This window comes from Mycolicibacterium lacusdiani, assembly GCF_021916785.1.
In the GTDB taxonomy this organism is placed as follows: Bacteria; Actinomycetota; Actinomycetes; order Mycobacteriales; family Mycobacteriaceae; genus Mycobacterium; species Mycobacterium lacusdiani.
Genome location: NZ_JAKCFC010000012.1, coordinates 114,954 through 171,829, shown reverse-complemented (window position 1 = coordinate 171,829; position 56,876 = coordinate 114,954). Strand labels below are relative to the sequence as shown.

At 69.8% G+C, this 56,876-nt stretch carries 54 protein-coding genes (2 of these 54 cut by a window edge); 39 read left to right on the top strand and 15 right to left on the bottom strand.

Annotated features, from left to right (window positions below; all coding sequences use genetic code 11):
* The 4 genes in view from LOK44_RS26960 to atzF are tightly spaced (each overlapping or abutting the next) and all read left to right on the top strand, a layout consistent with a single transcriptional unit that may run on beyond the window.
* Positions 1-257, top strand: partial view of an urea amidolyase associated protein UAAP1 gene (locus tag LOK44_RS26960; RefSeq protein WP_237573144.1) — the end only. 604 nt of this gene lie to the left of the window's left edge; only the last 257 of its 861 coding nucleotides appear in the window; its start codon lies beyond the left edge, outside the window; its stop codon occupies positions 255-257.
* Positions 254-892: an urea amidolyase associated protein UAAP2 gene (locus tag LOK44_RS26955; RefSeq protein WP_237573143.1), complete on the top strand. Its 639-nt coding sequence runs from the start codon at positions 254-256 to the stop codon at positions 890-892. Before LOK44_RS26960 ends, LOK44_RS26955 begins: the two co-directional genes overlap by 4 nt.
* On the top strand, positions 889-4,521 hold the full coding sequence (gene uca, locus LOK44_RS26950; RefSeq protein WP_237573142.1) for an urea carboxylase: 3,633 nt from the start codon (positions 889-891) through the stop codon (positions 4,519-4,521). The genes LOK44_RS26955 and uca overlap by 4 nt, the downstream gene beginning before the upstream one ends.
* Positions 4,518-6,233, top strand: a complete 1,716-nt coding sequence (gene atzF, locus LOK44_RS26945; protein ID WP_237573141.1) for an allophanate hydrolase — start codon at positions 4,518-4,520, stop codon at positions 6,231-6,233. Before uca ends, atzF begins: the two co-directional genes overlap by 4 nt.
* On the opposite strand, the gene LOK44_RS26940 is transcribed toward atzF, so the two are convergent.
* Complete coding sequence (locus tag LOK44_RS26940; protein WP_163918313.1) at positions 6,203-6,892, bottom strand: TetR/AcrR family transcriptional regulator; 690 nt, start codon at positions 6,890-6,892, stop codon at positions 6,203-6,205. The genes atzF and LOK44_RS26940 overlap by 31 nt on opposite strands.
* 191 nt (positions 6,893-7,083) lie before the next feature.
* Here LOK44_RS26940 and LOK44_RS26935 point away from each other — a divergent pair, with 191 nt between their 5' ends.
* Genes LOK44_RS26935 through LOK44_RS26885 form a run of 11 tightly spaced genes read left to right on the top strand, consistent with a single transcriptional unit; the run spans position 7,084 to position 18,712 of the window.
* Positions 7,084-9,084: a dipeptide ABC transporter ATP-binding protein gene (locus LOK44_RS26935; RefSeq protein WP_237573140.1), complete on the top strand. Its 2,001-nt coding sequence runs from the start codon at positions 7,084-7,086 to the stop codon at positions 9,082-9,084.
* Complete coding sequence (locus tag LOK44_RS26930) at positions 9,085-9,957, top strand: ABC transporter permease (RefSeq protein WP_237573139.1); 873 nt, start codon at positions 9,085-9,087, stop codon at positions 9,955-9,957. It begins immediately after the preceding gene.
* Positions 9,958-10,017: 60 nt separating this feature from the next.
* On the top strand, positions 10,018-11,022 hold the full coding sequence (locus LOK44_RS26925) for an ABC transporter permease (protein ID WP_237573138.1): 1,005 nt from the start codon (positions 10,018-10,020) through the stop codon (positions 11,020-11,022).
* Complete coding sequence (locus tag LOK44_RS26920; RefSeq protein ID WP_237573137.1) at positions 11,023-11,673, top strand: cysteine hydrolase family protein; 651 nt, start codon at positions 11,023-11,025, stop codon at positions 11,671-11,673.
* Positions 11,670-13,250 (top strand): ABC transporter substrate-binding protein, encoded by a 1,581-nt coding sequence (locus LOK44_RS26915; protein WP_237573136.1) that lies wholly within the window; start codon positions 11,670-11,672, stop codon positions 13,248-13,250. Before LOK44_RS26920 ends, LOK44_RS26915 begins: the two co-directional genes overlap by 4 nt.
* Positions 13,250-14,092, top strand: coding sequence for an N-acyl homoserine lactonase family protein (locus LOK44_RS26910; RefSeq protein WP_237573135.1), 843 nt, complete (start codon positions 13,250-13,252; stop codon positions 14,090-14,092). The genes LOK44_RS26915 and LOK44_RS26910 overlap by 1 nt, the downstream gene beginning before the upstream one ends.
* Entirely contained in the window at positions 14,089-15,390 is a 1,302-nt protein-coding gene (gene allB / locus LOK44_RS26905) for an allantoinase AllB (protein WP_237573134.1), read from the top strand. The genes LOK44_RS26910 and allB overlap by 4 nt, the downstream gene beginning before the upstream one ends.
* The gene (locus LOK44_RS26900) at positions 15,387-16,139 is read left to right on the top strand and encodes an aspartate/glutamate racemase family protein (RefSeq protein ID WP_237573133.1); all 753 of its coding nucleotides are present in this window, start codon (positions 15,387-15,389) and stop codon (positions 16,137-16,139) included. Before allB ends, LOK44_RS26900 begins: the two co-directional genes overlap by 4 nt.
* Positions 16,132-17,145 (top strand): allantoicase, encoded by a 1,014-nt coding sequence (gene alc, locus LOK44_RS26895; protein WP_237573132.1) that lies wholly within the window; start codon positions 16,132-16,134, stop codon positions 17,143-17,145. The genes LOK44_RS26900 and alc overlap by 8 nt, the downstream gene beginning before the upstream one ends.
* Positions 17,142-17,669, top strand: a complete 528-nt coding sequence (locus tag LOK44_RS26890) for a hypothetical protein (RefSeq protein ID WP_237573131.1) — start codon at positions 17,142-17,144, stop codon at positions 17,667-17,669. The genes alc and LOK44_RS26890 overlap by 4 nt, the downstream gene beginning before the upstream one ends.
* Positions 17,666-18,712: an isopenicillin N synthase family dioxygenase gene (locus LOK44_RS26885; RefSeq protein WP_237573130.1), complete on the top strand. Its 1,047-nt coding sequence runs from the start codon at positions 17,666-17,668 to the stop codon at positions 18,710-18,712. Before LOK44_RS26890 ends, LOK44_RS26885 begins: the two co-directional genes overlap by 4 nt.
* 6 nt (positions 18,713-18,718) lie before the next feature.
* Here LOK44_RS26885 and LOK44_RS26880 read toward each other — a convergent pair whose 3' ends face one another.
* Positions 18,719-19,819: an iron-siderophore ABC transporter substrate-binding protein gene (locus LOK44_RS26880; RefSeq protein WP_237573129.1), complete on the bottom strand. Its 1,101-nt coding sequence runs from the start codon at positions 19,817-19,819 to the stop codon at positions 18,719-18,721.
* 167 nt (positions 19,820-19,986) lie between these two features.
* Between LOK44_RS26880 and ctaD the strand changes: the two genes are divergently transcribed.
* Positions 19,987-21,732 (top strand): aa3-type cytochrome oxidase subunit I, encoded by a 1,746-nt coding sequence (gene ctaD, locus LOK44_RS26875; protein ID WP_237573196.1) that lies wholly within the window; start codon positions 19,987-19,989, stop codon positions 21,730-21,732.
* Positions 21,733-21,742: 10 nt separating this feature from the next.
* On the top strand, positions 21,743-22,981 hold the full coding sequence (gene serB, locus LOK44_RS26870) for a phosphoserine phosphatase SerB (RefSeq protein WP_237573128.1): 1,239 nt from the start codon (positions 21,743-21,745) through the stop codon (positions 22,979-22,981).
* Here the strand turns inward: serB and yczR are convergent.
* Complete coding sequence (yczR, locus tag LOK44_RS26865) at positions 22,978-24,420, bottom strand: MocR-like transcription factor YczR (protein WP_237573127.1); 1,443 nt, start codon at positions 24,418-24,420, stop codon at positions 22,978-22,980. The two genes, serB and yczR, sit on opposite strands and share 4 nt — an antisense overlap.
* 61 nt (positions 24,421-24,481) lie before the next feature.
* On the opposite strand from yczR, the gene LOK44_RS26860 reads away from it, so the two are divergent.
* From LOK44_RS26860 to LOK44_RS26825, 8 genes are read left to right on the top strand one after another with little or no spacing between them, the layout of a single operon-like run.
* Positions 24,482-24,652, top strand: coding sequence for a hypothetical protein (locus tag LOK44_RS26860; protein ID WP_170314459.1), 171 nt, complete (start codon positions 24,482-24,484; stop codon positions 24,650-24,652).
* Positions 24,649-25,335: a membrane protein YczE gene (gene yczE, locus LOK44_RS26855; RefSeq protein ID WP_237573126.1), complete on the top strand. Its 687-nt coding sequence runs from the start codon at positions 24,649-24,651 to the stop codon at positions 25,333-25,335. Before LOK44_RS26860 ends, yczE begins: the two co-directional genes overlap by 4 nt.
* Positions 25,284-26,135: an ABC transporter ATP-binding protein gene (locus LOK44_RS26850; RefSeq protein ID WP_163918300.1), complete on the top strand. Its 852-nt coding sequence runs from the start codon at positions 25,284-25,286 to the stop codon at positions 26,133-26,135. Before yczE ends, LOK44_RS26850 begins: the two co-directional genes overlap by 52 nt.
* A complete protein-coding gene (locus tag LOK44_RS26845) occupies positions 26,132-26,971 on the top strand; it encodes an NUDIX hydrolase (protein ID WP_237573125.1) in 840 nt (279 codons plus the stop codon). The genes LOK44_RS26850 and LOK44_RS26845 overlap by 4 nt, the downstream gene beginning before the upstream one ends.
* 13 nt (positions 26,972-26,984) lie before the next feature.
* Positions 26,985-27,638 carry an enoyl-CoA hydratase gene (locus LOK44_RS26840; protein WP_237573124.1) on the top strand — a complete coding sequence of 218 codons (654 nt, stop codon included), beginning with the start codon at positions 26,985-26,987 and terminating at the stop codon, positions 27,636-27,638.
* Between the two features lie 18 nt (positions 27,639-27,656).
* On the top strand, positions 27,657-28,625 hold the full coding sequence (locus LOK44_RS26835) for a class I SAM-dependent methyltransferase (RefSeq protein ID WP_237573123.1): 969 nt from the start codon (positions 27,657-27,659) through the stop codon (positions 28,623-28,625).
* 9 nt (positions 28,626-28,634) lie between these two features.
* A complete protein-coding gene (locus tag LOK44_RS26830; protein ID WP_237573122.1) occupies positions 28,635-29,813 on the top strand; it encodes a THUMP-like domain-containing protein in 1,179 nt (392 codons plus the stop codon).
* A gap of 27 nt (positions 29,814-29,840) precedes the next feature.
* Entirely contained in the window at positions 29,841-30,536 is a 696-nt protein-coding gene (locus LOK44_RS26825) for an esterase (RefSeq protein WP_237573195.1), read from the top strand.
* A gap of 40 nt (positions 30,537-30,576) precedes the next feature.
* On the opposite strand, the gene LOK44_RS26820 is transcribed toward LOK44_RS26825, so the two are convergent.
* On the bottom strand, positions 30,577-31,881 hold the full coding sequence (locus LOK44_RS26820; RefSeq protein ID WP_237573121.1) for a BamB-related PQQ repeat family beta-propellar protein: 1,305 nt from the start codon (positions 31,879-31,881) through the stop codon (positions 30,577-30,579).
* Positions 31,882-31,966: 85 nt separating this feature from the next.
* Between LOK44_RS26820 and LOK44_RS26815 the strand changes: the two genes are divergently transcribed.
* On the top strand, positions 31,967-32,704 hold the full coding sequence (locus LOK44_RS26815) for an acyltransferase (RefSeq protein WP_163918294.1): 738 nt from the start codon (positions 31,967-31,969) through the stop codon (positions 32,702-32,704).
* 80 nt (positions 32,705-32,784) lie between these two features.
* Here LOK44_RS26815 and LOK44_RS26810 read toward each other — a convergent pair whose 3' ends face one another.
* The 3 genes from LOK44_RS26810 to LOK44_RS26800 form a co-directional block, all read right to left on the bottom strand.
* Positions 32,785-34,023 (bottom strand): glycosyltransferase family 4 protein, encoded by a 1,239-nt coding sequence (locus tag LOK44_RS26810; RefSeq protein ID WP_237573194.1) that lies wholly within the window; start codon positions 34,021-34,023, stop codon positions 32,785-32,787.
* A gap of 91 nt (positions 34,024-34,114) precedes the next feature.
* Positions 34,115-35,650, bottom strand: a complete 1,536-nt coding sequence (locus tag LOK44_RS26805; protein ID WP_237573193.1) for a 1,4-alpha-glucan branching protein domain-containing protein — start codon at positions 35,648-35,650, stop codon at positions 34,115-34,117.
* A gap of 64 nt (positions 35,651-35,714) precedes the next feature.
* Positions 35,715-36,518 carry a class I SAM-dependent methyltransferase gene (locus LOK44_RS26800; RefSeq protein WP_237573120.1) on the bottom strand — a complete coding sequence of 268 codons (804 nt, stop codon included), beginning with the start codon at positions 36,516-36,518 and terminating at the stop codon, positions 35,715-35,717.
* A gap of 207 nt (positions 36,519-36,725) precedes the next feature.
* Here LOK44_RS26800 and LOK44_RS26795 point away from each other — a divergent pair, with 207 nt between their 5' ends.
* From LOK44_RS26795 to LOK44_RS26785, 3 genes are all read left to right on the top strand, one after another.
* On the top strand, positions 36,726-37,517 hold the full coding sequence (locus LOK44_RS26795) for an electron transfer flavoprotein subunit beta/FixA family protein (protein WP_237573119.1): 792 nt from the start codon (positions 36,726-36,728) through the stop codon (positions 37,515-37,517).
* Between the two features lie 55 nt (positions 37,518-37,572).
* Positions 37,573-38,526 (top strand): electron transfer flavoprotein subunit alpha/FixB family protein, encoded by a 954-nt coding sequence (locus LOK44_RS26790; protein WP_163918291.1) that lies wholly within the window; start codon positions 37,573-37,575, stop codon positions 38,524-38,526.
* A 140-nt stretch (positions 38,527-38,666) separates the two neighbouring features.
* Positions 38,667-39,407 carry an SDR family oxidoreductase gene (locus LOK44_RS26785; protein WP_237573118.1) on the top strand — a complete coding sequence of 247 codons (741 nt, stop codon included), beginning with the start codon at positions 38,667-38,669 and terminating at the stop codon, positions 39,405-39,407.
* On the opposite strand, the gene LOK44_RS26780 is transcribed toward LOK44_RS26785, so the two are convergent.
* On the bottom strand, positions 39,404-40,132 hold the full coding sequence (locus LOK44_RS26780; RefSeq protein ID WP_237573117.1) for an SDR family oxidoreductase: 729 nt from the start codon (positions 40,130-40,132) through the stop codon (positions 39,404-39,406). The genes LOK44_RS26785 and LOK44_RS26780 overlap by 4 nt on opposite strands.
* Before the next feature lie 100 nt (positions 40,133-40,232).
* Here LOK44_RS26780 and LOK44_RS26775 point away from each other — a divergent pair, with 100 nt between their 5' ends.
* Both LOK44_RS26775 and LOK44_RS26770 read left to right on the top strand, forming a co-directional pair.
* Positions 40,233-40,595, top strand: coding sequence for a MerR family transcriptional regulator (locus tag LOK44_RS26775; protein ID WP_237573116.1), 363 nt, complete (start codon positions 40,233-40,235; stop codon positions 40,593-40,595).
* Between the two features lie 34 nt (positions 40,596-40,629).
* Entirely contained in the window at positions 40,630-41,280 is a 651-nt protein-coding gene (locus LOK44_RS26770) for a stage II sporulation protein M (RefSeq protein ID WP_237573115.1), read from the top strand.
* A 9-nt stretch (positions 41,281-41,289) separates the two neighbouring features.
* On the opposite strand, the gene LOK44_RS26765 is transcribed toward LOK44_RS26770, so the two are convergent.
* Complete coding sequence (locus LOK44_RS26765) at positions 41,290-42,234, bottom strand: DUF5996 family protein (RefSeq protein WP_237573114.1); 945 nt, start codon at positions 42,232-42,234, stop codon at positions 41,290-41,292.
* Between the two features lie 121 nt (positions 42,235-42,355).
* Between LOK44_RS26765 and LOK44_RS26760 the strand changes: the two genes are divergently transcribed.
* The 4 genes from LOK44_RS26760 to mnmA are packed head-to-tail and all read left to right on the top strand — an operon-like array spanning position 42,356 to position 46,362.
* A complete protein-coding gene (locus LOK44_RS26760) occupies positions 42,356-43,195 on the top strand; it encodes a GNAT family N-acetyltransferase (protein ID WP_237573113.1) in 840 nt (279 codons plus the stop codon).
* Entirely contained in the window at positions 43,192-44,052 is an 861-nt protein-coding gene (locus LOK44_RS26755) for a lysophospholipid acyltransferase family protein (RefSeq protein ID WP_237573112.1), read from the top strand. Before LOK44_RS26760 ends, LOK44_RS26755 begins: the two co-directional genes overlap by 4 nt.
* 34 nt (positions 44,053-44,086) lie before the next feature.
* Positions 44,087-45,283, top strand: a complete 1,197-nt coding sequence (locus tag LOK44_RS26750) for a cysteine desulfurase family protein (protein WP_237573111.1) — start codon at positions 44,087-44,089, stop codon at positions 45,281-45,283.
* 2 nt (positions 45,284-45,285) lie between these two features.
* Positions 45,286-46,362 carry a tRNA 2-thiouridine(34) synthase MnmA gene (gene mnmA / locus LOK44_RS26745; RefSeq protein ID WP_237573110.1) on the top strand — a complete coding sequence of 359 codons (1,077 nt, stop codon included), beginning with the start codon at positions 45,286-45,288 and terminating at the stop codon, positions 46,360-46,362.
* Here mnmA and LOK44_RS26740 read toward each other — a convergent pair.
* Positions 46,359-47,009 (bottom strand): sensor domain-containing protein, encoded by a 651-nt coding sequence (locus LOK44_RS26740; protein WP_237573109.1) that lies wholly within the window; start codon positions 47,007-47,009, stop codon positions 46,359-46,361. The two genes, mnmA and LOK44_RS26740, sit on opposite strands and share 4 nt — an antisense overlap.
* A 47-nt stretch (positions 47,010-47,056) precedes the next feature.
* Between LOK44_RS26740 and LOK44_RS26735 the strand changes: the two genes are divergently transcribed.
* Genes LOK44_RS26735 through LOK44_RS26725 form a run of 3 tightly spaced genes read left to right on the top strand, consistent with a single transcriptional unit; the run spans position 47,057 to position 50,218 of the window.
* The gene (locus LOK44_RS26735; protein WP_237573108.1) at positions 47,057-48,067 is read left to right on the top strand and encodes a uroporphyrinogen decarboxylase/cobalamine-independent methonine synthase family protein; all 1,011 of its coding nucleotides are present in this window, start codon (positions 47,057-47,059) and stop codon (positions 48,065-48,067) included.
* A gap of 58 nt (positions 48,068-48,125) precedes the next feature.
* The gene (locus LOK44_RS26730) at positions 48,126-49,022 is read left to right on the top strand and encodes a hypothetical protein (protein WP_237573107.1); all 897 of its coding nucleotides are present in this window, start codon (positions 48,126-48,128) and stop codon (positions 49,020-49,022) included.
* 47 nt (positions 49,023-49,069) lie between these two features.
* Positions 49,070-50,218, top strand: coding sequence for an NAD(P)/FAD-dependent oxidoreductase (locus LOK44_RS26725; protein WP_237573106.1), 1,149 nt, complete (start codon positions 49,070-49,072; stop codon positions 50,216-50,218).
* On the opposite strand, the gene LOK44_RS26720 is transcribed toward LOK44_RS26725, so the two are convergent.
* Entirely contained in the window at positions 50,215-51,828 is a 1,614-nt protein-coding gene (locus LOK44_RS26720) for a 4-coumarate--CoA ligase family protein (RefSeq protein WP_237573105.1), read from the bottom strand. The genes LOK44_RS26725 and LOK44_RS26720 overlap by 4 nt on opposite strands.
* Positions 51,829-51,865: 37 nt before the next feature.
* Complete coding sequence (locus LOK44_RS26715; RefSeq protein ID WP_237573104.1) at positions 51,866-52,261, bottom strand: MmcQ/YjbR family DNA-binding protein; 396 nt, start codon at positions 52,259-52,261, stop codon at positions 51,866-51,868.
* Between the two features lie 100 nt (positions 52,262-52,361).
* Between LOK44_RS26715 and ligA the strand changes: the two genes are divergently transcribed.
* Positions 52,362-54,485: an NAD-dependent DNA ligase LigA gene (ligA, locus tag LOK44_RS26710; RefSeq protein ID WP_237573103.1), complete on the top strand. Its 2,124-nt coding sequence runs from the start codon at positions 52,362-52,364 to the stop codon at positions 54,483-54,485.
* Here the strand turns inward: ligA and LOK44_RS26705 are convergent.
* The 3 genes in view from LOK44_RS26705 to LOK44_RS26695 are tightly spaced (at most 32 nt apart) and all read right to left on the bottom strand, a layout consistent with a single transcriptional unit that may run on beyond the window.
* Positions 54,482-56,053, bottom strand: a complete 1,572-nt coding sequence (locus LOK44_RS26705) for a polyamine aminopropyltransferase (protein ID WP_237573192.1) — start codon at positions 56,051-56,053, stop codon at positions 54,482-54,484. The two genes, ligA and LOK44_RS26705, sit on opposite strands and share 4 nt — an antisense overlap.
* 23 nt (positions 56,054-56,076) lie before the next feature.
* A complete protein-coding gene (locus LOK44_RS26700; protein WP_237573102.1) occupies positions 56,077-56,535 on the bottom strand; it encodes a DUF350 domain-containing protein in 459 nt (152 codons plus the stop codon).
* 32 nt (positions 56,536-56,567) lie between these two features.
* Positions 56,568-56,876, bottom strand: the 3' portion of a protein-coding gene (locus tag LOK44_RS26695) for a DUF4247 domain-containing protein (RefSeq protein WP_237573101.1). Its footprint extends 120 nt past the window's final position; the window shows 309 of its 429 coding nt (coding positions 121-429); its start codon lies off the right edge, out of view; its stop codon occupies positions 56,568-56,570.

Here is a 56,876-nt window from a genome sequence, read left to right as displayed (position 1 = left end):
TGCGCTGGACCGGTTCCGCCGGGCCGGGCACGGCCGTCGACCTGCTGCTGCACGTCGACGCGATCGTGCTGCTGGCCAACACGGCTCATCCGCTGGACCCACGGCCGCAATTCACGTGCTCACCGCTACGGGTGCACGCCTGGTCGGCCGACGACGACCTCGGCCGCCTCGCCGAACTGGTGGGCCCGCTCGGCCCGGAACACGTTCAGGCACTGGCCAACACCGACGCAGACCTGACCGCACGGGGTGTCCTGTGACCGCGCCCGCCCTCGTGCCCGGCACCGTGGTGCTCGACCAGACAGTCCCAGCGCGGGCGTCCTGGTCGGCGGTGGTGAACGCCGGCGACGTGCTCACGATCGTCGACCTCGCAGGCAACCAGGCCGTGGACTGTCTGCTGTATGCCGCGGCCGACACGTCGGTGCGCTACTCCGCGCAGGAGACCATCAGCAGGCAGGGCCGTATCGCGCTGACGACCGGGTCGGTACTGCGGGCCGACACCGGTACGGCACTGATGACGGTGGTCGACGACGAGGTCGGCGTGCACGACACCCTCGGCGGAGCGTGCTCGAAGGAGTCCAACACGCTGCGCTACGGCCAGCACACCCGCGCCCAGCACGGCTGCATGGAGAACTTCCTGCTCGAAGGCGCCCGGTACGGCCTCGGGGCGCGCGACCTGGCGAGCAACATCAACTGGTTCATGAACGTCCCGGTCGACCCGGACGGTGCACTGGGCATCGTCGACGGACTGTCGGGTCCCGGCAAGCGCGTCGCGCTGCGAGCCGACGTCGACACCCTCGTGCTCGTGTCGAACTGTCCGCAGATCAACAACCCCTGCAACGCATTCGACCCGACACCGGTGCGGATGATCGTCACCCGGCCGGGGGCAGCGTGAACGGCACTGTGCTCGTCGCCAACCGTGGCGAGATCGCCGTCCGTCTGGTGCGCGCAGCCCAGCTGCTCGGCCTGCGCACCGTGGCGGTGTTCTCCGACGCCGATCGCGGCTCGCCCCACGTCCTGCTCGCCGACCACGCCGTGCGACTGGGCCCCGCCGCGCCGAGCGAGAGCTACCTGCGTGCCGATGCGATCGTCGAAGCTGCGGTGGCATCCGGCGCCGACATGATCCATCCGGGATACGGATTCCTCTCCGAGGACGCCGACTTCGCGGAGGCGGTCGAAGACGCCGGCCTGACGTTCGTCGGACCGACACCACACCAGCTGCGCGTGTTCGGCACCAAGCACACCGCCCGTGCCGCGGCGATGGCGGCAGGCGTGCCGGTCTTCGCCGGCTCGGACCTGCTCGACAGCTCCGCCGACGCGGTCACCGCAGCCGACACCATCGGCTACCCGGTGATGCTCAAGGCGACCGGCGGTGGAGGCGGCATCGGCATGCAGGTGTGCCGCAGTGCCGCCGAGCTGCGCGCCGCCTTCGACCGCGTCACCCGCCTGGCCGAGCGCAGCTTCGGGTCCGCGGGCGTGTTCGTCGAACGCTTCGTGGAGCGTGCCCGCCACGTCGAGGTGCAGATCTTCGGCGACGGGTCGGGGCGGGTGGTGTCCCTCGGCGACCGCGACTGCTCGCTGCAACGCCGCAACCAGAAGGTGATCGAGGAGGCCCCTGCGCCGGGCCTGCCGGATGACGTTCGGGCACGACTGCATTCGTCGTCGCGCGCGCTGGCCGCGTCGGTCGCCTACCGGTCGGCGGGGACCGTGGAGTTCGTCTACGACGCCGAGCGCCGGGAGGCGTCCTTCCTCGAGGTCAACGCGCGGCTGCAGGTGGAGCACCCGGTGACCGAGGCGGTCACGGGAATCGATCTGGCCGGCTGGATGTTCCGCCTCGCGCGCGGTGAGCGCGGCCTGCTCGACGCGCACCCCGACGGCGAGGTGCCCGTGCGTGGCCACGCCGTGGAGGCACGCGTCTACGCCGAGGACCCGGCGCGTGACTACCGGCCGAGCACTGGCACGCTCACCGCCGTCGCGTTCCCCGCTGACGACCGGGCCCGCGTCGACACCTGGGTCGACGACGGCACCGAGATCTCTGCGTTCTACGACCCGCTGCTCGCGAAGGTGATCACGACGGGCGCCGACCGCGACGAGGCGCTCGACGCGCTGGGCGCCGCACTCGACGACACCGTCCTGCACGGCATCGAGGTCAACGTCGGGATGCTGCGCGCCTCGGTCGACCGCGCCGAAGTGCGCGCGGCCACGCACAGCACCGCGACGCTCGCCGAGGTCACCGATCCGAGGCCGCGGATCACCGTCGACCGCCCCGGGCTGATGACGACGGTGCAGGACCTCCCCGGCCGGATCGGCATGTGGGACGTCGGCGTACCGCCCAGCGGTCCGATGGACGACCTGTCGTTCCGGCTCGGCAACCAGGCACTCGGAAACCACGACGGCGCCCCGGGTCTGGAGTGCACTGCCTCGGGACCGCTGCTGCGCGTCACGCACCCGACCACGTTCTGCGTTACGGGCGCCGAGTGCACGGTCAGGGTGAACGACGTGGTCGTTCCGATGTGGGAGCCCGTCGAGGTGCCCGCCGGGGGAGTGCTCGAAGTGGGGGCAGCCGAGACGACGGGCCTGCGAACCTACGTGCTCGTCGACGGCGGATTCGACGTGCCTGCCTACCTCGGCAGCGCGTCGACGTTCACCCTCGGTCGCTTCGGCGGCCACGGGGGCAGGCAACTCGTGGTCGGCGACGTCCTGCGCGCAGCACCGTCCGCCGGAACACGACGGTCCGCGGTCGACACCGCACACCGGCCAGCGATGGCGCCGGAATGGGAACTCGCAGTCACCGAAGGACCGCACGGCGCCCCGGAGTTCTTCACCCGCAGCGACATCGAGACGCTCTACGGCGCCCCCTACCGCGTGCACTTCAACTCGGCGCGCACCGGCGTCCGCCTCGAGGGGCCGCGCCCCGAATGGGCCCGCCCCGACGGCGGCGAGGCCGGGCTGCACCCCTCGAACATCCACGACACCGCGTACTCGGTGGGCGCCCTGGACTTCACCGGCGACACGCCGATCCTGCTCGGGCCCGACGGCCCCAGCCTCGGCGGCTTCACGTGCCCGGTGACGGTGGTCTCCGCCGACCGGTGGAAGCTCGGCCAGTTGCGTCCCGGTGACACGGTGCGATTCGTCCCGATCCGGGTGGCCGACGCCGCCCCGGTCGGGGACGTCGAAAGACGCGGTAGCGCAACGGTACTCCAGGCACGCGGCGGTGACGGCGACGACGGCGTGCTGGCCCGGCGGGCCGGTGACCGCGCGCCTGCGGTCACCTACCGACGCAACGGTGACGACAACGTGCTGATCGAGTACGGCGACATGGTGCTCGACCTCGCGTTGCGGGCCCGGGTGCACGCGCTGCACCAGTGTCTGCGCACGGCGATGTCCGACGGGACGGTCAGCGGCATCCGCGACCTCACGCCCGGGATCCGGTCGCTGCAGGTGCACGTCGACCCCGACCGGCTGCCGATCGAGAAGCTGCTCGGGCTGCTCGTCGAACTCGAGGACGAGCTGCCCGCCACCTCGGAACTCGTCGTGCCGAGCCGGTCGGTCCGGCTGCCGCTGTCGTGGGACGACCCGGCCACCCGGGAGGCCATCGCCCGCTACACCTCCGGCGTGCGCGACGACGCGCCGTGGTGCCCCTCGAACATCGAGTTCATCCGACGGGTCAACGGTTTGGCGTCCCAGGCCGACGTGATGGACGTGGTGTTCGCCGCGGAGTACCTGACCCTTGGCCTCGGCGACGTCTACCTCGGCGCTCCCGTGGCGACCCCGCTCGACCCGCGGCACCGCCTCGTCACCACCAAGTACAACCCGGCCAGGACCTGGACGGCAGAGAACTCCGTCGGCATCGGTGGGGCCTACCTGTGCATCTACGGCATGGAGGGTCCCGGTGGCTACCAGTTCGTCGGACGCACCACGCAGGTGTGGAGCCGCTACCGCCACACCGCGCCGTTCGAACCCGGCACCCCGTGGCTCTTGCGATTCTTCGACCGCATCTCCTGGTACCCCGTGGCGGCCGACGAATTGCTCGACCTGCGCGCCGATCTCGCCGCCGGTCGAGGGTCGGTCGACATCACCGATGGCACGTTCTCACTGGCCGAGCACGAACGGTTCCTCGCCGACAACGCCGACTCGATAGCCCGGTTCCGCGCTCGGCAGGGTGCGGCATTCGGGGCCGAGCGTGCCGCCTGGGCTGCGGCCGGTGAATTCGACCGCGCGGAACGGGCGCAGTCGCGAGCCGTCCCACTGACCTCGGACCTGGTGCTCGCCGACGGCGAGCAACGGGTGGACGCACCGTTCGCGTCGAGCGTGTGGAAGGTCGACGTCGAAGTCGGCGACCACGTCACGACCGGACAGCCGCTACTCGCACTGGAGGCGATGAAGATGGAGACGGTTCTGACCGCACCGGCCGACGGGACGGTGACGCGAGTGCTGGTGGCCGCGGGCAATCAGGTTGACCCCGGTGCGCCCCTGCTCGTGGTCGGCCCGGCCGAACCCGACGTCACGGACATCCCCGCATGACGGCCGCCGACCGGGTCCGCGCGACGTACGCGGCGATCGAGGCCGCCGACCGGCCCGAGATCTGGATCTTCCTGCGTCCGATGGCCGATGCGCTCGCCGACGCCGCCGCGGTCGACGCCGCGGTCGCGGCCGGGGAAGACCTGCCGTTGGCGGGAACGACTGCGGCCGTCAAGAACAACGTCGACGTCGCCGATCTGCCCACCACCGCGGGCTGCCCCACCTACGCGTCGGCGCCCGCCGCCACCGATGCGCCCGTCGTCGCGCGCCTGCGCCGCGCCGGCGCGGTCGTCGTCGGCGCCACCAACCTCGACCAGTTCGCCACCGGCCTGGTGGGGACGCGCAGCCCGCACGGGGCCGTACGCGACTCGCGCAGGCCCGACCGCATTTCCGGCGGATCCAGTTCGGGATCCGCGGTCGCGGTGGCGCTGGGTCTGGTGGACATCGCGATCGGTACCGACACGGCGGGATCGGGCAGGGTGCCCGCGGCGCTGCAGGGCATCGTCGGCATCAAGCCCACCCTGGGTGTGGTGCCGACCAACGGCGTCGTGCCTGCGTGCCGCTCCTATGACTGCGTGACGGTGTTCGCGCGCGACCTCGACACGGCCGACGTGGCAATGGGGGTGATGGCAGGGGGACCCGGCGCTCGACCGTTCCCGCCCGACGCGCCGCTGGCCGCTCCCCGGACACCGGTGGTGGCCGTCCCGCGGGAGCTGCCTGGACTGTCGGACTCCTGGCGGGCGGCATTCGACGAGGCGAGCGAACGGCTCGCGAAAGCCGGTGCGACACTGCGGGAGATCGACCTCGTCCCGTTCCTCGAGGCCGCGAGACTGCTGTACGACGGTGGCCTGGTCGCCGAACGACACGAAGCAGTCGGTGAGTTCGTCGACGCGCACCGTGCCGAGGTGGACCCGATCGTCGGCTCGATCGTCGCTGCCGCCGGCTCGGTGCCGGCCACCACGCTGCTGCGCGACCGCGTCCGCTTGCACGACCTGACGACCCTGGCATTGGACGAGCTCGGCGACTGCGATGCGCTGCTCGTCCCGACGACCACCGAACATCCGACGATCGCCGAGGTCGCCGCAAATCCGATCGCCGTGAACTCCCGGCTCGGCACCTACACCAACTTCTGCAACCTCATGGACATGTGCGCGGTCGCGGTGCCATCGGGCACCGCCGGCGACGATCAGTTCGGGGTCACGGTGGTGGCGCGGGCCGGAGCCGACGCCGTCGCGCTGGACGTCGCGCGGCTGCTCACCGGTTCCGGCGAGCCGACCCGCGCGCCGTGGCCAACGTGCGCAGGGCTTTCCGCTACACCGCTGATGGTGGTGGGCGCTCATCTGCGCGGTCAGCCCCTGGCGTGGCAGCTGACCGACCGCGGGGCCCGCTGGCTCGGGCTCGCGCAGACGGCACCGCTGTACCGCTTCGCGCGGCTGGACACCACACCGCCCAAGCCGGGTCTGATGCGGGTGGGGGCCGAGGACGGCACGTCGATCGGCGGCGAGCTGTGGCTGGTCGGAACGGCCATGCTGGGGGAGTTCCTCGCCGCCCTGCCGGCGCCGATGGCGCTGGGCAGCGTCACACTCGCCGACGGCACCGAGGTGGTCGGGTTCGGCTGCGCGCTCGACGCATGGCGCGACGGTGCCGACATCTCGCACTTCGGCGACTGGCCGAGCTATCTGCGCTACGCCGACGCCGCCCCGTCCCGGGCGTAGCGCTCGACCTCGCGCAGGCTGCGCTGCCGCACCGCGGGCGTCGCCTCGTCCGGGATGCCCAGCACCCGCAGGCAGGCGTCGGCCACGTGGATGGGCAGTGCGGAGCGTTCGGGGCCCTCGGGCACCGTCCACATGTTCACCAGTGACTCGACGAGCCGGAACGGGAGATCCGCGGCGGCCTGGTGCACACCGGTCTGGTCCACGACCGCGCTGCTGAGCGCCAGGTAGTGCAACCGCAACCGCTCACGGTCGGACCAGAACGGCTCCAGCCGGGCGTCGCGCAGTTCCGGAAGCAGGTACAGCGCACCGAGATTCCACTGACCCGACAGCAGCTGGTCACCGTCGAAGGCCGCCAGCGCGTGCAGATGCTCTGCCGCCGACAGCGCGGGTTCGGCGCCGAGCAGGTTCGGGATGAACGACAGCGTGGGAGCCACGGTCTGGCCCAGCAGCGCGCACAGGATGTCGTCCTTGGTCTTGAAGTAGTGATACAGCGAGGCCTGCCGGATCCCGACCGACTCGGCGATCGACCTCGTCGACGTGCCCGTGTAGCCCAGCGTGGTGAACAATTCGCCTGCGGCATCGAGGATTTCGTCACGGGCGGTGGTGCCCGGACGTCTCTGGTCGTGCAGTCGGGGACGTCCGGCCCGGGTGAGCGGCATGCACCCATCGTGGACCATCGAGACCCAGATGCGGTAGTCCTCCCGTTTCTGTCACACGACAGAAACGCGCGATACGCATCGGTTACGCGAGCCGTCATTTGGTTACGCCAGCGACACCCACCGGCGCTGCGGCACCGGAAAACTGTCAACTGACAGGCCAGCAGGCATCCGACCACACACCCGGGAGTTCCATGGGCATCGCCGCTTCCGCAGTGGACGCACCCGAAGAGCGTGCCGAGGTGCCGACGATCCCCGACGCCGTGGCAACAGTCAGCGACCTGCGAGTCACGTTCCGCCGCAACGGTCATGACGTGCACGCGTTGCGCGGGGTGTCACTGACCATCGCGCCGGGCGAGATCCTCGGGCTGGTGGGGGAGTCGGGCTCCGGCAAGAGCGTCCTTGGCTTCACGATGCTCGGTCTGCTGCCCAAGGCGGCCAAGGTCGACGGCGCCGTGCGCGTGACCGGCTCCGACATGGTTCACGGTGATCCGAAGGCGTTGCGCAAGGTCCGCAGGCTCGACCTCGGCGCGGTGTTCCAGGACCCGATGACGTCACTGAACCCGACGATGCGCATCGGTCGGCAGGTCGCGGAGGCGGCAGGCAGCGAGGACGCCGCCCTGCGGCTGCTCACCGCGGTCGGCATCCCCGACCCCAAGCGCCGGATGCGGTCCTATCCCCACGAACTCTCCGGCGGTCTCCGCCAACGGGTGATGATCGCCATCGCCATCGCGGGCGACCCCGAACTCATCATCGCCGACGAGCCGACCACGGCACTCGACGTCACCGTCCAGGCGCAGGTGCTGCGGCTGTTACAGCGCCTGCGCGACGAGATCGGCTGCAGCATCGTGCTGATCACCCACGATCTCGGCGTCGCAGCGCAGATCTCGGACCGCATCGCGGTGCTCTACGCCGGCCGCATCGCCGAGATCGGCCCCGCCGCAGAGGTGCTCGGCAGGCCCGCGCATCCCTACACCCACGGCCTGCTGCGCTCGCGGCTCACGCTCGAGACCGCACGCGACCGCAAGCTCGCCGCCCTCGCGGGATCGGTGCCCAGCCCGGTCACCCCGCTGCCCGGCTGCGCGTTCGTCCCGCGCTGCGCGCTGGCCACCGACGACTGCACCACGGCGCCGCCCGCACCGATCCCCGTCGAACCGGATCGGGTCAGCGCCTGCATCCGGCCGCTCGACACCGTCGCCAAAGGGCTCGGCGCTGCCACCACCAACACCGCGCAGCCGTACCCCGAGGTGGAGCGCGCCGCACACCCGCCGTCGGTGGTGCTGGCCGACGTCACGAAGACCTTCGCGGTGACCCGGCGATGGCTGGACCGCTCGAACGACGGCGGCGGGAAACTGCAAGCGCTGCGCGGGGTGACGCTGCGCGTGGGACACGGTGAATCCGTCGCGCTCGTCGGCGAGAGCGGGTCGGGCAAGTCGACGCTGCTGCGCGTCATCGCCGGGCTGGAGAAGGCGACGTCGGGATCGGTCGACCTCGCCGACGGCGAACGTCCGCAGATGGTGTTCCAGGACGCAGGCGCCTCGCTCACCCCGTGGATGTCGGTCGGGGAGCTGATCGCCGAACGCCTTCGCAGTACCGCGATGTCGCGCAGGCAGCGCCAGGCCGCCGTGGTCGAGGTGCTCGAGCGCGTCGGTCTGCCCGGCGACGTCGCGAAGTCCCGTGCGAGCCAACTTTCCGGCGGTCAGCGTCAGAGGGTGTCGCTGGCGCGCGCCACGGTGGTGCCGCCGTCGGTGCTGCTGTGCGACGAACCCACCAGCGCGCTCGACGTGTCACTGGCGGCTTCGGTGCTCAATCTGATCGGCGACCTGCGCCGCAGTCTCGACATGTCGGTCGTGTTCGTCACCCACGACCTGTCCGTGGCCCGTGTCGTCGCCGACCGCATCGCCGTCATGTACCTCGGCCGCATCGTGGAGATCGGACCTGCCGAGCGGGTCATCGGCGATCCCGCACACCCCTACACCCAGGCGCTGGTCGACTCAATCCCCGACCTGGGCCGTGAATCACGCGTCCTTGCAGGCGAACCCGCCAGCCCGCTGTCCCCGCCATCGGGATGCGCGTTCCATCCGCGGTGCCCGATCTCGATCGACGCGTGCGGCGGCGAGGACCTCGACGTTCGCCTCGAGGGCAGCCCCGGCAACCCGCACCAGGTGGCGTGCATCGAACGGAGGGCCGTCTAGATGGCCATCGCCCTACCCGCCGCCCCGCTGGTGCGCGGTGGCTCACGCTGCGTCCTCTCGCTTCCCGAGTCGACGTCGAGCGTCGTCAACTGGGTCGGCTTCTCCCTGGTGATCGTGGTGACCCTGGTCTGCCTTGCCGTCCCCGTGCTCGCCCCGTACGACCCGCTGACGCCCGCGGGCATGCCGCTGCAGGCGCCGGGCAAGGGCGGCTTCCTGCTCGGCACCGACAGCATCGGCCGCGACATTCTGTCCCGCGTGCTCTACGGCGCCCGCTCGAGCTGGTTCGCCGCGCTCGTGGTCGTCGCGATCGGCCTGCTGATCGGCGGGCTGGTCGGCCTGATCGCCGGCACCGTCGGAGGCTGGGTCGACACCGTGCTGATGCGGATCACCGACGCGTTCCTGTCCCTGCCCGCCCCGGTTCTCGCGATTGCCGTGGTCGCGGCGCTCGGACCCGGCTTCGTGCACACCCTGATCGCGGTGTCGATCGTGTGGTGGCCGTTCTACGCCCGGCTGGTCCGCGGCGAGGTCGTCCGGCTGGCGGCGCGGCCACACGTCGAGGCAGCCAAGCTCGCCGGGGTCGGCCCGATCCGGCTGGCCCGGCGGCATCTGCTGCCGGGCGCCGTACCCAATGCCGTGGTGGCGGCCAGCCTCGACATCGGCACGCTGATCCTGACGCTGGCGGCGCTGTCGTTCCTCGGGCTCGGACAATCCGCTCCCGCACCGGAACTCGGTGCGGACTCTGCACGCAACCTGAGCTACTTCCTGCAGCAGTGGTGGATTCCGGTGATGCCGGGAATCGGCGTCCTGGTGCTGGCGCTGATCGGCAACGTCGCGGGGGATTGCCTGCGCAATCTCATGAAGGGGTCCCGATGAGCGCTTGCGCGAAGAGGAGAGGGTCCCGATGAGCGCTTGCGCGAAGAGGAGAAGGTCCCGATGAAGACGTTCGTGGCGACCCGGCTGGGCGCGATGGTAGCGATCCTCATCGCCCTGACCGGCGTGCTGTTCATCCTGCAGCACGTCTCACCGCTCGACCCCGTCAAGGCGCAGCTGGGTGCGCAGGCCTCCGCGGAAGCCGTCGCGGCGCGGCGCGAGGCGCTCGGCCTCAACGAGCCGATCCTGGTCCAGTTCTGGAACTACCTCACCGGCGCCGTCGGCGGCGACCTCGGCACGTCGTACCGCACGCGGCACGCCGTGCTGTCGGATCTGGGCGACTTCCTGCCCGCCACACTCGAACTCGCCCTCTTCGGGATGGCGATCGCGATCGTGTTCGCGGTGCTGCTGGCGTTCAGCACGACGCTGAAGTGGCGCGGCGCGGGCGTCCTGCGTGCCGTGCTGTTCACCGGGTCGTCGGCGCCGATGTTCCTGCTCGGCATCCTCGGCCTGATCGTCTTCTATCAGAACCTCGGCTGGGTGCCCGCCAACGGACGCGTGTCGATACCCAACCCTCCCGACGGGCCGACGGGGCTGTTGACGGTCGACGGCCTGCTGCGCGGCCGGTTCGACGTCGTCGCCGACGCCATCCACCACCTGATCCTGCCGGCCTGCGTCATCGCGCTCGGTCCCGCGGTCGCCATCGGCCGGGTGCTGCGCAGCAGCCTGCTGTCCGACATCGACAGTGACTACGCACGCACGGCGCGCGCCAAGGGGCTCTCGGAGGGCCGGATCATGGCGCGGCACGTCCTGCGCAACTGCGTCGGCGCCGCGCTGTCGATGACGGGTCTGCAAGTGGGCCTGATGTTCTCCGGCGTCCTGGTCGTGGAGCAGGTGTTCGGCTGGCCGGGCATCGGCCAGTACATCGCCCAGAGCATCCCCGTCGCCGACTTTCCCGCCATCGCCGGGGTGACCCTGATGCTCGGCGCCCTCTACGTGTTCATCAACACGGCGGTCGACCTCTTGCAGGCCGCCGCTGATCCACGCATCGCAGTCATAGGAGGATAGGTGCCGAAACAGCCACTCATCGTTGGCAACCCCGTTCTGGTGGTCGTCGACATGCAGGAAGCCGGCGACATGCCCGCCGAGGAAGTCGGCATCGAGCACATGCCGGGCTACGACGGACGCATCGAGCGGGCCCAGCGCCTGATCGAGACGGCGCGTGCGGCTCTGATCCCCATCGTGTTCTTCCAGGAAGTGCACCGTCCCAGCGGAATCGACTTCGGGCGCGAACTCGACGGCGTCGAGGGCGAGCACTGCGTCGACGGCAGGCCCGGGACGCCACTGCATCCTGCGCTGCTGCCGAAGTTCGACGGTCCCAATCACGAGTTCCACATCGTCAAGCGCCGCTACTCCGGTTTCATCGGAACGGAATTCGAGATCGTGCTGTCCGGTCTGCAGGCCTCGACGCTGATCCTCGTCGGCGGACTTACCGACGTGTGCGTGCACTACACCTTCGCCGACGCACACCAGCGCGACTTCTACGTGCGCGTGGTCACCGACTGCGTGGGCGGCTCGACCCAGTACCGCCACGACGCGGCCCTGGACGCCATGGAGTACCTGCAGACCGGTGCGATGCGCACCACCGACGAGATCTTGGCCGCCTTCGCCGAACTCGCCCCCGCCACCGCGCCCGTCCTCGAAGGAGCCGTCCGATGAACAAACCGCTGCGCGCCGCCCTCGCACTGGGCGCGGCGACCATGCTGGCGCTCACCGCATGTGGCGGTTCGGATTCGGGCGGCGGCACACCGAACGCCGCACCCACCGACAAGGTGCTGCACGTGTCGTTCCTCCAGGACCCGGGTCAGCCGCCGGACCCCGACATCTTCTACGCCGGTCAGGGCCTGCTACTCACCACGAACCTCTACGAGGGTCTGCTGCAGTACAAGGGCGGCACCGAGAAGCCCGAGATCGAACCGCTACTGGCCACCGAGTGGACCGAATCGCCCGACCACAGGGTGTTCACCTTCAAGCTGCGCCAGGGCGTCACGTTCCACGACGGCACGCCGTTCACGTCGGCGGCCATCAAGGCGTCCTTCGACCGCAGGCTCGCGGTCGACCAGGGCCCGGCGTACATGGTCAAGGACGTCGAATCGGTGACCACCCAGGGTGATTACGACGCCACGATCACGCTCAAGGCGCCCAACTCGGCCTTCCTCGACTACATCGCCTCGCCGTACGGCCCGAGGATGGTCAGCCCCGAGGGGTTGGCGAAGAACGCAGGCGGCGACAACGCCCAGGCCTATCTGACGAACCACGACCTCGGCACCGGCCCGTACACCCTGACCGCCGCCGAGGTCGGATCGCGCTACGCGCTGGCGGCCTACCCGCAGTACTGGGGCGAGAAGCCGTACTTCGAACAGGTCGAGATCCCCGTCATCACCGACGTCTCCGCTCAGCAGTTGCAGTTCAACAACGGGCAGATCGCGGCGATCATGCACGACCTGCCGTCCTCGGCCGTCGAGCAGTACCTGAACGACGACAAGTACTCGCACTACTCGCTGCCGACGATGATGTCGAACTACCTGTACCTGAACCCGCACAAGGGCATGCTCACCGACCCCGTGAAGCGCAACGCCGTGATGCAGGCCGTCGACGTCGACGCCCTGGTGAAGCAGACCTACTTCGGCCGCGGCAAGAGGGCCGAGCAGGTGTATCCGCCCAACATGATGGCCCCGGAGTTCGCCAAGCAGAACGTGACCCACGACCCGTCGGTGCTCAGCGGGGTGGCCGCCGGTCTGCCGCCGGATCAGAAGTCGATCACCATCGGTTACGACTCGTCGAACCCCGACAACCAGTTGATCAGCAACCTGATCCAGACACAGCTCGCCGCGGCGGGACTGACCGCCAAGGTGCAGAGCTACCCGACGTCGGAGATCTACGGCTGGATCGGCACCGACGGGCAGTCGGCACCGGAGATCTTCTCCGCCACCGCCTGGCCGGACGCTCCGTCGCCGTACACCTGGGGACACATCTCGTTCGATCCCGACGGCGGCCTCAACTACCTCGGCTGCTCGGCTCCGCCCGTCACCGCCGCGCTTGCCGAGGGACTGAAGACCGGTGCCCCGGAACCGTTCTCGACCGCTGCGCTGGAGGCGACCAAGACGGGCTGCTGGCTCAACATGGCGGACGTCGACGACTTCGTGGTCGCTCAGCCTTGGCTCAAGGGCGTCGAGCAGGCGCACGTCGTGACGAACCCGAACTCGCTGCGACTGTTCGAACTGTCGGCGGGCTGATGGCGACGCTGGTCCACCGGAGCGGTGTCCGCCGAATCATCCTGCTGACCCTGGGGTGGGAGGACCTGCCCAAGTCCGTCTCGGTACACGGCGCTCCGGCGGACCAGTCGATGCGTGAACCCGTACCGGGCGTGCTGCTGCAGACCGACGGCGGCTGGGTGCTGCTCGACACCGGGTTCAACACGGCCCTGATCCGGGATCCGCACCTGCGCAGGCGTTTCTACCCGAGCGTCGAGTACCAGCCGGTGCTGCCAGGGCCGGGGGAGCCGATCGAGGAGTCACTGGCCGAGATCGGGGTGGACGTCGACGACATCCACCTCGTCGCGGTGTCCCACCTGCACACCGATCACGCCGGCGGGCTCAAGCTGTTCGCAGGCAAGGTGCCCGTGCACGCGCAGCGACGCGAACTCGAATACGGACTGTCGAATCACCCGGAGCCGCAAGAGCACGCGATATTCCGAGTGGACTTCGACGATCCGACGATCGACTGGCAGCTCGCGGACGGCGAATCGGACGTCGCACCCGGCATCACCGCCGTGCCCACGTACGGCCACACCCCCGGTCACCAGAGCTTCGTCGTCGAACTCGACCACTCGGTGACCGGTGGGGATGGTCCGAACGGATACGTCTTCGCGTTCGACGCGGCCGATCTCACCGAGAACATCGAGCACGAACTCGCGATCGGCGGATACATCGACGTCGAACCCGAGGAGACGATCGAACCGATCCGCAGGCTCAAGAAGCTCGCCAAGGACAAGGGCTACCCCTTGATCCCCGGCCACGATCCCCACGTGTGGCCGGAGATGACCCAGCACTTCCACGACCGATTCGGCGTTCCGTGATCGATCTGGTGTTACGAGCCGAACGGGTCCTGCTCGACGGCGAACTGCGGGCGGCGTCGGTGGCGATCGCGAACGGCATGGTCGTCGAGGTCGGACCGGTGGACGCCGGGTTCACGGTGACGACCGAGGTGACCCTGCAGCCGGAGACCGTCCTGCTACCCGGCTTCGTCGACACGCACGTGCACGTCGACGACCCCGGCACCGACTGGGAGGGCTTCGCGACCGCCACCGCCGCCGCTGCGGCGGCAGGCATCACGACGCTGGTCGACATGCCGCTCGACTCGGTGCCCGTCACGACGACCGTCGCCGCCCTGCGCATCAAGCAGGCTGCGGCCGCGGGCAACTGCCACGTCTCGGTCGGCTACTGGGGCGGCGTCGTGCCGGAGAACCTCGGCGACCTCACGGCACTGGCCGCGGCGGGTGTGGCCGGCTTCAAGTGCTTCCTCGCCGATTCGGGCAACCCCGACTTCGGCCACCTCGACGCAGCGCAGTTCCGGTCGGCGGCGGCCCGAATCGCCGACCTTGGCTCGGTGCTGCTGGTGCACGCCGAGAGCGACGACGTCATCGAGGCCAGTGCGCCGCCGTCCGGTGTCGACTACGAGTCGTTCCTGGGATCGCGGCCGGCTGCCGCCGAGGAGGACGCCGTCGGGCTGGTGATCGAGACGGCCAGGGCCACCGGCGCGCGCCTGCACGTCGTCCACGTCTCGAGCGCGACCGTCCTGCCCGCGCTGGCGGAGGCCAAGCGAGACGGGATTGCTGTCAGCGCCGAGACGTGTCCGCACTACCTCACCTTCGCAGCCGAGGACGTCGGTGACGGCGCCACCGAGTACGCGGCATACCCGCCGATCCGCCACGACCGCAATCGCGACCCGCTCTGGGCGGCGCTGTTCGACGGCACCCTGGACATGGTGGTCTCCGACCACTCGCCGTGCGCACCGGAACTCAAGGGCGACGGCGACTTCGGCCGCGCCTTCGGCGGCATCAGTTCACTGGAGCTCGGCCCCAGCGCTGTATGGACCCATGCCGCCGAACGAGGCTTCGGACTCCCCGAACTCAGCCGGTGGATGGCGGAGCGGCCCGCAGCGCTGGCCGGTCTGACCGACCGCGGCAGGATCGCCGTGGGCCTGCGCGCCGACCTGTGCGCCTTCGACCCCGACGGCTCCGGCGTGGTGGACGGCAGCCGGCTGCGGCACCGCCACGGGGTGACCCCGTACGACGGCATGACCCTGCGCGGCACCGTCGCGCAGACCTGGGTCGCGGGACGATCGGCGTACGAGCGTGCGGCGGTGCCCGCGTGAGGATCCTCGTACTCAACCCGAACACCTCGCCGTCGATGACCGAGGAGATCGCCGTCGCCGCCAGGGCCGCGGCAGCCTCCGGCACCGAGATCGTGGCGATGGCCGCACCATTCGGTGCCTCGGCCATCGATTCGGCCGCCGAGAGCTACCTGTCGGCCGTTGCGGTGATGGACCTCGTCGCGTCGCTGCTCGAGGCGGGGGAGTTCCGCTACGACGCGGTGGTGTTGGCCGGCTTCGGCGAGCACGGTAGGGATGCACTCGCCGAGATGCTCGCGGTGCCGGTGTTCGACATCGCCGAATGCGCCGCCCACGTCGCGCATCTCATCGGCAGGAGGTTCTCGGTGATCACCACGCTCGCGCGTTCGATCCCACCGATCGAGGACCGGCTGCTGCTGGCCGGCCTGAACTCGCACTGCGCATCGATACGCGCCTGCGGGCTGGGCACCGCGGAGGTCGAAGCCGATCCGGCCGGTGCCGTGGCGGCCATCGTCGACGAGGCGGCGCGGGCGATCTCGGACGACGGCGCCGACGTGATCTGCCTCGGCTGCGCGGGCATGGCGGGGGTGACGAGTGCGATCACGGCCACACTCGGGGTGCCCGCCATCGACGGCGTCGCGGCGGCCGTGGCCCTCGCGCACGCCGTCGCCGGACTCGGACTGTCGACCAGCAAGGCCGGCGTGTACGCCCCAGGGCCCGCCAATCCACGGTCGCACTGGCCGATCTCACGTGCACTGGCGTCCCATGACTGAGGTGGATCTGGCGTCGCGCGTCGTCGGTGGCAGCGTCATCGCCGCGAGCGACGAGTCGTTCGGCGTCAAGGAGCGTCTGGTCGACCCGGCAGAACCCGCGTTCGTCCCGGGCACCTACGACCTGCGCGGCGAGGTCGTCGACGGCTGGGAGACGCGGCGGCACGCCGGCGCCGACGGTGACTGGGCCGTCGTACGGCTCGGCACCCCGGGGCGCATTCACGCCGTCGACGTCGACACCCGGTACTTCTCGGGCAATCACCCGACGGGGTGCCGGATCGAGGCGTGCGTGCTTGGCCCGACGGCCGACCCGACGCTGCCGCACGTCGAGTGGACGACGCTGGTGGCGGACGTGGCGCTGAAGGCCGACGGCCACAACGTCTTCCCGGTGTCGAGCGGGCGCCGCTGGACGCACCTGCGCCTGCGGCTGTCCTCCGACGGCGGCGTGGCCCGGCTACGCGTCTACGGCGAGGTGATCCCCGACCCGGTCACGTGGGCCGACGTCACCGTCGAGATATCGGGGCTCGAGCAGGGCGGACGCGTCGAATGGTGCAGTGACGGCTTCTATTCCGATGCCGGCGCGCTCATCAAACCCGACCGCCCCGCCAACATGGGCGACGGGTGGGAGACCCGACGCCGCCGCGACGTCGGGCCCGACACCCACGACGCCGTGCTGATCTCCTTCGCCGTGCCAACCGACTTGCGGCGCATCGAGATCGACACGTCCTACTTCGTGTTCAACGCATCGCTGGAGATCGCCGTGCTGGGTAGCCGCATCCGCCCCGACGGCGAACACGGCTGGGCGCTGGTGCCATTCGACGTCGAGGTACTGCCGAGGACTCGGCTGGCCGCCGACACCCGGCAGGTCTTCGCCGTGTACTGCCCGGACGTCACGGCGTTGCGCGTCCAGGCCTATCCGGACGGGGGCATCGCCAGGGTGCGCGCCTCCGGCACGCCGACGCCGAGCGGGTGGGAAGCGCTACGCACCCGGTGGGAGGAGTCGTCATGACGTCGGTGATCGCGTCCGATTGTGCGGGCCTGTGGCGGCGCACGTTGCTCATCGGCGCCGACGGCTCGCGTGACACCGGCACCGACGTGATGTGGCTGCAGGGGCCCACCGCCTACGTCGACACCAGGGGCTTCGCGGGCACGCTGCACCAGCGGGGCGACGTGTTCGAGTGGCATCGCGACGTCGACGTCGAGCCGCCCGGGCCGCATCCCGATGCTGGTGCCATGCACTGGGACGGGGACACGCTGGTCGAGACCGGCGTGCACGAGTCCTACGTCGAGCACTGGCAACGCGAGGCGCGCCCGACGTCGCCGTGCGGGGCCGTCTTCGTCCGCGGTCCGGACGGTCGCCCCGGGCTCGTCGTCCGCGCCGGTGACCTGTTCGGGTGGGCGGGCGGCGGGGTGGTGGTGATCGACGCGGTCGGCAGTCGGCGCTGGACCGCATTGCAGCCTTCGGACAACCAGATTCGGGCCAACGGTGTGCGCTGGATCATCGAACGATACGAGGGAGTAGTGAATCAATGAGTGGCGCAACGTCTTTCACGTCGATACCGATCGTGGACATCAGCGGACTGCGGTCACCCGATCGCGCCGAGCGGGAACGCGTCGCCGCCGAGATCGGCCGCGCGGCCCGCGACGTGGGGTTCCTCTACGTCGAGGGCTCCGGTGTCGACGACGCACTGTTCGACGACATGCTCGAGGCCACCAAGGGATTCTTCGCGCTGCCGCTCGAGGAGAAGATGCGCAGCTACATCGGGCTGTCGCGGTGCCACCGCGGCTACGTGCCGATCGGTGAGGAGGGCGTCGAGAGCGGCACGCCCGATCTCAAGGAGGCCTTCGACACTGCGCTCGACCTCCCGGCCGACGACCCGGACCACCTCGCGGGCAACCCGATGCTCGGCCCGAACGCGTGGCCCGATCTGCCCGGCTTCGCCGAAGCCGTCACCGCCTACTACGACGCGGTGCTCGAGGTCGGGCACCGGCTGCTGTGGGCGTTCGCGGTCGCCCTTGGCGAGGACCCGGACGTGTTCTCCCGGCACGCGATCAAGACGCCGAGTCAGCTGCGGTTGGTGCACTATCCGTTCGACGCGGACGCCCACGACGTCATCGGCATCGGCGCCCACACCGACTACGAGTGCTTCACCCTGCTCAAGGGCACCGCACCGGGCCTCGAGGTGATGAACGGGGCAGGGGAGTGGATCGACGTTCCCCCGGTGCCGGGCACCTTCGTGGTGAACATCGGCGACCTGCTCGAGCTGTGGACCAACGGCGCGTTCGTCGCCACCAGTCACCGGGTGCGGAAGGTGAAGGAGGAGCGGTACTCGTTCCCGCTGTTCTTCAACGTCGACTACGACACCGTGGTCGAGCCGCTGCCGCAGTTCGCCGGGGACGGTGCGCGCCGGGCGCCGCTGCGCGCGGGGGAGCACCTGTTCGCCCAGACCGCCCAGTCGTTCGCCTACCTGCGGCGCAGGATCGACAGCGGCGATCTCGTCCTGCCCGAGGGTTCGCTGGGGCTGGGCCAGTTCGGTCAGCAGGCGCTGCACGGGGCGTCCGCGGCCACCGGCTGACGGCGGCTAGTTGACCGGTGAGTTCACGAAGCGCAGGTCGGGCAGCATGGCCCGGGCGGCCACGATGCCCTCACCCGACTGCCACACCTCGTCGTTGACGACGAAGACGCGGCCGTCCTTGGACGCCGACAGTCGACGCCACGCCTCGCTGTCGAGCACCTCACGGGACCGCTCCCTGGCGGCGGCGGATCCGAAGGAGACGAAGATCACGTCGCCCTCGGCCGGGGTGAAGTCCGCCTCGGACAGATCCGAGGTGCCCACCTCCACGTACGGCTTGTCGGTGAAGCGCTGCGCCGCCGGCCGGTCCACGCCGGCGATGGCCAGCACGCTGCCGGGGAAGTCGTCGATCCCGGAGATCTGGGCGGTGTCGTCCATCAGGCGCACCACCGACGCCTGGAAGTGCGTGGTGTCGTTCTGGGCGGCCCGCTTCTTGGCGTCGGCGTCGAAGCCCTCGAGCAACGGGGTGGCGGCACCGTCGCGACCCACGGCCGCGGCTACCGTCCGCAGGGTGTCCTGCCAGCCTGGGCCGGGCGGGCCGGTGAACACCGTCGGCGCGATCCGGGACAGGTCGCCGAACTCACCGGGGGTGAGCCCCTCGGAACCGAGGATCAGGTCGGGCTTCGCCTCGCGGATCGCGTCGAGGTCGGGGGCGGTCTCCGCACCCACCGCGGGCAGATCGTGGATGACCGAGCCGAGGTAGGACGGCTGCTCCTGCGATCCGTCGGGCAGCGCGGCGGCGACGATCCGCGACTGCATGCCGAGCGCGCACAGCGCATCGAGTTGATCACCGGAGAGGACCACGATGCGCCGCGGATCCGCGACCACCTCCGTGCTGCCTGCGGCATGTCGCACCTCGCGCCGCTCGGGCCCCTCGGCAGGTGGCGGCGGGTCGGCCGGACACGACTCGTCGGGTCGGCGGTCATTGCCAAGCACGTTGGCGCCGGCCACCCTCGTCGTGCTGGTGATGGGCGCGCCAGGGGCGTTGGCGGCCGTCGTCGCGGCACCGTCGCCGGACTCGCCGCAGCCGCCGAGGAAGACGACCGGAAGTGCCACCAGGACTGCGGCACCCGCCGCCAGCGGACCCAGTCGAGGTCGGGAGATCGGCACGGCGCCGACGGTAACATCCAGCCGTTTCCCGGTAGCTCAAGCGCTGGCGGCAGGCCCTCGCAGACGTAATACGACGGTTTGTAGGACCCAAGGCGGCGAAGCGCCCGAAGAGAGTTAGGATTCAAAAGAGCATGCGGGGTTTCCCGTCTGATTTTCTGGAGGATCTGTTGGTAGCCGAAGCGCCCCCAATCGGAGAACTCGAGGCACGGCGCCCCTTCCCGGCCCGGCTGGGTCCCAAGGGCAACCTCATCTACAAGCTGGTGACCACCACCGATCACAAGCTGATCGGCATCATGTACTGCGTCGCCTGCTTCGTGTTCTTCTTCATCGGCGGCCTGATGGCCCTGCTGATGCGCACCGAGCTCGCCCTGCCGGGGCTGCAGTTCCTGAGCAACGAGCAGTACAACCAGCTGTTCACCATGCATGGCACGGTGATGCTGCTGTTCTACGCGACGCCCATCGTGTTCGGCTTCGCGAACCTGGTGCTGCCGCTGCAGATCGGCGCGCCCGACGTCGCGTTCCCGCGACTCAACGCCTTCTCGTTCTGGCTGTTCCTGTTCGGCGCCCTGATCGCGATCGCCGGCTTCATCACCCCCGGTGGTGCGGCCGACTTCGGCTGGACCGCGTACTCGCCGCTGACCGACGCCATCCACTCGCCCGGCGCGGGCGGTGACCTCTGGATCATGGGTCTGGCCGTCGGTGGTCTGGGCACCATCCTCGGTGGCGTCAACATGATCACCACCGTGGTCTGCATGCGCGCCCCCGGCATGACCATGTTCCGGATGCCGATCTTCACCTGGAACATCCTGGTGACGTCGATTCTCGTGCTGCTGGCCTTCCCGCTGCTGACCGCCGCGCTGTTCGGCCTCGCCGCCGACCGCCACCTCGGTGCCCACATCTACGATCCCGCCAACGGTGGCGTCCTGCTGTGGCAGCACCTGTTCTGGTTCTTCGGGCACCCCGAGGTCTACATCATCGCGCTGCCGTTCTTCGGCATCGTCAGCGAGATCTTCCCGGTGTTCAGCCGCAAGCCGATCTTCGGCTACACCACCCTGATCTACGCGACGCTGGCCATCGCGGCCCTGTCGGTGGCCGTGTGGGCGCACCACATGTACGCCACCGGTGCGGTGCTGCTGCCGTTCTTCAGCTTCATGACGTTCCTGATCGCCGTCCCGACGGGCATCAAGTTCTTCAACTGGATCGGCACGATGTGGAAGGGCCAACTGACGTTCGAGACACCGATGCTGTTCTCGGTGGGCTTCCTCGTCACGTTCCTGCTCGGTGGCCTCTCGGGTGTGCTGCTGGCCAGCCCGCCGCTGGACTTCCACGTCACCGACAGCTACTTCGTGATCGCGCACTTCCACTACGTGCTGTTCGGCACCATCGTGTTCGCCACCTACGCGGGCATCTACTTCTGGTTCCCGAAGATGACGGGCCGCCTGCTCGACGAGCGGCTGGGCAAGCTGCACTTCTGGTTGACGTTCATCGGCTTCCACACGACGTTCCTGGTCCAGCACTGGGTGGGTGACGAGGGCATGCCGCGCCGCTACGCGGACTACCTGCCCACCGACGGCTTCACCACGCTGAACATCGTGTCGACCGCGGGTGCGTTCATCCTCGGCATCTCGACGCTGCCGTTCGTGTGGAACGTGTTCAAGAGCTGGCGCTACGGCGAGCCCGTCGTGGTCGACGACCCCTGGGGCTATGGCAACTCCCTGGAGTGGGCCACCAGCTGCCCGCCGCCGCGGCACAACTTCAACGAGCTGCCCCGAATCCGTTCGGAGCGTCCCGCGTTCGAGCTGCACTACCCGCACATGGTCGAGCGGATGCGTGCCGAGGCGCACGTCGGCAAGGCCCACGGCCCGGACGACGGTGACGTGACCAGGCTCGACGACGCGCAAGTGCGCACCTGACCTCCTCGGAGTGAATCAGTCGAAGGTGTCGGTTCTCATCACCGTCACCGGAGTCGATCAGCCAGGTGTCACGTCGGCCCTCTTCGAGGTGCTGGCACGGCACGACGTCGATCTGCTGAACGTCGAGCAGGTGGTCGTCCGCGGCCGCCTGACGCTGGCGGTCCTGGTCGCGGGCCGCGACGCGGCCGCAGGCGATGCCGCTCTGCACGACGAGGTGACCAGCGCCATTCGGGGCGTGGGGCTCGACGTGACGATCGAGCGCAGCGACGACCTCGCGGTGCTGCGCGAGCCGTCCACCCACACCATCGTGGTGCTCGGCCGGCCGATCAGCGCGGAGGCCTTCGGCGTGGTCGCCAGGGAGAGCGCACTGCTCGGCGTGAACATCGACACCATCCGCGGCGTGTCGGATTACCCGGTGACGGGGCTCGAGCTGCGGGTGTCGGTGCCACCCGGCGCGGCGTACGGGCAGCTGCAGCAGGCGCTGGCACGCGTTGGCGTCGCCCAGGGCATCGACATCGCGCTCGAGGACTACAGCCTGTCGCGGCGGGCCAAGCGCCTCATCGTGTTCGACGTCGACTCCACACTGATCCAGGGTGAGGTGATCGAGATGCTGGCCGCCCGCGTCGGTGCCGAGGCTGCGGTCGCGGAGGTCACCGAGGCCGCGATGCGCGGTGAACTGGACTTCGCCGAGTCGCTGCACCGCCGCGTCGCGACCCTGGCCGGACTGCCCGCCGAGGTGCTCGACGACGTCGCCGACCAGATCGAACTCACGCCCGGCGCCAGGACGACGATCCGGACGCTGCGCCGGCTCGGGTACCACTGCGGCATCGTCTCGGGCGGCTTCCGGCAGGTGATCGAACCGCTGGCGCACGAGCTGATGATGGACTTCGTCGCCGCCAACGAACTCGAGATCGTCGACGGCAAGCTCACCGGACGTGTCGTCGGCGAGGTCATCGACCGGCCCGGAAAGGCCAAGGCGCTGCGCAACTTCGCGCAGCAGGCCGGTGTGCCGATGGAGCAGACGGTGGCTGTCGGCGACGGCGCCAACGACATCGACATGCTCGCGGCGGCGGGGTTGGGCGTCGCGTTCAACGCCAAGCCTGCGCTGCGCGAGGTGGCCGACGCCTCACTGAGCCATCCGTACCTCGACACCGTGCTGTTCCTGCTCGGGGTCACCCGCGGTGAGATCGAGGCCGCCGACGCCAGCGATGGCACGTACCGTCGGGTCGAGATCCCCGAGTTCGGCTAGACCACCACCGCGCCGTACTCGGTGGTCGCCGATCCAGTGACCGAATACCAAGCGCGGGAGAGCAATTCGATTGCCTCGGTGAGTCGCTCCTCGGGCATCGTGTAGGGCACGCGGATGAACCGCTCGAGTGTGCCGTCGACCCCGAACCGTGGGCCGGGCGGGATCTCGAGACCCATCCGCGACGCCGCCGCCGACAGTGCCGAACTCATCGGCGCGGGAAGCCGGATCCACAGCGACATGCCGCCGGTCCCTGGCAGCGGCTGCCAGTCGGGTAGCAGGTCGTCGAGCAGCGCCAGCAAAAGCGCCCTGCGGCCGCGCAGGATCTCGCGCCGCTCGGGCAGCACCTCCGCCTCGGCGCCCAGAAGCGTTGCGGCTGCCAGCTGTTCGACGATCGCGGTGCCCATGTCGATGGACGGTCGCAGTGCCGCGATCGTGGCCAGCGTGCTGCGCTCCGCGCGGATCCAGCCGATGCGCAGACCACCCCAGAACGACTTCGACATCGACCCGACCGTGAGGATCAGGTCGCGGCGCGAGGTCATCGACGCCGCCAGCGGCGCGGGCACCGGCTGGTCGAGCCACATGTCGGTGATGGTCTCGTCGATGATCGTGCGGGTGCGGGTCTCGGCGATGATGCGCGCCAGGTCGCGCCGCCCACTCTCCGGCAGGGTGAGTCCCGTCGGGTTGTGGTTGTCCGGGATCAGGTAGGCGAGGCTGGGCGCCAACTGCCGCATTGCGGTCTCGATGGCCGGAACCTCCCAGCCGTCACTGGTGACCGCGACCGGCACGGGGCGGATCCCGCGGGTGGCCATGGCCGACAGCGCACCGTGGTAGGTGGGTTGCTCGACCAGGACCCGGTCACCGGGCTGGGTGTAGGTGGCCAGGATCAGGCCGATCGCGTGCAGTGCGCCGGTGGTCACCATGATCTCGTCGGGCTCGGTGGGGAGCCCACGGGCGGTATAGCGCTGCGCCAGCGCCACCCGCAGGGGCGTCACCCCGGCCAGTTCGATGCCGATGTCGTGCAGGTACGGCGTCACCTGTTCGGCCGCCTGGGTGAAGGCACGCGACGCCACCGCGGCGGGTGCGGCGAAGGTCGCCGCCGCGAGGTTGACCGTCGCGGGGGCGGGCGCGACCGCGGCGACCGTGGCCACCGGCAGCGCGGTGGTGCTGCGCGCACCCCGCCTCCCGAGCAGGTAGCCGTCCTCCCGCATCTGGGCGTAGGCCGCCGTCACGGTGGTGCGGGACACCCGAAGCGCGTCGGCCAGTGCTCGCTCACTGGGGAGCTGACCGCCAACCGGAACCCTGCCGTCGACGATCAACATCCGCAGGCCGTCGGCGAGACCCTGATACGCCGGACCGCTGGTGTTCGCCGTGCGCCAGTTCCCCAGTTCGCGCACCAAGAGGTCCACCTCGAGACGGCGTCCTACCAGATCGTCGATCATTCAAGCCAGTTTGCCCCAACTGGCTATTGATCACAAGGGTATCGAGAGCCAGTATCGAGCCATGGCACAGCACTGGACCTCTCGCATGACGCACTCGGCTCACAAGCTGGGACGGGTGTTCCGCACGACGCCCCGCGCGGCGGGGTCGGCAGGCCATGCCGACGACGCCGATGCCCGCCGGATGAGCGCCGACCTCGACGCCATCCGCGCGCGCTTCCCCGACCACGCATGAGGCGCGCTGCGGCAAGAGGAGGGGCCCTGCTGCTCGGCCTGACCGGCTACGGCTTCTCGATGGCGATGATGGTGCGCGCCAACCTCGGCCTCGATCCGTGGGACGTGTTCCATCAAGGTCTGGCCGAGCGCACCGGCATGTCGATCGGCTTGGCCTCTGCCGTCGTCGGCGTGGCGGTGCTGCTGGCGTGGATCCCATTGCGCAACCGGCCAGGGATCGGCACGGTCGCCAACGTGATCGTCATCGCCGTCACCGTCGACGCCGGAATGGCGATCCTGCCCGAACCATCCGACCTCGCCGTGCGGATCTCGATGATGCTCGGTGCGGTGCTGCTCAACGCGGTCAGCACCGTCCTCTACATCGGCGCGGGCCTCGGCCCCGGCCCGCGCGACGGCCTGATGACCGGTCTCGTTGCGCGGACCGGCCTGTCCGTGCGCCTGGTCCGCACGTCGATCGAGGCCACGGTGCTGGCGGTCGGGTGGCTGCTCGGCGGCACCGTCGGCGTCGGCACCCTCGTCTACGCGTTCGGCATCGGCCCGCTCGTCCAACTCGTCCTGCGCCTGACACCGGATCGGTGGCTCGCCGTCAGCGGGTGGGCGATCGTCACGCCCCGCCTGACTACGATGGGCGAGTGCCCGGGGCAGGAGAGACACCAGACGAGGCAGCCGACCCAGACCTGTTGATCGACTTCGCCAAGGTCACCCTGCGGCGTGGCGGCAAGACGCTGGTCGGTCCCATCACCTGGGCCGTCGAACTCGACGAGCGCTGGGTCGTCGTCGGCCCCAACGGCGCGGGGAAGACCTCGCTGCTGCGGATGGCCGCGGCGATGGAGCATCCGTCGTCCGGCACCGCCTACGTCCTCGGTGAACGCCTCGGCAAGACCGACATGGCGGAGCTGCGCTCCCGGGTCGGGCTCAGCAGTTCCGCGCTGTCGCAACGGGTTCCCGACGGGGAAGTGGTCCGCGACCTCGTCGTGTCGGCCGGCTACGCGGTACTGGGCCGGTGGCGCGAGCAATACGAGGACGTCGACTACGAGCAGGCCGTCGAGATGCTCGAGAGCGTCGGTGCCGAGCACCTCGCCGAACGCACGTACGGCACGTTGTCCGAGGGTGAACGCAAGCGCGTGCTGATCGCCAGGTCGATGATGACCGACCCCGAACTGCTGCTGCTCGACGAACCGGCAGCCGGCCTCGACCTCGGTGGGCGCGAGGAGTTGGTGGCTCGACTGGCGGACCTCGCCGCCGATCCCGACGCGCCGGCCACGGTCCTGGTCACCCACCACGTCGAGGAGATTCCGCAGGGGTTCAGCCACTGCCTGCTGCTGTCGGAGGGCGAGGTCGTGGCTGCCGGGCTGCTGACCGACGTGCTCACCTCGGAGAACCTGTCGAAGGCATTCGGGCAGTCGATCGCCCTGGATCTCATCGACGGCCGATACTTCGCGCGGCGCACCCGCACCCGCGCGGCACACAGGAGGCGTGCATGACCGAGGCCCGTAACGCCGATCCGCTGGTGCCGAGACCGGCATCGACGGTGATGCTCGTTCGCGAACGCTCGAGCATCGAGGTCTTCCTCATGCGCAGGCACTCGGCAATGGACTTCGTCGCAGGCGTGATGGTGTTCCCCGGCGGTGGCGTCGACGAGCGCGACAAGAATGCGGACATTGCGTGGTTCGGCCCCGAACCAGCCTGGTGGGCGGAGCGTCTCGGCGTCGACGTCGGTCTCGCCGAGGCGCTGGTGTGCGCGGCTGCGCGTGAGACGTTCGAGGAGTCCGGCGTGTTGTTCGCGGGCCCCGCCGACGACCCGGACGGCATCGTGTCCGACGCGTCGGTCTACCGCGACGCGCGCACCGCACTGGCCAACCACTCGCTGTCGTTCGCCGACTTCCTGCGCGACGAGAAGCTGGTGCTGCGGGCCGATCTGCTGCGGCCGTGGGCGAACTGGGTGACCCCCAAGGAGGAGCGCACCCGCCGCTACGACACGTACTTCTTCGTTGCCGCGCTCCCCGAGGGGCAGCGCGCCGACGGCGAGAACACCGAGACCGACCGCGCGTTCTGGAGCACTCCGGAAGCGGCGCTCGAGGAGTTCGCCGAAGGCCAGTCGTTCCTGCTGCCCCCGACCTGGACGCAGCTGGACTCGCTGGCCGGCCACACCGTCGAGGAGGTGCTCGCCGTCGAACGCAAGATCGTCGCGGTCGAGCCGCACCTCGCCGCGAACAAGGACACCGGCAACTGGGAAATCGAGTTCTTCAACGGCGAGCGCTACAACGCCGCTCGCAACCGCCGGGCCCCCCAGGGGTACGGTCCCGGCGCCTCGTCGTGAACGAACGCGCGTCGTGAGCGACTCGGAGTTCGTCGGCGTCCACGTGCACGACGGCATCGGCACCTTGCTGCTGTCCCGGCCGCCGACCAACACACTCACTCGTCAGGTGTGCCGCGAGATCACGACCGCGGCAGCCGACCTCAGTGCCCGCGACGACGTCACGGCGGTCATCGTGTTCGGCGGGCACGAGACCTTCTGCGCGGGCGACGACCTGCCCGAACGCCGCAGCCTCACCGCCGAGGAGTCGGCGGTCGCCGCCGACGTCCTTCGCACCGCGGTCGACGCGGTGGCCGCGATCAGCAAGCCCACGGTGGCCGCCGTCACCGGTTACGCGCTGGGCGGCGGGCTCACCCTGGCGCTGGCCGCGGACTGGCGGATCAGCGGTGACAACGCCAAGTTCGGCGCCACCGAGATCCTCGACGGCCTGGTCGCCTCGGGCGGTGCGTCGGCGAGGCTGTCGCGCGCCGTGGGGGAGAGCAGGGCCAAGGACCTGGTGTTCACCGGACGGTTCGTCGACGCCAGGGAGGCGCTGGCGATCGGGCTGATCGACGAGATGGTGGCTCCCGACCACGTCTACGACGCCGCCCTGCGCTGGGCCGGTCGGTTCGCCGACTCGCCTCGCGCCGCGCTGGCCGCCGCGAAGGCTGCGTTCGCGTCCGACCGCTAGGCCGTTAGGCTGCCCTTCATGACGAGCACAAATCAGGCTCCCAACCCGCACGCCACCGCGGCGGAGGTCGAGGCCGCCCGCCACGACACCAAGCTGGCCCAGGTCCTGTACCACGACTGGGAGGCCGAGAGCTACGACGACAAGTGGTCGATCTCGTATGACCAGCGCTGCGTGGAGTACGCCCGCAGCCGCTTCGACGCGATCGTGCCCGAGCAGGTCCAACGTGAACTGCCCTACGACAGAGCTTTGGAACTCGGCTGCGGCACCGGCTTCTTCCTGCTGAACCTGATCCAGTCCGGCGTTGCGCGGCGTGGATCGGTGACCGACCTGTCGCCCGGCATGGTGAAGGTCGCCACGCGCAACGGCCAGTCGCTGGGCCTCGACATCGACGGCCGCGTCGCCGACGCCGAGGGCATCCCGTACGAGGACAACAGCTTCGACCTGGTGGTCGGGCACGCCGTGCTGCACCACATCCCCGACGTCGAGCTGTCGCTGCGCGAAGTTGTGCGCGTGCTCAAGCCCGGCGGCCGGTTCGTCTTCGCCGGTGAACCCACCACCGTCGGCAACGCCTACGCGCGCCGGCTCGCGGACCTCACCTGGAAGACGACGGTCGCGGCGATGAAGCTGCCTGGACTGAGCAGCTGGCGCCGCCCGCAGGCCGAACTCGACGAGAACTCCCGGGCCGCCGCGCTGGAATGGATCGTCGACCTGCACACGTTCGATCCGGCCGACCTCGAGAAGATGGCGACCAACGCGGGCGCGGTCGAGGTCGACACCGCCACCGACGAGTTCACGGCGGCGATGCTGGGCTGGCCGGTCCGGACGTTCGAGTCCACGGTGCCGCCGGGGAAACTCGGCTGGGGCTGGGCGAAGTTCGCCTTCGGTGGTTGGACGACGCTGAGCTGGGTGGACGAGACTCTGTGGCGTCACGTCGTGCCCAAGGGCTGGTTCTACAACGTCATGATCACCGGGGTGAAGCCGTCCTAGACGGCGCCGGTGCTCCACTTCACGCTCGACGACGTCGCCTACCTCAGCGGTGACGACGGCCGTGCGGCGCTCGGCGCGGTGGCCTCGCTCGGGCTGACCGATGCCACCCGCGTCGCCGACATCGGTTCGGTACGAACGCGTTTCGGCGACCGCACGGCGGTCTTGGTGGAGACGGTGCTGCTGCGCAGGCGTGCGGCGGCCAAGTTCTCCGAGCCTGGCGCGTGGTTGTTGACCGACGAGGCGTTGCAGCAGGCCACCCCGGAACCCGTTGCCGCACATCGGGCTTCACGCCTGGCGGGTGCCGTGGTGCACGACGTGACGTGCTCGATCGGTGCCGAACTGGCAGCGCTGAGCCTGACGGCGTCGATGGTCGTCGGCAGCGACGTCGACCCGGTCAGGCTGGCGATGGCGCGGCACAACGTACCCGGGGTGTCGGTGCTGCGCGCCGACGCACTCGCGCCGGTGACGCGGTCGGCGGTCGTGGTGGCCGACCCCGCCCGCCGCAGCGGTGGACGACGGCGGTTCGACCCGCGCGACTACACGCCAGCCCTGGACGCCCTGCTCGAGGTCTACGCGGGCCGTGACCTCGCCGTGAAGTGTTCCCCTGGAATCGATTTCGACCAGCTCGCCCGGCTCGGCTTCCACGGCGAGATCGAGGTGACCTCACTGGCGGGCGGTGTCCGGGAGGCGTGCCTGTGGTCGGGCGGGCTCGCGAGCGCAGGCGTCACCCGCCGGGCCACGGTGCTCGACCGTCCCGGACTCGGCACCGAGACCGTGACCGATGCCGAACCCGACGACTGCCCCGTCGCCCCGGCGGGCCGGTGGATCGTCGACCCCGACGGCGCCGTCGTACGCGCAGGGCTGGTGCGGCACTACGCCGCACGGCACGGACTGTGGCAACTCGATCCGGACATCGCCTACCTGTCCGGTGACACGCTGCCGCCCGGCGTCCGCGGATTCGAGGTGCTCGACCAGCTCGACTTCAACGAACGACGGCTGCGGCAAGCGCTTTCGGCGCACGACGTCGGCGCCGTCGAGATCCTGGTCCGCGGTGTCGACGTCGACCCGGACGCGCTGCGGCCCCGATTGCGGTTGCGGGGCAAACGGCGGCTGTCGGTGGTCATCACCAGGCTCGGAACGGGCCGCGACAGCAGGGCGGTGGCGTATGTGTGTAGGCCGACGCACTGAAACCGCAGGTATCGTGGCGTCGTGATCATGAAGCCCGCACTGGCCGCAACGGCAGTCGTCCTGGCGTCTGGGCTGTGGGCCCCGGCCATCGCCTCGGCGGCTCCGGCGACGGTCCCGGCCGTGCCCACCTGCGCGGATCTCTCCGGGGTCCTCGACGCAGGGCAGATCTGCCGCATCCAGATCACCGACCCCGCGTACTCGCTGACGGTCAGCTACCCGGTGGACTATCCCGACCAGGCGGCGATGGTCGACTACGTGCAGCAGACCCGCGACGGGTTCCTCAACGTGGCCAACGCACCCGGCCCCCACGAGATGCCGTACGAGCTGGACACGACCGCCACCCGCTATGGCTCGCGCACCACGCAGGGCGTCGTGTTGAAGACGTTCCAGGACGTCGGCGGCGCGCACCCGCAGACCTACTACGAATCGTTCACCTGGGACCAGGCACAGCGCCGGCCGGTCACCGTCGGCGAGCTGTTCCGGGCGGGCGCCGATCCGTTCCCCGTGATCCTGCCGATCGTCACCAGCGAGCTGGAGAAGCAGTCCGGCCAGCAGGTCGCGATCTCACCCGGGGTGGGGCTCGACCCGCAGACGTATGAGAATTTCGCCGTCACCGACGACGCGCTGATCTTCTTCTTCGGTCAGGGCGAACTGCTGCCGGAAGCGGCGGGCGCGGTCGAGGTCACGGTGCCGCGCAGTGCCGTCGCACCGATGCTCGCCTGAGCGGGCTGTCAGGGTTGTCGGTTCCTCGCGCGAGCGCTCGTCAGGCCGGCGCGAACGCGTACACCCGGCCGGCGCTGGTCGCCGTGACCACGCGACGGTCGTGGCCGATGGACACGCCAACGGGGTAACCCTCGGCGTTCGGTAGCGGGTACCGGTTCAGCGAGCGGCCGTCCTCTGGATCGAACGCCAGCAGCGCCATGCCGCGTTCTGCGTCGCGCACCACCGTGTAGGCCACGTCGGCGCCAGCCCGGCTCGACGTCGCCAGCGGTTCGACGTCGTCGCGCGTCCAGAGCACCTCGCCGGCGTCGCCGTCGTCGCGAACCGCGGTGAGCTTCGCGTCGGGTCCGCCGCCTGCGACGACTAGCCCGTCGGGGGACACCGAGGGTGGGGTCTGCGGCTGGTAGCCGAGTTCCACCGACCACTTCGCGGTGCCGTCGTCGGCGCGCAGCGCCCACAGCCGGTCGTCGCGACCGTTGACGTAGATCGTCCCGCCGTCGTCCGACAGGACCGGGCTGGCGAACGGTCCGCCGCCGACCGCCGTGCTCGTCCACTCCCGGCTCAGCATCGGCTTCTGGTCCTGCCGGTACCGCAGACCCACCAGCACCGGCGCCTGAGCGTCCGGCTCCCACAGGCTGACCACGATGAGTCCGTTCGTGGGCGAGAACGCGGGTGCGGCCGCGACCGGGCACGCCGCCCGCCCCGGCTGGCAGTCGGCCAGGCCCCGGCCCGAGTCGGTGGGATCGATGCCCTCCACCAGGTCCAGTGGCGTGCCGGTGAGCGTGCCGCGATGGGTGTCGAACACCAGCACCTGTCCCAGGTGGGTGATCACCAGCAGTTGGCCGGGCGCGACGATGCGAGGCGTCAGCGGCTGCCCGATGACCGGCTGGCGCCAGCGGATCCACTGCGTCGACGGGAAGGACAGCAGCGCGCCCGGCTGTCCGACGTAGAGGTTGTCGAAACCGTCGAAGAACGGGCTGGTGAGGCCGCCGCCCTGCCAGAGCCTGCTGCACCAGCGCTGCCTGCCCTCGTTGTCGACCTCCCAGACCATCAGCGAGCAGCCGCTCTCGGTCTGTGCGTTGGCGGCGAGGTACTCGCCCGATCCGAGCGCCACCTGGGCGGACAGTTCGCCCTTCACCGAACGCACCCAGTCCAGCCGCAGCGCCTCTGCGCCTGCCACGTCGACGAAACTGCTGTTGGACGCATTGCCGTACTGCGCGGGCCAGCCGTCCGAGGCCGTCGACTCCACCCACGAGTCGGTGGTCGCACACGCGGTGGGCAGCACCGTCAGAACCGCTGCGGCCGTCACGGCAACCATTCGGCGCACGGCCGTTCGTGGAGCAGGCATCGGGTGCAAAGACTAGCCGGAGGGTGGTCGGGAGGAGCGTAGCGACAGGGGGATTAGGGCGGACCGCAGCGTAGGCTGTCCGGCCATGACGACCATGTGGGGCGCCCCGATACACGTTCGCTGGCGCGGTTCACGGTTGCGCGACCCCCGTCAGGCCAGGTTCCTGACCCCGGCGTCGTTCAAGTGGGTGATGGACAACAAGGCCTATACCCCGTGGTACCTGGTTCGGTACTGGCGGCTGCTCAAGTTCAAGCTCGCCAACCCGCACATCATCACCCGGGGGATGGTCTTCCTCGGCAAGGACGTCGAGATCCAGGCGACTCCCGAGCTGTCGACCATGGAGATCGGCCGCTGGGTCCACATCGGCGACAAGAACACCATTCGCTGCCACGAGGGCTCGCTGCGGTTCGGCGACAAGGTGGTGCTCGGCCGCGACAACGTCATCAACACCTACCTCGACATCGAGATCGGCGACTCGGTGCTCATGGCGGACTGGTGCTACGTCTGCGACTTCGACCACAAGATGGACAACGTCGAGATGCCGATCAAGGACCAGGGCATCGTCAAGGCCCCGGTGCGGATCGGCCCGGACACCTGGGTCGCGGCCAAGGTGACCGTCCTGCGTGGAACGAGTGTCGGGCGGGGCTGCGTGCTCGGCGCGCACGCGGTGGTCAAGGGCGAGGTCCCCGACTTCTCCATCGCGGTCGGCGCCCCCGCCAAGGTGGTCAAGAACCGCAAGCTCGCCTGGGAGACCTCGGCCGCCGAACGCGCCGAGCTGGCGGCCGCCCTGGCCGACATCGAGCGCAAGAAGGCCGCCCGCTAGGGGGTTGATTCCTTCCGCGAGCGTGCGTGTCTGCGGGCGACACGCCGCGCCCCGACCCGAGTCTGCGCACGCTCGTCGGACTACCGACCCGGCAGGGCCTGCTCCACGATCGTCCGTCGCCGGTGCGGTTCGCGCTCACGGCGCTTGGCGGCGAGGTAGACCTGGGCGGTCTCGACGGCCACGGTGTGCCACTCGAAGTCGGAGTTCAGGCGTTCCCGCGCGGCGTCGGCTCGCCGTTGCGCGGCGACAGGGTCGTCGAGCACGGCGCGGACGGCCGAGGCCAGGGCGGCGACGTCGCGCGGTGGGAACGACAGCCCGGTGTGGCCGTCGATCACCGCTTCGCCCAGGCCGCCCACGTTCGAGACGACCAGCGGCGCCCCGGTCGCGGCTGCCTCGAGCGCGACGATGCCGAACGGTTCGTAGTGGCTCGGCAGCACGGCGGCGTCGGTGTCGTGCAGCAGCCGTATCAGGCCCTGATGGTCGACGCGGCCGACGAACGTCACGGCCTTGAGCACCTTGTGCTTTCGCGCCTGTTCGACCAGCCAGGCCTCCTGCGTGCCGTCACCGGCGATGGTCAGCGTGGTGCCGGGGTGGGTGCGCCGGATCCGTGGAAGTGCGGCGATCGCCTCGTGGACGCCCTTCTCGTACTCCAGGCGGCCGAGGTAGAGCAGCTTCGCAGGCCCCGGCCGGGACGTGCGCCGCGCGAACGGCCACTGCGCGGCGTCGATGCCGTTGCGGATCACGTGGCGCTCGGCCAGTTCAGGTCCGAAGAGTTCGTCGATCTCGTCGCCCATCGACGCCGAACACGTGATGAGGGAATCGGATTCGTGCACCAGCCAGGATTCGACGGCGTGCACCTGCCTGCTGATGGTGCCCGAAACCCAACCCGAGTGCCTGCCCGCCTCGGTGGCGTGGATCGTCGAAACCAGTGGCACGTCGAAGAACTCGGCCAGTGCGACCGCGGGGTGCGCGACCAGCCAGTCGTGGGCGTGCACGACGTCGGGCTGCCAGCGGGTGCCGTCCGCCTCGATGCTCAGCCCGGCGCGCACCATCGCGTGGCCCATCGCCAGCGTCCACGCCATCATGTCGGTGCCGAAGCCGAACTCGTGGGGATCCTGCGCGGCGGCGATCACCCGGACGCCCTCGGCGACCTCGTCGGTCGTCGGGTGCGTGCTGGGGTCGGTGTCGGTGGGTCGGCGGCTGAGGACCACGACCTCGTGGCCGGCGTCGACGAGTGCGGTCGCGAGATGATGCACGTGCCTGCCGAGTCCGCCGATCACGACCGGCGGGTACTCCCAGGACACCATCAGGACCTTCATCGGGCGTGGCCCCGGCGTCGCGAGCGTGCGTGAACTCGGGTTTGGAGGCGGCGTGTCGCCCGCAGACACGCACGCTCGCCGGAGAAGGGGCTCATCGAGGGAGCCGCCGGGCGTCGAGTGCGCCGAAGAGGCCGTCGGCGTGGTTCCAGCCGTCGGCCAGCCGCTGGGCGTGTTCACGCCGGCCGGACGCGAGCGCACCGGCGATCTCGCGGGTGGCGTGGGCGTGCAGATGCGCACGGTAGCGGGCGTATTCGGCCGCGGTGTCCTTGCTGACCATGAACGGCCAGTCGCTCGACACCGTCAGCAGGGTCTCACGCAGGATCTGATCGGCGACGGTGTCCCGCGGCGCCCTCGACACCGTCGACGCGGCCTGATCGAGCGCCTTGTCCACGGTCGCCAGCGCGGTGTCGACCACCTCGGCGTTGAGCGCCACCAGATCCGAGACCTGCTCGCCCGACCACACCTGCCAGTCCTTGCCCGATCCCCACGAACCCGCCGGCAGGTCGACGGCGTCGCCCACGAAGCCGTCGGCGATCGCGTCGGTCAGCGTGCCGACCCGGATGCCCGCCGCGGGAAGTGCCCGCAGCACCCGCTCGAGCCACAGCGGACCCTCGTGCCACCAGTGCCCGAACAGCTCGGTGTCGAACGCAGCCACCACGTGCGCAGGCCTGCCGATGCGCTCGGCCTCCGAGAGCAACCGCCTGCGAACCACGTCGACGAAGTCCGCGACGTGCACGTCGACGGCGTGATCGGCGCGTTCGGCGTCATACGGCGCCTTCTCCTGCGACGGCACGTTGCGGCCGGTGACGCGGGCCGGCTTGAGGCCCGTGACGTGGTCGTAGGTGTGGAAGTCGCGGTAGGCGGCATGACCGGGATAACCCGACTTCGGCGACCAGACGCGGTAACTCACCTGCAGGTCGCGTCCGAACGCGGTGACGCCGGAGTCGGTGACCGGTCGCCCCAGCGCGGTATCGCCGTGCAGCGACGGGCCGTCGACCATGAAGTGCGTGACGCCCGCAGCGGCGTAGTCGTGCTCCATGCCCGGCGCGTACGCGCATTCCGGCGCCCAGATGCCGCCGGGGGTGTGGGCGAACCGCGCGTTGGCGTCGGCGAGCCCCTCGCGCAGCGCGAACTCGCGCAACCTCGGGTTGAGCAACGGCTGGAAGGGATGTGACAGCGGTCCGCCGAGCAGTTCGATGGTGCCCGCGTCGACGAGCCTGCGCAGCAGGGGGCTGCCGCCGTGGCGCCAGCCGACCGCGAAGTCGTCGAGCGCCCGCCGAGCGTCCTCGCGTTCACGGATCCCGAAGGCGCGCATCGCTTCCGGCGCGGTGTAGCCGCCGTCCTCGCCGCTGGTGCGGGTGCCCGCCTCGCGGGCCCGCAGCTCCCAGTTGGCCAGCCAGTGGTGCATGCCGGTGAGGCAGTAGGGATCGTCGAGTTGCGCCGTCACCACCGGTGTCATGCCGAGCGTGACGAGGTTCTCGCGACCTTCGGCGGCCAGGGTGTCCAGGGCCCGCATCAGCGGCAGGTACGACGTCGCCCACGACTGGTAGAGCCACTCCTCGCCGACCGGCCAGCGGCCGTGATGCGCCAGCCACGGCAGGTGCGTGTGCAGCACCATGGTGAACATCCCCGGCACCGGCGGGCTGGAGCGAAGCGACTCGGGGGATGACACCGAGGAGTCGCGACCGGTGTCACTCACGGCGCACCGCGATTGCGACCAGGTCGAGGCTCTCGTCGATGTCGCGGTCGGAGGTCAGCTCGAAGTCGTCGGTGCCTATCGAGGCCACGTCCTCGAGGAGTTCGGCGGGCCAAGGGGTGCCCGCCAGCGCGCGTTCGATCTGGGCGTCGATGATCGACCCGCCGTGGTGCGCGTCGAGCTCGCGCAGGCGCGGACCGTGGAAGACGCCGAGCATCGCCTCGACCTCGAAACCGTTGTCGGTCAACAGTTCGGTCAGCTCGTCGGCGTTGAGTTCGCGGGTGTGGAACGGGTTGATCGGGGTGTCGCGGCCGGGGGAGAAGGTGATGCGGTTGGGCGTCGACATCAGCAACGTTCCCGAGGGCCGCAGTACGCGACGGCACTCGGCGACGAACTGTCCCTGATCCCAGAGGTGCTCGATCACCTGGAAGTTGACGACGACGTCGACTTCGCCGTCGGTGAGCGGAAGTTCCGCGAGGTTGCCGTGCAGCATCTCGACGCGCGGATAGCGGGCGCGGACGTGCGCGACGGCGGAGTCGTCGTAGTCGAGGCCGATCACGCGGCGGGCCACTCCGGCGAGCAGATCGGCCCCGTACCCCTCGCCCGAGCCTGCCTCGAGCACGTCACGTCCCGCACAGCGCTGCGCGAGGCGCTGGTACACGACCTCGTGCCTGCGGAACCAGTAGTTCTCCTCGGCGAGCCCCGGCACCGTCCGTTCGCCGGTCAACGGCAGGGTCGCGTGACCGGTGTCCTCGGCCGACGGCTCGGTGTCGGAGTGGTGGGGAGAAATGGCGCTCATCGAGAGGCAGGCTAACCCAGCCTGGCGGGGCGGCACCGGTTCACGTGTGAGTGATGCCACTTTCAGGGGAGGTCAAAGGGCAAACTGCCACAGGTTATGGTGGGGTTGCAGCCACTCCAAGTTACCGCCGGGTAACATGGTGGCGAACCCGAAATACGTGGTATTGCGGCCGCCCAACGGCCTCATCGAGGAGGACGAACCAGATCTATGACGAACATCGTGGTCCTGATCAAGCAGGTCCCTGACTACGAAGACCGCAAGCTCGCGGACGATCACACCCTGGACCGCGCCGGTAGCGACGCGGTGCTGGACGAGATCAACGAGAAGGCGGTCGAGGTCGCACTGCAGCTCAAGGAGAAGCACGCCGACGCCGGTTACAACGTCGTCGTGCTGACTGCCGGCCCGTCCGGTGCCGAGACCGCGATCCGCAAGGCGCTGTCCATGGGCGCCGACGAGGCCTACCACCTGTCCGACGAGGGCCTGCACGGCTCCGACATCGTCCAGACCGGCTACGCGTTGGCCAGTGCGCTGGGCCAGATCGAAGACGTCGAACTCGTCATCGCGGGCAACGAGTCCAGCGATGGCGTCGGTGGCGCCGTACCGGCGATCCTGAGCTACTACCTGGGCGTGCCGCAGCTGACGCACATGCGCAAGATCGACGTCGCCGACGGCAAGATCACCGGCGAGCGCGAAACCGATGACGGCATCTTCGAACTCGAGGCCTCGCTGCCCGCCGTGGTGAGCATCAGCGAGAAGATCGTCGAGGACGCCAGGTTCCCGTCCTTCAAGGGCATCATGGCCGCCAAGAAGAAGACCGTGACCCCGTTGACCCTCGAGGGCATCGGCGTCGAAGACGGCATCGTCGGTGGCGCCGTATCCGAGTCCAAGGTGCAGTCGGCCGCTCCCAAGCCGCCGAAGACCGCAGGCGAGAAGATCACCGACGAGGGCGAGGGCGGTCAGAAGATCGCCGAGTACCTGGTCGGACAGAAGCTTCTCTGAGTTCCATCACCCTGATCACCAAGACTTCACGGATCTAGCAAGAGGCGTATAGGCAATGGCAGAAGTACTCGTGCTCGTCGAGCACGCAGAAGGCAATCTCAAGAGCATCACAAACGAACTCATCACCGCCGCTCGGGTATTGGGTGAGCCGTCGGCCGTCGTGGTCGCGGGCCCCGGTACCGCCGAGAAGCTGGCCGATGGGCTCAAGGCAGCGGGCGCGGCGAAGATCTACGCCGCCGAGTCCGACACCGCCGAGCAGTACCTGGTCACCCCGCAGGTGGCCGTGCTGGCGGCGTTGGCCGAGTCTGCCAGCCCGGCGGGCATCCTGGTGGCGTCCAGCGCCGAGGGCAAGGAAATCGCGGGCCGGTTGGCCGCGGAGACCGGCTTCGGCGCACTGTGGGACGTCGTCGGCGTCAAGGACGGTGGCGTCGCCGTGCACTCGGTCTTCGGTGGTGCGTACACCGTCGAGGCGACCGCTGGTGACACGCCGATCATCGCGCTGCGCCCGGGTGCCGTCGAGGCGGCGCCGGAGGCCGGTGCAGGCGAGCTGGTCACCGTCGAGGTGCCCGAGGTGCCGGAGAACTCGACCAAGATCGTGTCCCGTCAGCCCGCGCAGAAGAGCGCTCGTCCCGAGCTGACCGAGGCCAAGGTCGTCGTCGCAGGCGGTCGTGGTGTCGGCAGCAAGGACAACTTCGCGATCGTCGAGGATCTCGCCGACGCACTGGGCGGCGCCGTGGGCGCCTCGCGTGCGGCCGTCGACTCCGGCTTCTACGAGGGCCAGTTCCAGGTGGGGCAGACGGGCAAGACCGTCGCGCCGCAGCTGTACATCGCCCTCGGCATCTCCGGTGCGATCCAGCACCGGGCGGGCATGCAGACGTCGAAGACCATCGTCGCGGTCAACAAGGACGAGGAGTCGCCGATCTTCGAGATCGCCGATCTCGGCATCGTCGGCGACCTGTTCAAGGTCACCCCGCAGCTGACCGAGGCGGTCAAGGCTCGCAAGGGCTGACCTTTCGGTCTGAAAGCACCACACGAAACCCCGGCGTCCCCGCGACGCCGGGGTTTCGCGTTCTCTTCGACACCCTGGTGCGCGGACGACCACGAAGTTTCCGGGGTCCGGACGCCGAGACGCGGTGCCAGGCTCAAGGCATGAAGATCACAGTCGTCGGGGCCACGGGCCTCATTGGAAGCAAGCTCGTCGAACTGCTCGCCGCGGGCGGGCACGAGGTCGTCGCGGCGTCCCGGTCCACCGGTGCGGACGTCTTGACCGGAGAAGGTCTCGCCGACGCGGTGGCGGGCGCCGCCGTGCTCATCGACGTCACCAACTCGCCGTCGTTCGAGGACGGTCCGGTACTCGACTTCTTCACCCGGTCGGCGCGCAACCTCGTCGCGGCGGCCAAGGCGGAGGGAGTGGGGCACTACGTGGCGCTGTCGATCGTCGGAGCGGACGGTCTGCCCGACAGCGGGTACATGCGGGCGAAGGTCGTGCAGGAGCGCACGATTGCCGAGTCGGGTCTGGCGTACACGATCGTGCGGGCCACCCAGTTCCACGAGTTCGCCGAGGCCATCACCGGTTCGCTGACCGTCGATGGCGAGGTGCGCGCCCCCGACGCCCGGATCCAGCCCGTGGCGGCCGCCGACGTGTCCGCGGAGGTGGCCCGCGCCGCAACCTCCGACCCCGTGAACGGCACCGTCGACTTCGGCGGGCCGGAGAAGATGTCGTTCGCCGACATGGCAACGGCCGTACTCGCCGCCCAGGGTGCCGACATGGCGGTGGTGGTGGACGCCGCGGCCACCTACTTCGGTACGTCCGTCGACCAGGACAGCCTGGTGACCGGCCCGGGTGCCACGCTGGGTAACACGCGGTTCGGCGACTGGCTGTCTCGCTAGGCCCCGGTTCCCTCGCCCATCTGCTCGAGGAAGCCGTTCGGTGGGCCGGTCAGTGCTGCCTTCGCCATGCGGGCATCGGGGTCGACGAGGACCTCGGCCGCGTCGGATGCCAAGCCGTCCAGTGCCGCTCTCGCCACGTCGTCGGCGGTGATCTTCGGTCCGTCGTACCCCGACGAGAAGTCGGTGTCGACGGCTCCGAAGTGCAGGCTCTGCACGAGTACCCCGGCGGGTTCGAGTTCCATGCGGAGTCCGTTGGTGATGCTCCACGCGGCAGCCTTCGAGGCGCAGTACGCACCGTTGAGCGGCGCGGAGAACCAGGCGGCGGCCGACAGCACGTTGACGACCGCACCGTGGCGGGCGCGCAAGGTGGGAGCGAACGCCCTGGTCATCTCCAGCACGCCGAACACGTTCGTCTCGAACTGCTGTCGCATCGCGGCCACGGACCCGTCGAGAAGCGAGTCGAACGCGACGATGCCGGCATTGTTGACCAGTATCGACGTGTCAGGGGCCTGACCTGCTGCGCGTGCGACCTCGTCCGGGTCGGTGACGTTTACACGGACGATCTCCACGCGTGGGTCGCGTGCCAGCTGCTGGTCGACCGTGCGGGTATCGCGGACACCGGCGTAGACCTTCCCGACGTCGCGCATCAGGAACTCCGACACGAAGGCTCGGCCTATCCCTCGGTTGGCACCGGTCACGAACACGACCTGATCGCTGATCTTCATCAAGCTCCTCTGCGTCGTTCACCCCGTACTTCAGGCTGGCCACGCCACACTAAGATCTGACATGGGTGTTAGGTTCAAGTCGACGACGAGGCAGGTCCACATGCGCATCGGAGACCTCGCCCACGCGACGGGTGTCAGCGTGCGATCGCTGCGCTACTACGAGCAGCAAGCGCTGCTCACCTCAGAACGCACGCTCGGCGGACACCGCACCTACGACGACGACGCAGCCGGACGGGTCCGGCTGATTCAGCGGCTCTACGCCGCGGGATTGTCGAGCCAGGCCATCGCGGCCCTGCTGCCGTGCGAGCACACGAAGGACGTCACTGACGACATGCTCGCGGTGGTACGTGGCCAGATGGCTCGGATCGACCTGCGCATCGACGAACTCACCGCGGCCCGAGAGAAACTCGCCAGCATCCTCGACACCATGGAAGCCGGCCAGCCTCATCGCGGTTCGACTTGACTGTGCCGCAACGTCCGAGTGTCTCCTTGACCGCATGGCATTGCACGAGCACGTCCACGCGCTGACGCCGTCGCGGCGGCCGTTGCGCATCATCCGCGCGAACGCCCGCGCATATCTCGGACTGAACGCGATCGCGTACGGCCTGTTCCTCGTCGGCTTCGGCGTCGGGCTGTTCTTTCCCCACCTCAACCAGGAGCAGGTCAACCGGTTGAACGAGGACGGCACAACGGAACTCGTGCGGTCGCTGATCAACGAACCCTGGCTCTTCGCCCTCGTGATTCTCGGCGTGAACACGTTGAAGATGGGCGCGGCGACCATCGTGTTGCCGTCGATGATCGTGCCCTTCCTGGGCATCCCGTTGCTCGCCTACTGGGCCTTCACGACGGGCATCACCCTCGTTCCGGCGAGTGACATCGGCTGGGTGGCCCTCATCCCGCATTCCCTCACGCTGGTCATCGAGGTTCAGGCCTACGTTCTGTTCATGCTGGGTGCGTACGTGCTCGGCCGGCACTGGGTGTGGCCCCGGTCCGTTGGGGCCGCCAACCGGCGCGAGGGATACGTCAGCGGTCTACGACAGCTTGGTTGGCTGTCCCTGGCTGCCTTCGGCCTGCTCGTCGTCGGCGCGGTGTACGAGGCGTTCTCACTGAGATACTTCGTGCACCCACTGGCTCAGTGGCTGTTGTAGCCGAACGCATTACGAAGGCCCGGCCTTGTGCCCCCAGCGATTGGGGTCGCTCTCCAGAGCGCTGCGGTCCCATCCCATCGCGTCGGCCGCCGCGCGGTAGGTGAACTCGAGGAAGTCCAGCACTGCCCGGTCCGGGTCCTCCGCCTGACGAGCGGTCTCATAGGGCAACAGGTACTGCCGCAGCGCCTCGTCGTAGAAGGCACCGTCGGGAAGGCCTGCGGCGTCGGCGAATCCCGCTGGCTCCGGATAGGCGTACGAGTAGAACGCGCCTTCGTCCCCGCCGCCTGGCCAGAACCCGCAACTACTCAGCTCGTGGGAGTACCCCTCCTCCATCACCCAGTCGCCGCAGTTCGGCGCACCTCCGGGATGCCGGGGCGCGAGGCCACCGGAGAACCGGGTGCATGCCAGGTCGAAGGAACCCCAGAAGAAGTGCACCGGGCTGACCTTGCCGACGAAGTGCGAACGGAACCGGTTGATGACCCGGTCGGCCTGCACCAGTTGACGCCAGAACGAATTGGCCGCGGCAGGGTCGTAGCCGACGTGCGTGTCCTCGGCGAACGGGATGGCGGGGTCCACTTCGTTGGGCCCGCTGGAGATGCGCGCCTCGACGCCGAGACTGCCGAGCGTGTCGAGCACCGCTCGATGGAAGCTCGCCACGGAGTTGTCCCGCAGATCGATGGTGGCGGCACCGCCGTCACTCACCCGCACCTCGAGTACGTGGTCGACGAAGTCGAACTCCATGTCGAAGGACTCCGTGCCCACGGGGATGGCCGACGTCGTCAACCCGCGCGGCGATACGTAGAGCGGCACCTGCCACCAGTGGTTGAGCAACGGCGCGTGCGCAAGTCGGACCTTGCCCACGATCTGAGTCCACATGTGCAGGGACCGCCGCGTCGGCTCCCAGTCGTCGACCCTTAGCGCCGGCCAGCCCTGACCCGCTCGGACATCGGTCATATGAACCTCCTCGTCGTCGTGCACCGTTCGCGGCCCTGCGCACGGAGTCGTCACCCAGCGTGCACGAACACGTCACGCCGTCGTAGGCATCCCGCCCGACACCTGGGCGAGCGTGCAAGCCATGAGCATGGCATCCGTACTCATTGCCGCCGACGAAACCGAAGGCACGGCGTCCGGGGGGACCGGCCCGCGCTACACACTGTTGCTGTCCACCGACTCCGAACTCGTGGACGCCGCCCAGCGGTTGCGCCACGAGGTGTTCACCTCCGAACCCGGGTTCGACCTGACCGGGTCGTCCGACGGGCGCGACGCCGATCGCTTCGACGAGTTCTGCGACCACCTGCTGGTACGCGAGGACGAGTCGCAGGAGATCGTCGGCTGCTACCGGATGCTGCCGCCGCCGGGTGCGATCGCCGCAGGCGGCCTCTACACGGCCACCGAGTTCGACGTCAGCGCGCTCGACGGCATCCGGCCGTCGATGGTCGAGATGGGTCGCGCCGTGGTGCGGCACGACCATCGCAACGGCGGCGTCGTGCTGCTGATGTGGGCGGGCATCCTCGCCTACCTGGACCGCTGCGGCTACGACTACGTGACCGGGTGCGTGTCGGTCCCAGTGCAGGGCGAACCCGGCGAGACGCCCGGAGCGGGGATCCGCGGTGTCCGCGACTTCGTGCGCAGGCGGCACGCGTCGGAGTACGTGGTGCGCCCGTACCGGCCGGTCGTGCTCGGCGGGCGGGGACTCGACGACATCGACCCGCCCTCGCGGGTGTCGGTGCCGCCGCTGATGCGGGGCTACCTGCGGCTGGGTGCCCGGGTGTGCGGCGACCCGGCCCACGACCCGGACTTCGGCGTCGGTGACTTCCCGGCGCTGCTGGACAAGCGGCAGGCCGACGTCCGATACCTGAAGCGGCTGCGGTCGGTCTCGGCCGCGGGCGACATGGCCGAGGGGATCGCCCGATGAGCAGCCACGGCCTGGTCGACCACGCCTGGCTGCCGCGGGCGTCGTGCGACTCGAGTTGCATCCGCGTCGACACCGTGACGGCCTCCCGCCCGGCGGTCGTGGCGCTGCGGACGGCCGCACGCATCGCCTGCGCCATCGTCGTGTTCCCGGCGTTCGCACTGCTCGCGCTGCCGCTGCCCGGGCGGTCGCGCCTGCAACGCCTCTACTGCCGGATGATGCTGCGCTGCCTCGGCGTGCGGATCACGGTGTCCGGCGGCCCGATCCGCAACCTCAGCGGCGTGCTGGTGGTCAGCGGCCACGTGTCCTGGATCGACGTCTTCACGATCGGCTCGGTGCTACCGGGGTCGTTCGTCGCCCGCGCGGACCTCGTCGACTGGCCGGGGCTGGGCCGAGTGGTCCGGCTGATGAAGATCATCCCGATCGACCGCAACGACCTGCGCCGGCTGCCCGGGGTGGTGCGCGCCGTCGCCGACCGACTGCAAGCGGGCAAGACCGTGGTGGCCTTCCCGGAGGGCACCACCTGGTGCGGCGTCGGATACGGACCGTTCAAGCCCGCGATGTTCCAGGGCGCGATCGACGCGGGACGCCCGGTGCAGCCGCTGCGTCTGAGCTACCACCACCGTGACGGCAGGCGTTCGACGGTGCCGTCGTTCATCGGCGACGACTCGTTGCTGCAGTCGATCAAACGGGTGATCACCACGCGTCAGACGGTGTGCCACGTGCACGTCTCGTCACTGCAGCTGCCCGGTGACGACCGGCGCGACCTCGCCGCACGCTGCGAGGCGGCGGTGCGCGGAACGTCGCGCACGCTGCCCACCCACCTGCACGTCGGCGGGGGCCACGCCCTGGTCGCCTAGGTCCGACCTGGCCTGCCGGTATCCTGGGTTGGCCATGACCGCCGTCTATCTAGATCACGCTGCCACGACCCCGATGCACCCCGCTGCGATCGAGGCGATGGTGGGTGCGCTGGCGACGGTGGGCAACGCGTCCTCGCTGCACACGACGGGCCGGGCGGCGCGGCGCCGGATGGAGGAGGCTCGCGAGGCGCTGGCCGGACTCCTGGGTGCCCGGCCGTCGGAGATCGTCTTCACCGCGGGTGGCACCGAGAGCGACAACCTGGCGGTCAAGGGCATCTTCTGGGCCCGCCGCGACGCCGACCCCCGCCGCACGCGCATCGTGACCACGCCGATCGAACACCACGCCGTCCTCGACGCCGTCGAATGGCTGGCCGAGCACGAAGGCGCCGACGTCACGTTCCTGCCGGTTCGCCCGGACGGGTCCGTGTCGCCCGCCGCGCTGCGCGAGGTCCTGCAGGACCACTGTGCAGCAGGCGACGTCGCCCTGGTGTCCATCATGTGGGCCAACAACGAGGTGGGCACCATCCTGCCGATCGCCGAACTCGCCGCCGTCGCAGCGGAATTCGACGTCCCCATGCACAGCGACGGCATCCAGGCCGTCGGTCAGGTCCCGGTGGACTTCGCCGTGAGCGGATTGTCGGCCATGAGCATCGCGGCCCACAAGTTCGGCGGTCCCGCGGCAGTCGGCGCGCTGCTGCTGCGGCGCGACACCCCGTGCGTCCCACTGCTGCACGGCGGCGGTCAGGAGCGCGACGTGCGTTCGGGCACGCCGGACGTGGCAGGCGCGGTGGCGATGGCCACCGCAGCCAAGATCGCCGTCGAGGGTCTGGACGCGCACCGCAGTCGCGTGTCCGCACTGCGCGACGCCCTGATCGACGGCGTGCTCGCGAGAATCGGCGACGTCGTGGTCAACGGCGCCGCGGGCGATGCCCGTCTCCCCGGCAACACGCACTTCACCTTCCGCGGGTGTGAGGGCGATGCGTTGCTGATGCTGTTGGACGCCAAGGGAATCGAGTGCTCGACCGGGTCGGCGTGCACGGCAGGAGTCGCCCAGCCGTCGCACGTGTTGATCGCGATGGGCGCTGATCCGGCGAGCGCCAGGGGATCGCTGCGACTGTCGCTGGGACACACCAGCACCGACGCCGACGTCGCCGCCGCGCTGGCGGTCCTGCCTGCGGCCGTCGACCGGGCCCGCCAGGCTGCACTGGCCAGCGCTGGATACGGGAAGTAGTCATGCGGGTTCTGGTCGCGATGAGTGGCGGCGTCGATTCCTCGGTGGCGGCGGCGCGGATGGTCGATGCCGGCCACGACGTCGTCGGTGTGCACCTCGCACTATCGGCCACGCCGGGCACCCTGCGCACCGGCTCGCGCGGCTGCTGCTCGAAGGAGGACGCCGGTGACGCCCGGCGCGTCGCCGACATCCTCGACATCCCCTTCTACGTATGGGATTTCGCGGACCGATTCGCCGAGGACGTCATCGACGACTTCGTCGAGTCCTACGCCAGGGGTGAGACCCCGAACCCCTGCGTGCGCTGCAACGAGCGGATCAAGTTCTCCGCCCTCGCTGCCCGGGCCGTCGCGCTCGGCTTCGACGTGCTGGCGACCGGGCACTACGCCCGGTTGTCCGAGGGCAGGTTGCGCCGCGCGGTCGACGCCGACAAGGACCAGTCCTATGTGCTGGGCGTGCTGACCGCGGAGCAGTTGGCGCGCGCCGCGTTCCCCATCGGCGACACACCCAAGCCGGCCATCCGCGAGGAGGCCGCCCGGCGCGGGCTGGCCGTCGCGCAGAAGCCCGACAGCCACGACATCTGCTTCATCCCGTCCGGTGACACCCAGGCGTTCCTCGGAGCCCGCATCGGCGTGCGGCGCGGCTCCGTCGTCGACGCGGGCGGCACCGTGCTGGCGGAGCACGACGGCGTGCACGGATTCACCATCGGGCAGCGCAAGGGTCTGGGCATCGCGGGACCGGGTGCGGACGGCAAGCCGCGCTACGTCACCGCCATCGACGCCGACAGCGGGACCGTGCGCGTCGGTGACGTCGCCGACCTCGACGTCAACGTGCTGACCGGCGAACGACCGGTGTTCACGTCCGGCCGGGCCTTCGACGGACCGGTCGAGTGCGAGGTGCAGGTACGCGCACACGGTGGGCTCGCGCCCGCGGTGGCCGAGATTCGCGACGGCAGGCTCGTCGCCCACCTGCGCAGCCCCCTGCGCGGTGTCGCGCCCGGACAGACCATGGTGCTGTACCGGCCGGACCCGGCAGGCGACGAGGTCATCGCCAGCGCCACGATCGTCGGCGCCGACCGCTAGGCCGGTACCTTCGCCAGCACGTTGGTCATCACGATGTCGGGCACCGTCGACGGGTATCCGCAGAAGGTGATCTCCACGAGCACCGCCGACTTGACCCGATAGTCACGCCCACACCTCGAGGTGCGGGTCTGCAACCCGTCCGCCGTGACGGTCCAGTCACCCACGTAGAGCGCACCCGACGACGTCGATCCACAGCGATCGACCAGCCCGGCCAGGTCGTCGAACGCCCGCCGCGCCGTGGCCGCGTCGCGGTAACCCGCGGCGCCCTGGGAGATCAGCGCGGCGTCGGGCGGGTCCTGATAGGTCGTCTTGTGGAATTCCTCGATCTCGGCGCCGAACGTCTGCGTCTCGACGAAGTACCACTGGCATTGCTCGGGTGCCGACTCGGCGAGCGCCACGATGTCGACGGGCTGCTTGCCGTCCATGCTCGGGATCACCGTGAGGTCCTCGCCCGCGCCGGTGATGGCCCTCATCTGCGTCTGTTCGAGCAGCACGGCGTCGACGTCCACGGGGGACATCGAGTCGTCGTCGATGCCCGGAATCGCGCGTACCGGCGAACCCGAGACGGTGTGCGCACAGGCGACCGTGGCGGCCAGGAGGACGGCGGCGGTGGGCCCGAGCAGCATGCGACGGATCGCGGCGGGCATGGCCCGAGACTAACGCGTCAGGTTCGGAATCGAATAGTGTTGGCCACGTGAGTGTTTTCGCGACGGCCACCGGCGTCGGCTCCTGGCCCGGTGTTTCCGCCCGAGACGCTGCCGAGGTGGTCGTGGGCGAGCTGACCACCCTGGCCCACCTGGTGGAGTTGCCCGGCCGCGGCGTCGGTGCGGACATGGTCGGCCGCGGAGCGGCGTTGCTGGTGGACATCGGCGTGGACACCGTGCCGCGCGGATACCGGATCGCCGCGGGCCGCAGCTCGGCGATGCGGCGTGCCGTCAGCCTGCTCGACGAGGACGTCGACGCGCTGGAGGAGGCCTGGGAGAAGGCCGGGCTGCGCGGTAGCGGACGGACCATCAAGGTGCAGGTACCGGGTCCCATCACGCTCGCCACGCATCTGGAACTTCCCGGTGGGCACCGCGCACTCACCGACCTGGCCGCAGTCCGCGACCTGGCGGCCTCCCTAGCCGAAGGGGTTCGTGCGCACCGCAACGAACTGGCCAGACGGCTCGACACGCACGTGGTCGTGCAGTTCGACGAGCCGTCGCTGCCCGCCGCGCTGCTGGGACGGCTGACGGGCGTTACCAGGTTCACCCCGGTCCATCCCGTCGACGAGGCGTTCGCAGGCAACCTGCTCGACGAATGCGTGGCCGCCGTGGGTGGCGAGGTCGCGCTGCACTGCTGTGCGTCAGACCTGCCGTGGAAGTTGTTGCAGCGCAGCGCCTTCAGCGCAGTGATGCTCGACGCGAGCCGCCTGGTCGTCACGGACCTCGACGGCATCGGCGAATTCGTCGAGTCGGGCCGCGTCGTGGTGCTGGGCGTGGTGCCGACCGCAGCGCCGGCCAGCCGCCCGGTGCCCGGGCAGATCGCGGCGACGGCCGCCGGGATCACCGACCGTCTCGGCTTCCCCCGTACGGTGCTGCGCGAGCGGATCGGCGTCTCGCCGGCCTGCGGACTGGCGGACGCGACGGCCGAGTGGGCCCGGACCGCGATCGAGCTGGCGCAGAAGGTTGCCGACGGCATCGCGGTGGACCCGGACTCGGCTTGAGTCGACTCATTCGCATCAGCACGCGCCAATCGTGATTGACGCGTGCGAAGATGGGCACGTGGCCCCATCCACGTGTGGTTCCGACGCCGTCGGCGGTTTGGCCGCAGCATTGCTGGCGGCCGGCGTGCTGGTGGCCGGCCCGGGTGTTGCGGTCGCATTCGGTGACCCTGGACCCCGACACTCCCATTCGCGTGACGATGCTCGCGACGGCCGTGGCGGCCGCGACGGTGGGAAGTCCCAGCGCGACGCTCGCGACGGCCGGGGTCAATCCGAGCGCGGCCGATCCGAGCGTGGCCAGTTCGAGCGTGACCAGCGCCGCGGCGACCGCGACTCCGCTGTCGGCGACCTCGGGTCCGACGGCGAGTGGGTCCCGAGCGGACCCGGTGACGTGCCGACCCCCGACGCATCGGCGCCCGAGCCCGCCGTTGCGGCACCGACGGCGCGCGTCGCTGCCCGAGCACCCGTCGCAGGCGAGGCGCCGCAGTCGCCATCGGTCTCGGCGGGGGAGACGCCATCGTTCGCGTCCGAGGCCACCGAGGAGTCCGGCGGCGACGGCGGTGGCGGCGCGGCCAACGAACCAGCCGACCCGCCGATCAGCCCGCGTGTCGTCGTCGGCAACGGACGCGTGCCCGGTGAGGGCAGCATGGACCTCGTCGAACCGCCGGTCGTTCGGGCGCCGATCATCCCTTCGGACGTCGAGCCACCAGCACCCGTCGTGGTCCCCGCGCAACCCCCCGCCGTGCTGCCGGTACCCGCGCCGATCAGCCCGGTCGACCAGTCGTCCGAGGCGACCCCGCCCTTGATGACGGCACCACCGGCCACCGGCGGCATCAGCGCGATGTGGGGTTTGGCGGGCCTGATCCTGGCGCCGCTGGCCGGGATCTGGCTGGGTTACCGGCAGGCGCGCGCCACCAAGGCCGCCGACCAAATGACGTCGTCGCTGGCGAGTCACTGAGCGCCAATTCTGGTTGCGCATCGGCAATTCGAGGGTATGCCCCTGCGATGAGCACACCACGCTTGATCGTAATCGGTAGTGGCCCCGCCGCCATCAGCGCAGTCGAGGCGTACCGCGAGCGACGGCCAGACGTACACATCCGCATCCTCACTGCCGACGACCGGCCGCCCTACGAACGCCCACCGTTGAGCAAGGACTACCTGCGCGGCGATACCGACGACGTGGATCTGCACCCTCGACAGTGGTTCGACGATCGGTCGATCGAGCTAACCCTGGAGTCGCCGGTGCGGCGCATCGACGTCGGGCGCCGTGTCGTCGAAGCCGCAGGCGGGCAGTTCGACTACGACGCGCTCATCGTGGCGTCGGGGGCCAGCCCGAAATCGCTCGAGGTCCCGGGTGGTGAGCGGGCATTGCTGCTGCGTTCGCTGTCGGACTCGACCCGGTTGCGTGCCGCAGCAGGTGCGGCACGCTCGGCCGTGGTGATCGGTGCCGGTTTCATCGGGTGCGAGGCTGCGGCGTCGCTTGCTCTCATGGGCCTCGAGGTGACCCTGGTGGCGCCCAGCGAGGTTCCGCAGCAGAAGCGGCTAGGCGACGAGGCGGGCCATAGGATCAAGGGCCTCGTCGAGGCGACGGGTGCGCGCTTCGCCGGCGGTTCGGGCGTGGCGTCGATTACCGGCGATGCGGTGCGCCTCGATGACGGTCGAACGATCACCGCCGACCTCGTCCTGGCAGCGACGGGCGTGGCGCCCAATGGCGCGATCGCCGAGGCGGCGGGCATCTCGCTCGAGGACGGTCGCATCCTGGTCGGCGCCGACATGCGCACGAACGTCGACGGCGTGTACGCGGCAGGCGACGTCGCGAAGGCGGTCAACTCCACCGCCGGGCGGGCGTTGGCGGTCGAGCACTGGCAGGACGCGATGGATCACGGCGAGGTCGCGGGCGCCTCCGCAGCGGGCGACGACGCATCCTGGTCCAGCGTTCCTGGCTTTTGGACCGAGATAGGCGACGCCGCAGTGAAGTACCACGCCTGGGGTGACGGGTACGACCGAAGCCGGTTCGTCGAGCGAGACGGTGGCTTCACGGTGTGGTACGAATCCGAGGGTCGCGCCGTCGGAGTCCTGACCTACGAGTCCGACGACGATTACGACCTCGGCGAGGAACTCATCGCCGCGGGCAAGCCCGCACCGGCCAGCTAGCGCCTGAGGTCCTTGCGCAAGATCTTGCCGGAGGCGGACTTCGGGATGGCATCGATGAACTCGACCTGCCGCACCTTCTTGTACGGGGCGACCTGGCCGGCCACGAACTCCATCACCGCGGCCGCGTCGAGGTCGTCACGCTCGGAGTTCTGCTTGACGACGAAGGCCTTCGGGATCTCCTCGCCGGAATCGGCGTCGTGCACGCCGATCACTGCGGCGTCGGCGATCGCGGGATGGCTCAGCAGCACTGCCTCGAGTTCTGCCGGCGGCACCTGGTAACCCTTGTACTTGATCAGTTCCTTGAGCCGGTCGACGATGTAGACGCACCCGGTGGAATCCACGCGAGCCAGGTCGCCGGTGTGCAGGAAGCCGTCGTCGTCGATGGTCTCGCGGGTGGCCTTGTCGTTGTTCAGGTAGCCGGTCATGACGTTCGGCCCCTTGAACCACAGCTCGCCGGTGTCACTGAGACCCGTTGCGGGCGGGTCGATCTCGTTGCCGGTCTCGGGGTCGATGATCTTGCTGGTCGCGTTGGGCACCGTCCACCCGCACGAGCTGAGCGGGGCGACCGCTCCGACCATCTCCTGCCCGCCGTCGAACGGCGACACGTGGCTCACGGGGCTCAGTTCGCTCATGCCGTAGCCCTGCACCAGCGCGCACCCCAGTCGCTCGGCGACGGCGCGACCCAGGTCCTCGTCGAGCGGCGCCGCACCGGACATGATGCCGCGCAGGCTCGACAGGTCGAACTCCTCGATCAGCGGATGCTTCGCCAGCGCCACGGCGACCGGCGGTGCGATGAACGCATACGTGCACTTGCGCTCGGCGATGTTGCGAAGGAACTCGCTCAGGTCGAAGCTCGGCATGATGACGAGCTGCGCCCGGGCGTGCATCGCGGCGTTCAAGAGCACCGTCATGCCGTAGATGTGGAAGAACGGCAGCACGGCCAGGATGCGGTCGTCGGACTGCATGCCCTGCAGCGGCCGGATCTGTGCCACGTTGGCCGTGAGATTGCTGTGGGTGAGCATGACGCCCTTGGGGTTTCCCGTGGTGCCCGAGCTGTACGGCAGTACCGCGAGGTGCTCGGCCGGGTCGAACGTCACCTCGGGCGCGGGCAGTGCCGGGCCCAGCAGGTCCGCCGCGTTGGGGTGCCCGTCGGCCTCGGCGCCGGGCCCGTCCAACACGATCAGCGCACCGCCGTCGAGCCCGACCGCCGCAGCGGCCTCGGCGGCCTGGGGGAGCAGCACGGACACCGTGACCAGCATCTTGGCCTGCGAGTCGGTCAGCTGCTTGGCGATGTCCTTCGCGGTGAACAGCGCGTTGACCGTGGTCGCGGTGGCGCCCGAGCGAAGGATGCCGTGGAAGGCGATCGCGAATGCGGAGCTGTTGGGGGCCAGCAGCGCGACGACGTCGCCGACGCCGATGCCGCAATCGGCGAGCGCGCCTGCGAAGGCGTCGATCTTGGCGATCATGTCGCGGTAGCTGGTCTCGGTACCGGTCTTGGCGTCGAAGAGCGCGATGCGGTCGGCATCGGACTCGTCGAGATCACCGAACAGGTAGTCGTAGACACTCGTCGTCGGAACGTGGACCTGGGGGAAGGGGCTGTCGAAACTCATCTCGCCTCCGATCGAACCATGTCGCTGCGGCTGCCGGTCAACGTTGGTCGAGCTGCTCGATCAGTTTGCGCGATGCGACCAGACGAAACGACGTGTCGACCAGCTCGGCGACCTCGGTCCAGTCGACCTCGGCCACGGAGAAGTCCAAGCCCAGCCAGCCGTAGGCACCCAGATAGGCGGGGTAGAACACCCGCGGGTCGTCCTCGAGGGCGGCACGTTCGGAGTCGTCGACCTTGACCAGCACGCAGTTCGGCACGGTGCGCATCGGGCCCGATTCCTTGGTGCTGCCGCCGTAGATCGCGAACATCTTCGGCGCGCAGAACACCGGACGGCCGTGCGACACCTTCTCGAAGGCGTCGGGGAAGCCCAGGGCGATGGCCCGCAGCTCGGCCAGCCCGGGATCGTCCTCGCGGAATACGATCGGGTGCGGCACCTGATCATGCTATCCGATCGGCGGAGCTGGAAAGTTAGGCAAGACTAACTAGGACCCCGAGCCCGGCGGTGGTGTCGGCCGGCTCCGATAATCTGCCTGGGTGAACGCCGAGCCCGAAACGCCCGCCGACCCCGTCGCACCGGACGTCCGGCGCGCGTGGCAGGAACTGGCCGAGGAAGTGCGAGGCCATCAGTTCCGCTACTACGTCAAGGACGCTCCCGTCGTCTCCGACGGCGAGTTCGACGCGCTGCTCGGCCGACTCAACGCGATGGAGGAAGAGCATCCCGAGCTGCGGGTGCCGGACTCGCCGACACAACTGGTCGGCGGTGCGGGCTTCGCCACCGAGTTCGCCCCTGCCGACCACCTCGAGCGGATGCTCAGCCTGGACAACGTCTTCAACTCCGACGAACTCAGCGCCTGGGCCGCTCGGCTGACCGGCGAGGTGGGCGACGACCCGGAGTTCCTGTGCGAACTCAAGATCGACGGCGTCGCACTCGCGCTGGTGTACCGCGACGGCAAGCTCGAGCGGGCAGCCACCCGCGGCGACGGCCGCACCGGTGAGGACGTCACACTAAACGCCCGCACGATCGACGACGTGCCCGAGCGGCTCACCCACAGCAACGATTACCCGGTGCCCACCGTGCTAGAGGTGCGCGGCGAGGTGTTCTTCCGGGTCGCCGACTTCGAGGACCTCAACGCGGGACTGGTCGCCGAGGGCAAGCCGCCGTTCGCCAACCCGCGCAACAGCGCAGCGGGATCGCTGCGGCAGAAGAACCCGGCCATCACCGCCCGCAGACGGCTGCACATGATCTGTCACGGTCTCGGCCGCACCGAGGGGTTCACGCCCACCACGCTGCACGATGCGTACCTCGCGCTGAAGGCGTGGGGACTGCCGGTCTCGACCCACACCACCCGCGTCAAGGGTGTCGCCGCGGCCGCCGAGCAGGTGACCTACTGGGGCGAGCACCGCCACGACGTCGAGCACGAGATCGACGGCCTCGTCGTCAAGGTCGACGACGTGTCACTGCAACGGCGGCTCGGTGCCACGTCGCGGGCACCCCGGTGGGCGATCGCCTATAAGTACCCACCCGAGGAGGCCACCACCAGGCTCCTCGACATCCGGGTCAACGTCGGGCGCACCGGGCGAGTCACCCCGTTCGCCTACATGGAACCGGTGAAGGTCGCCGGTTCGACGGTCGGATTGGCGACGCTGCACAACGCGTCGGAGGTCAAGCGCAAGGGCGTGCTGATCGGCGACACGGTCGTGATCCGCAAGGCAGGCGACGTGATTCCCGAGGTGCTCGGCCCGGTCGTCGACGCGCGCGACGGCTCCGAGCGCGAGTTCGTGATGCCCACCGAGTGTCCGGAGTGCGGCACCACGCTGGCACCGGCCAAGGAGGGCGACGCCGACATCCGCTGCCCCAACGCCCGATCCTGCCCAGCGCAGTTGCGCGAGCGCGTGTTTCACGTCGCCGGCCGCGGCGCGTTCGACATCGAGGGACTGGGCTACGAGGCGGGTATCGCCCTGCTGCAGGCAGGCGCGATCACCGACGAGGGCGACCTGTTCACCCTCACCGAGGACGACCTGCTGCGCACGCAACTCTTCACGACCCAGAAGGGGGAGCTGTCGGCCAACGGCAAGCGGTTGCTGGCCAACCTTGGCAAGGCCAAGCAGCAGGCGCTGTGGCGCGTCTTGGTGGCGCTGTCGATCCGGCACGTCGGGCCCACCGCCGCGCGGGCGCTGGCGAGCGAGTTCGGCAGCCTGGAGGCGATCGAGGCCGCCTCCGAGCAGCAGCTGGCGTCATCCGAAGGCGTCGGGCCGACCATCGCCGCGGCGGTGGTCGAGTGGTTCACCGTCGACTGGCATCGCGCCATCGTCGACAAGTGGCGCGCTGCGGGGGTGCGCATGGCCGACGAACGCGACGCCTCGATCGAACGCACGCTGGACGGCATGTCGATCGTGGTCACCGGATCGCTGACCGGCTTCTCCAGGGACGAGGCCAAGGAGGCGATCCTCGCGCGCGGCGGCAAGGCAGCGGGGTCGGTGTCGAAGAAGACGGCCTACGTGGTCGCCGGTGACGCACCGGGCTCGAAGTACGACAAGGCAATCGAACTGGGCGTGCCGGTGCTCGACGAGGACGGGTTCCGGCGGCTGCTGGAGAACGGCCCGGAGCCCGCGCCCGAACCCGCACCCGAACCCGAGCCTGAACCGGAAGACGCCTAGCGGTACCCGCGCCGCATGTCCTCGACGACGCGCGGATCGTCCAGCGTCGAGGGCTCCAGCGTGACGGGGGCGACGTCGCCGCCGAATACCGTCGCGGCGTCGAGCACGCTCTGGTTCAGGAACCGAAGCTGCGGAACGTCGTTCGGCATCGTCGGCGCCGGGGGTTCGGTGCCGCGTCGGGCCAACGCGAAGCCCCAGTCGCCGAACGTCGGGACGTCGACGTGGTATGGCGTCACCGCGTATCCGGCCGACCGGATCGTCGACACCGTGCGCCAGAACGCCATCGGCGTCGAGTACGGGCTACCCGCCTGCACCACCACCAGCGCGTCGGGGGCCAGCGCGCGGGTGAGCAGCGCGTAGAACTCCGTCGAGTACAGCCTGCCCAGGACCGGGTTGTCCGGATCGGGCATGTCGACGATCACCGCGTCGAACCCGCCGGCGGGCAGCAGCGTCGGGTCGGGCTCGCGCAGCCAGGTCATGGCGTCGGCGATGACCACCCGCACCCGTGGATCGTCGAGCGCGCCGGCATTGGCCTCGCGCATCGTCGTGCGGGCCAGGCGCACCACGTCCGGGTCGAGTTCGACCTGGACGATGTCCTCGATACCCGGTTGCCGCAGCAGTTCCCGCGCGGCGAGGCCGTCGCCGCCACCCAGCACGAGCACCGACCGCGCGCCGGCACCGAGCGCCGGGTACACCAGGCTCTCGGTGTAGCGGTACTCGTCGCGCGTCGAGAACTGCAGCCCGCCATCGAGATACAGGCGCATGTCCGATCCGCGCCGCGTCACGACGATCTCCTGGTACGCGGAGCGCTCGTAGGCGATGATCGGATCCGCGTACAGGCGCTGACGCGACGTGGTCTCGATCCCGTTCGCGCTCACCATCACCCCGGCGAGCGTCGCGAAGGCCACCGCGAGCACGCACAGCGCGCCGACGAGCTGGCGGACGCCGACCACCGTCCGCAGCACGAACACCGCCACCACCGCGGCCGCGACCAGGTTGACCATGCCGGTCACCGCCGCACCGCGGATCATCCCGAGCGCGGGCAGGACCACGAACGGCCATGCCAATCCGCCCAGCAGCGCCCCTAGGTAGTCGGCTGCGTTGAGGTTCGCAAGCACCCGGCCCGCGTCGGTCGCACCCGCCGTGCGCCCGCGTTGCAGCAGCGTCATCAACAGCGGCACCTCAGCGCCGACGAGGACGCCGATCAGCGCCGTGCCCAGCACGAGCACCCAGGTCGAACTGCCGACGAAGGCGAACGTCACGTACAGCACCGTCGCCGACAGCCCGCCGATGATGCCGAGCAGCGTCTCCACCGCGATGAACGTGATGGCAGCGTGGCCCAGCAGGGGCTTGACCAGCAGGCCGCCCACCCCGAGAGCGGCGACGTACCCGGCGACGATCAACGACGTCGCGACGATCCCGCCGCCGTTGAGGCTCGCCGAAAGCGTCAGCAGCGCAAGCTCGTAGATCAATCCGCACGCCGCGCAGGCGGCCACGGCCGCGAGCAGTATCGAGCGCCATCGCGGGGAACGCGTGCGCTGGGCGCCCGGTTCGGACGCTCCCGGCAACTCCGCCGGATCCGTCGCCACGGTCACGACAGGGCCGCGGCGTTGACCCCTCCCACGGCCAGCATGATCACGGCGGTCGCGATCGCCGCCGGGTGCAGCCGCTCGGCCTCGACGAGGTCGCGGAACCGTCCGGGCACCACGGCTTCGAGCACCGCGAGAGCAGCGCCCTGCAGGGCCACGCCGATCAATCCGTACACCAGCGCGTCGAACAGCCCCTGCCCCAGTTCGTCGGCGCTGGCCAGGATCGACGACACGACGACCAGCGCCAGTGCCGCGTACATGGCCGACGCCACGGCCACCGCGTTCGGCCGGTACTCGATGAACACCAGGCGACGCAGCTTGCCCGGGGTCAGTAGGTCGACCACGACGAAGCCCACGCCGAGCACCACCATGCCGACGACGAAGTACAGCAACGCCGCGACGACGTTCTGCAGCGTCGCGTCGGCGCTGACGGATCCGAACTCGACGAGGGCCTGATGCATCGGTGTCTCCTAGGTCTTGGTCCGGGTGGGCGCTACTTGGGGCCGTCGGGTCCGCCGGAGCCACCGCCCGATCCGCCGGCGGGCGATCCGGGAAAGAACCCCGGGCCGAGGAAGATGAAGCCGCCGCCTCGATACCCCGAGTTGATGTCCTCGACGCGAATCGTGCACGGCCGGTTGCCATCCGGGCCGACCACCACGATGTCGTCCTCGTAGCGCAGGTACTCGCTGCCGCGGTCTGTGGCGCGAGCGTCGGGTGCGGCGACGGCCGAGAGGTCGTCGGCCACGCTGGCAGGCTGGCCCGAGCACTCGTAGAGGTTGGCGTCGGCCGTGGTGGCGTACCG

What these genes read in the sequence shown, in the direction of transcription:
- atzF (WP_237573141.1), top strand. Translation starts at nt 4,518, where the DNA reads ATGACGGCCGCCGACCGGGTCCGCGCGACGTACGCGGCGATCGAGGCC.
- LOK44_RS26940 (WP_163918313.1), bottom strand. Translation starts at nt 6,892, where the DNA reads ATGCCGCTCACCCGGGCCGGACGTCCCCGACTGCACGACCAGAGACGT.
- LOK44_RS26935 (WP_237573140.1), top strand. Translation starts at nt 7,084, where the DNA reads ATGGGCATCGCCGCTTCCGCAGTGGACGCACCCGAAGAGCGTGCCGAG.
- LOK44_RS26930 (WP_237573139.1), top strand. Translation starts at nt 9,085, where the DNA reads ATGGCCATCGCCCTACCCGCCGCCCCGCTGGTGCGCGGTGGCTCACGC.
- LOK44_RS26925 (WP_237573138.1), top strand. Translation starts at nt 10,018, where the DNA reads ATGAAGACGTTCGTGGCGACCCGGCTGGGCGCGATGGTAGCGATCCTC.
- LOK44_RS26915 (WP_237573136.1), top strand. Translation starts at nt 11,670, where the DNA reads ATGAACAAACCGCTGCGCGCCGCCCTCGCACTGGGCGCGGCGACCATG.
- LOK44_RS26910 (WP_237573135.1), top strand. Translation starts at nt 13,250, where the DNA reads ATGGCGACGCTGGTCCACCGGAGCGGTGTCCGCCGAATCATCCTGCTG.
- alc (WP_237573132.1), top strand. Translation starts at nt 16,132, where the DNA reads ATGACTGAGGTGGATCTGGCGTCGCGCGTCGTCGGTGGCAGCGTCATC.
- LOK44_RS26890 (WP_237573131.1), top strand. Translation starts at nt 17,142, where the DNA reads ATGACGTCGGTGATCGCGTCCGATTGTGCGGGCCTGTGGCGGCGCACG.
- LOK44_RS26885 (WP_237573130.1), top strand. Translation starts at nt 17,666, where the DNA reads ATGAGTGGCGCAACGTCTTTCACGTCGATACCGATCGTGGACATCAGC.
- yczR (WP_237573127.1), bottom strand. Translation starts at nt 24,420, where the DNA reads ATGATCGACGATCTGGTAGGACGCCGTCTCGAGGTGGACCTCTTGGTG.
- LOK44_RS26860 (WP_170314459.1), top strand. Translation starts at nt 24,482, where the DNA reads ATGGCACAGCACTGGACCTCTCGCATGACGCACTCGGCTCACAAGCTG.
- yczE (WP_237573126.1), top strand. Translation starts at nt 24,649, where the DNA reads ATGAGGCGCGCTGCGGCAAGAGGAGGGGCCCTGCTGCTCGGCCTGACC.
- LOK44_RS26845 (WP_237573125.1), top strand. Translation starts at nt 26,132, where the DNA reads ATGACCGAGGCCCGTAACGCCGATCCGCTGGTGCCGAGACCGGCATCG.
- LOK44_RS26835 (WP_237573123.1), top strand. Translation starts at nt 27,657, where the DNA reads ATGACGAGCACAAATCAGGCTCCCAACCCGCACGCCACCGCGGCGGAG.
- LOK44_RS26825 (WP_237573195.1), top strand. Translation starts at nt 29,841, where the DNA reads ATGAAGCCCGCACTGGCCGCAACGGCAGTCGTCCTGGCGTCTGGGCTG.
- LOK44_RS26820 (WP_237573121.1), bottom strand. Translation starts at nt 31,881, where the DNA reads ATGCCTGCTCCACGAACGGCCGTGCGCCGAATGGTTGCCGTGACGGCC.
- LOK44_RS26815 (WP_163918294.1), top strand. Translation starts at nt 31,967, where the DNA reads ATGACGACCATGTGGGGCGCCCCGATACACGTTCGCTGGCGCGGTTCA.
- LOK44_RS26810 (WP_237573194.1), bottom strand. Translation starts at nt 34,023, where the DNA reads ATGAAGGTCCTGATGGTGTCCTGGGAGTACCCGCCGGTCGTGATCGGC.
- LOK44_RS26805 (WP_237573193.1), bottom strand. Translation starts at nt 35,650, where the DNA reads ATGTTCACCATGGTGCTGCACACGCACCTGCCGTGGCTGGCGCATCAC.
- LOK44_RS26800 (WP_237573120.1), bottom strand. Translation starts at nt 36,518, where the DNA reads ATGAGCGCCATTTCTCCCCACCACTCCGACACCGAGCCGTCGGCCGAG.
- LOK44_RS26795 (WP_237573119.1), top strand. Translation starts at nt 36,726, where the DNA reads ATGACGAACATCGTGGTCCTGATCAAGCAGGTCCCTGACTACGAAGAC.
- LOK44_RS26790 (WP_163918291.1), top strand. Translation starts at nt 37,573, where the DNA reads ATGGCAGAAGTACTCGTGCTCGTCGAGCACGCAGAAGGCAATCTCAAG.
- LOK44_RS26785 (WP_237573118.1), top strand. Translation starts at nt 38,667, where the DNA reads ATGAAGATCACAGTCGTCGGGGCCACGGGCCTCATTGGAAGCAAGCTC.
- LOK44_RS26780 (WP_237573117.1), bottom strand. Translation starts at nt 40,132, where the DNA reads ATGAAGATCAGCGATCAGGTCGTGTTCGTGACCGGTGCCAACCGAGGG.
- LOK44_RS26775 (WP_237573116.1), top strand. Translation starts at nt 40,233, where the DNA reads ATGCGCATCGGAGACCTCGCCCACGCGACGGGTGTCAGCGTGCGATCG.
- LOK44_RS26770 (WP_237573115.1), top strand. Translation starts at nt 40,630, where the DNA reads ATGGCATTGCACGAGCACGTCCACGCGCTGACGCCGTCGCGGCGGCCG.
- LOK44_RS26765 (WP_237573114.1), bottom strand. Translation starts at nt 42,234, where the DNA reads ATGACCGATGTCCGAGCGGGTCAGGGCTGGCCGGCGCTAAGGGTCGAC.
- LOK44_RS26760 (WP_237573113.1), top strand. Translation starts at nt 42,356, where the DNA reads ATGAGCATGGCATCCGTACTCATTGCCGCCGACGAAACCGAAGGCACG.
- LOK44_RS26755 (WP_237573112.1), top strand. Translation starts at nt 43,192, where the DNA reads ATGAGCAGCCACGGCCTGGTCGACCACGCCTGGCTGCCGCGGGCGTCG.
- LOK44_RS26750 (WP_237573111.1), top strand. Translation starts at nt 44,087, where the DNA reads ATGACCGCCGTCTATCTAGATCACGCTGCCACGACCCCGATGCACCCC.
- mnmA (WP_237573110.1), top strand. Translation starts at nt 45,286, where the DNA reads ATGCGGGTTCTGGTCGCGATGAGTGGCGGCGTCGATTCCTCGGTGGCG.
- LOK44_RS26740 (WP_237573109.1), bottom strand. Translation starts at nt 47,009, where the DNA reads ATGCCCGCCGCGATCCGTCGCATGCTGCTCGGGCCCACCGCCGCCGTC.
- LOK44_RS26725 (WP_237573106.1), top strand. Translation starts at nt 49,070, where the DNA reads ATGAGCACACCACGCTTGATCGTAATCGGTAGTGGCCCCGCCGCCATC.
- LOK44_RS26720 (WP_237573105.1), bottom strand. Translation starts at nt 51,828, where the DNA reads ATGAGTTTCGACAGCCCCTTCCCCCAGGTCCACGTTCCGACGACGAGT.
- LOK44_RS26700 (WP_237573102.1), bottom strand. Translation starts at nt 56,535, where the DNA reads ATGCATCAGGCCCTCGTCGAGTTCGGATCCGTCAGCGCCGACGCGACG.